This is a genomic window from Rhodococcus sp. IEGM 1302, assembly GCF_030056935.1.
GTDB classification, from domain to species: Bacteria; Actinomycetota; Actinomycetes; order Mycobacteriales; family Mycobacteriaceae; genus Rhodococcus_F; species Rhodococcus_F qingshengii.
In genome coordinates this window covers 57,672-113,124 of the sequence record NZ_JASHKY010000016.1, presented here as the reverse complement: position 1 = coordinate 113,124, position 55,453 = coordinate 57,672, and the positions used below count along the sequence as shown (strand labels likewise).

The following is a 55,453-nucleotide window of genomic DNA, read 5'->3' as shown; positions in this document are numbered from 1 at the left end:
TACCGGTGCTCGTCGGGCTGGTCTATGTCTCCCTTGCTCTACGCAAACGCTTTGCAGTCGAAGAGGTTTCATCCAGTCGAGAAAGAGTGAGGTCATGAGCAAACCATCGGTGTTGTTCGTCTGCGTCCACAATGCCGGTCGATCTCAGATGGCCGCGGGATTCCTGAGCCATCTCGCAGGCGACGCCATCGAGGTCCGTTCCGCCGGATCCGCACCCGCCGAGACCGTCAATTCGGCAGCGGTCGAGGCGATGGCAGAGCGCGGTATCGACATCTCAGCGCAGTCTCCGAAGATCCTCACTGTCGACGCCGTCCAGGATTCGGATGTCGTCATCACCATGGGCTGCGGCGACACGTGCCCGATCTTCCCCGGCAAGAGTTACCGAGACTGGGTTCTCGACGACCCGGCCGGACAGGGCCTTGAAGCAGTTCGCCCGATCCGTGACGAAATCGAGCGGCGCGTTCAAGCCTTGATCGCTGAACTCACCACTGCCGCGAAGTCTTCCTGACCGATCGGGGACTCGACAGGATCATTCGTCGGTGGGCTCGATGTGTTCGGCACCGAGGACGGAGAGTCGGTATTCCTGTGCGTCCTGCTCGGTTTCGAAATCTTTCTCTTCGAGGAGATTCCGGTCGGCGTCGAGGTATCGGTAAGTCGTCATTCCTCCACCGTGTCACTGATGAACGATTCGTGCTCGGATACCGGTTCGATTTCGTCGACGGCTATTTGAATCAGCCTTCCGTAGCGCCGGATCAGATCCTCCGACGACAGTGAATCCTCACCGAGGAGTTCGAGCGTCCGCATGCCGGTGGCCAGTCCGAGCAGCAGTGAGACGACGATCTGGCTGCGTACCAAACCGGGCTCCGTGTCGCCGATGCGGCGCGCGATCCCGTGAACGTATCGTTGCTTGATCTCGGCCCGAGCGGCGGCCGGATCTGGCGCCTCGTGAACGTGTACTGCGAGCATTGCCCACGGATCGGTTTCGTCGGATTCTCTACGAGCGACAAGTTTCTCGACCAGTTGACAGCCGATGTCTCCGGTGGCGTCGGCATTCGGATCCTCGTCCATCGGAGGTGCGGACGGGATCGCAGCCGAGTACAGCCGAGCTTTGCTGCCGTGGATCTTCATGACCAGGGCAGGGGAGTAGCCGGCTGCGACCGCGATGTCCTTGATGGTCGTCGATGCGTAACCTCGTTCCGCGAACAAGGCTTTCGCTGCTGTGAGGATGCTGGCTTCACCGCTGCTCATGCCGCTCGCCTCGATACCCGATCGCCATGTGTTCGGTTGCTCATACTGGCGTTCATACTGTCGTCAACGGCTCGGCATCGACGGGTACGTCGAAATCGACGACGGTGGACTGCGCGATGACCGCTATCTGACGAGCCAATGTGCCGTGTCCGCTCTCGGTCAGCGCGGTCAGGATGTACCGGCCGGATGTGGGAAGTGCGATTCCGTAGTGCCCGGTTCCGTCGGTGACGGTGGATGCGACGAATTCGCCGGTCGGTTTCGTGAGCGTGACGACGGTTCCCGAGGTTGTTCGGCCGCCGACTCCGACCTTGCCGGAGATGGTGAGGCGGTCACCGAGTTCGACGGTGTGCGTCGATTGCGCGCTGTCGAAAGCGATCACCTGCGACCGAGGGGACCAGCCGTCGGCACTCGTCACTACCAAATACCGTCCGGGCCGGGGTAGGGCGAGGGAAAAGTTGCCCTCGTTGTCGGCGCGACTCCAGTCGATCGGTCGACCCTCCATGTCCATCACGGTGACAACGGCCTGCCGGATCGGTCGGCTGTCGGCCCGGACCACACGACCGGCAACCACAATTTCCGTTTCGGACACGGCGGCGTCGGGAAGCTCGAACCCTTCCGGGGTCACCGGGCGAAGTGCCGCTTCCGGTTTTGCGCCGCGGCGAGGAATGAACGCAGCGGCAGCGGCAGCAGCCACGGCGGCGAGGGCGGCCAGCCAGAAGATGTTCTTGAAGGCGTCGATCGACGGAAGGCCCTCGCCCGGCCCGGACGGGATGACCATCGACGTGAGCATGGCGGCAACCACCGCGCTGGACGTGGAAGTACCGACTGAGCGGAGCAGCGAATTGAGGCCGTTTGCCGACGCGGTTTCGGTAATCGGAACCGATCGCATGATCAGCATCGGCATCGCGGAGTAGGCGATTGCGGTTCCGATGCTGACCACCGCCGCGCTGATGATGATCAGTGCTATCGAACCGGTCAGGAACACTCGCGCGATGTAGGCGAGCGCGAGCACCGTGCCGCCGACGATCAGAGTGATCTTGGCTCCGAATCGCTTCGTGATGTTCGCGGAGACGGGCGCGAAGAAGACCATCGCGAGGCCTGCCGGAATCATGCACAGTCCGGCCGCCATCACGCCCAGTTCGAAGCCGTAGCCGGAGATCTTCGGCATCTGAAGTTGTTGGGTGGTGGAGAGGTTGTTCGCGTACATCGAGAAGCCGACGAGGATCGAGGCGACGTTGGTCAGCAGAACAGGCCGCTTGGCCGACGTTCGTAGATCGACCATCGGCTGGGTGACGCGGAGTTCGTAAGGGAACCACAATGCGAGAGTCACGATTCCGATGACGAACATCAGCAATGTCAGTTCGCTCGTCCATCCCCAACGGGCGCCCTTGGAGATGGCGAGGAGGATCGCCGTGAGTGCTGTCGAGAGCATGACCGCGCCCAGGAAGTCGAATTTGCCGCGGGTACGAACACTTGATTCCGGGACGACGACGGCTACCGCGATGATCAGCAGGACGCCCACGATCGCCGAGAGCCAGAAGATGGCGGGCCAGCCCAGATGCTCGAAGATCAACCCGGACAGCGGGAGCCCGAGTGCGCTGCCGATTCCGAGAGTGGCACTCATCAACGCTGTTGCCGACGCCACCTTCTCCTTGGGCAGTTCGTCGCGCATGATGCTGATTCCGACGGGGATCATCGAGATCGCGAAGCCCTGGAGACCACGTCCGATCAGCAGGGCGACAAAGTTGCCGCCGATCGCCGCGACCAGTGATCCGACCACGATCATCGTCATCGAGATCAGCATCATGCGTCGTTTTCCGAACATGTCTGCCAGGCGGGAGACGATCGGAGTGGCGACGGCACTCGTGAGGAGCGTGACGGTGACGAGCCAGGAGGCGTCGTCAGCGCTGACGCCGAGGATCTTCGGGAAATCGGGCAACAACGGAATGACCATCGTTTGTTGCAGCGCGACCACGGTGCCGGAAAGACAGAGAATTGCGGTAATGAGCCGACTCGAACGGCGAGTGGTCGGAGACGAGTGCAATGCCAAGAGACGGTCCTTCACGCGGCGATGGTGAACGGGAATTCACCCATGAGTGAACCACTGTTCACCCGTCGCTGTCACCTTCGGTGAATATGCGATTTCTCACGACGGCAACTCGCCCCAGGGTTTCCGAGTCGGCATGGCGGGAACAACGTCAGTGGTTGGTCTGCGCCTGCGCGAGCGGGCAGCGAGGAGGAGTGATGCATGCCGAAGTGGGTGACCGTCTCCACGTCCAGGGGCGCGTGGTGGGGCAGGCGGAGGTAACTGCCGAGGTTCTCGAGGTGCACGGCGAGGACGGCGGTCCTCCGTATCTGGTCAGGTACGACAACGGCCACGAGGCGTTGGTGTTTCCCGGTAGCGACGGCTGGATAGATCACCCCGGAAAAGGCTCCTGAGCTGCACGATTCTTTCCATGCATGGTCGTTGCATCGAATGCGGCTAAAGTGTGCGCAATGGAGGGCAGACGCCAGTACCACTCCCGCGTGCGTGAAGCTTCCGCGCAGCGAACGCGTGAACTCATTCGTGATGCGGCGACGGCCTTGTTTGTTCGAGACGGGTATGTCAAAGCCACCGTCAAGCAGATTGCCGCCTCGGCCGGCGTCGCCGATCGGACGGTGTTCACAGCCTTCCCCGGCGGGAAACTCGAGATCTTCGAAGCGGCCCTCGCTGCGGCGCTCGATGCCGAAGAGGTTCCACTCGGCGCGCCGAACCTGGCCTCGGACCCCGATGACGTTCGCCGGATCGTCTCCCAGATCGTGGCTCAGGGCATCGGACTGCTCGAACGTGCCGGCGCTCTGATGATGGTCGCGGTCGAATCCTCGGGTGCGGATGCCGACATGCGTCGACTATCCGAGGAGTCGTCGGATCAGTCGGCCGTCAATGCGATGTCGATAGCCGAGGGTCTCTCCGAGCATGGCTTGTTGAGGCCTGAGATTTCGCTCGAGAAAGCCGCGGGCATACTTGCCGCTTTCGTCTCGCCTCAGCTTCATCAGCAATTGCGTCGGGTCAGTGGATGGGACGTCGATGCGTACCGAGGATGGCTCGAGTTCAACATTCGCCAGAATCTAATGTACTAATTGGTCTGTTTTCGTTAGCATGGCGAGGGTTTTTTATTCTCGGGAGGAATCGCCAGCGTGCCCTATGCCTTGTTCGGCCTCATCACGATGTTGCTGTGGATTTTCTGCATCGTCGACGCCATCACGAGAGATGACGCCTACATCCAGTACCTACCCAAGGTCGTCTGGATTCTGATCATCATCTTCCTTCCTACTTTGGGATCGGTTCTGTGGCTGGTGGTCGGGCGCGGACAGAACGCGCCCCGCGGTTACGTCGGCCCAACCGGTTACGGCGAATACGAGCGCCCGGGACGTGCCGTTGCGCAGGATCCGGCGGCGGACGAAGCCTTCTTGCGTCAGTGCCGCGAGCGGGCGGAAGAGCAGCGTCGAATTGCCAAGCAGCAGCGCCGCGACGGCGACGCTGATCGGATGTGAGTTATCGGTAGGCCGTGAGTCGGTCCAACACGAGCCGAAGCGGCGGCCACGACGATCGGCCGCGACGCGTCACCGCATAGGCAGTGAGGATGACGGGCGGATCGACGAGTGGTTCGACGCGCACGCCTTCGCGAGTCTTGCGTTCGAGCGGCATCAGCCCCACGCCGTAACCACTGAGGATCAAGAGTTCGACCAAGTCGAGACTGTCGATCTGGTGAGTGATCCGAGGGGTGAACCCGGCCAGAGACGCGAGGGTTCGCACAGCGCGCTCGTCTGCCGTGTTGCGTGAGTTCACTATCCATGACGTGTCGGCGAAGGCGCGGAGATCGATTCCGGATTCTGTGGACTTGTCGGGAGCTTTGGCGTCGTCGGGAACACACAGTCCCCAGGGCGTCGACCAGAGCGGAATTGCTTCGAGTAGTGGGCTCGGCGACGCGGGGGCAAGGGTGTAGTCGTACGTCAGTGCGAGGTCTAGATCGTCGCGTTCGAGGAGTGCAAAAGCCTCGACGGGTTCGTATTCGTAGATCATCACGTCCACCTGCGGGTGACTGCGTTGCAGGCTTCGAGCGACGGGGAGCATCGCGGTTCTGATCGCAGTTGCGAATCCGCCGACTCGCAGGGTCCCCACCGGTTCCGCGTCCGGATCGAGGTCCAGGCGAGCTGCATCGACGGCTGCCAGGATGGTGACGGCATGATCGGCCAGTCGTTGACCGGCCGGCGTCAGCCGCACCCGGCGACCGTCGGGCTCGATCAGTGCGGTACCGGTCTCCGCGGTCAAGGCCGCGAGTTGTTGGGACACTGTCGACGTCGTGAGGTTGTGCGCTTCGGCGACCGCACGCATCGAACCCAAGCGGGAGAGTTCGAGGAGGAGATGGAGTCGACGGGTTTCCATCCTTCGATCATTCACTAATCGTGAACATAATGTAGGTCAAAATCGCGTGGACACGAACGGTTGGCCTCCCGTTCAATTCAGCTATGGATACGAAAGCGCGGGCCGGAGTGGGCCTGGCTGTTTTGGCGATGTTGTGCGTGCAGCTCGGGCTCGCCGTGTCGGTGGGCCTGATCGATCAGCTCGGCGCAGACGGAGCGGCGTGGCTACGACTCGCCTGGGCAGGCATCATTCTTCTGATCATCGTCAGGCCCCGCCCTTCGGCGTTCACTCGCAAGGCGTTTCTGGCTTGCGTGGTTCTGGGTGTGGTCACCGCAGGCATGACGCTCCTGTTCATGGCAGCGGTGGAGCGCCTTCCGCTGGGAACAGCAAGCGCATTGGAATTCTTGGGTCCGCTGACGGTTGCTTTGCTCCGGGGGCGTGGCCGCGTTCTGTGGCCGGTTCTGGCAGGCGTGGGCGTCGTGCTTCTCACCGAACCGTGGGCCGGGACAGTCGATCTGGTCGGTGTGGCGTACGCACTCGGTGCGGCGCTCTGCTGGGCGATGTACATTTTGCTCACCCAGCGCGTCGGCGACGAGGTTGCCGGTATCAACGGGCTGGCGGTGTCGATGGCGGTAGCCGGGTTGGCCGCGACAATTGCCGTAGGCCACTCGGCTATCGGGCGGCTGACTCCGCATCTGATTCTCGTGGGCCTCGGACTCGCGATCTTGCTGCCCGTCGTGCCGTTCGTTCTGGAGATGGTCTCGTTGCGAAGGCTGTCCACGGCGGCGTTCGGCACGCTGATGAGTCTCGAGCCTGCTTTCGCGCAGCTTATCGGTCTGGTTGTGCTGCAACAGGTTCCGAGTGTTCTGGCCGTGGCAGGTATCGCGTGCGTCGTCGTCGCAGGGATCGGCGCGGCCCGCGGTGGTGCTCGAGGTGGCGCCCGGAAGCCGACTGAGCCACCCTCCGATTCCGAGCGAACGTACCTTTCGGCGCCTTCATGAGACCGAGAGTGCCGTTCGCTCAGGTCGCGTTCGCTCAGTGAGAGTGCGCCGCGGCGATTGCTCCGTCGAACACGTCGGCGACCTCGCCTAGGGAATCGAGAATCGGCTGACCGGATCGTTCGACGCGAGCCCGCACCAGCGAGCCCTCGAGCGCGGACACTGCCAGGACGGCAAGCCGTTCCGCTCGCGCACGTCCGACCCCGGACGCGATCAGTGTGTCGCGCAGTAGCGAAGTCCACTGTCGATACACCGCCTGTCCGGCGGCTGTCACGCTCTCCGAATCGGGGGCAAGTTCCAACAACACCGTCGTGATCGGCGAGCCTTCGTGGAAATCCGAATCGCTCACCCATCCGGCGAGCAACCGCGCGTACTCGCGCAGCAGCGACCCGGCGTCCGATTGGCTGTCGGCGAGTTCGGTCAGGGTGTCGGTGACCAACTGCCCGCCGACGCGGACGACCTCTTCGCCGATCTGCTCTTTGCCGCCGGGAAAGTAGTGGTACAGCGAACCTTTCGGCGCCCCGCTCGACTTGAGGATCTCGTTGAGGCCCGTTGCCGCATACCCCTGGCGGCGAAACAGATCGGCCGCAGCTCGTACGAGTGCTTCGCGGTGTTTCGGGGGAGTCGCCACGAGTTGGAGCTTAAACACCCCAGCGATCCACCACAATCTATGTAGACTGGTCTACATGGGAAATTCTGAAATGCTCGAACAGTTGCGTGCGGTCAACGCCTCGGCGGCCTTCAACCAGTGGGCCGGATTCGAAGTCACGGAGGCCGAACCGGGTCGCGTTTGTCTGCGGCTCGAATGGCGTGAGGATCTGGGCCAGTACTCGGGACACCTGCACGCTGCGCTCGTGGCGGGACTCGTCGACACCGCGTGCGGATTTGCTGCTTTCACCCAGGTAGGTGTCGTGGCGGCGTCCAACTGCGCGGTCAATTTCGTGAGTCCGGGCGTCGGAACCGCATTTGTCGCTACGGCGCGCTCGGTCAAGGCCGGGCGCAAGCAGGTGTTCGTCACTGCCGAGGTACATGCCGAACGCGAAGGCGAATCGGTGCTCGTCGCGTTCGGCACCACCCTGTTGGTTCCACTCGCCCCTAAGGCCTAGGCAAGACAGAGCTAAAGGTCACGGAACGAGGATGAACTTTCCCGCGGGGTGCGAACTCTGCAACTCGGTGTGAGCGAGCGCGACGTCCGTTAGTGGGAAAGTCTTGGCGATCTTCACGGTGAGATGTCCGGAACCGGCTTGTTCGACCAGTTCGGATCGAGCCTTCAAACGCGCTTCCGCACTTGCCGGATTGCCTCCGCCGACGGACGCGAAGCCGTCGGTCTGGGCGCGTCCGAACGCGACGATGGTGACGATGCGACTCTTGTCGGTGACCAAAGCCAGAGATGCATCGACGGCTTCGTCCGTTCCGGCGGTGTCGAACGCCGCATCGACGCCGTTCGGCGCGAGTTCACGGACACGCGCTTCGAGGCCGTGGCCGTAGAGCACAGGCGTCGCGCCGAGCGAGCGCACGTAATCCTGATTCGAGGCTCCCGCAGTGCCGATCACCGTAGCTCCGCGACCAACTGCCAGCTGAACAGCGATCGCGCCGACGCCGCCGGACGCGCCGTGGATGAGAACGGTGTCGCCGGAACCGACCCGAATGGTGTCGAGGGCGTCGACTGCAGTTCCGCCGACCAGAAGGAGGCCGGCTGCCTGTTCCCAGCTGATGCCTGCGGGCTTCGCGGTGACAGAGGAGACCGGCACGACTACTTGTTCGGAGTAGAGGCCGTTGCCGGGGCTGACGATCACTTCGTCGCCGACGTTCACATTTGTGACGCCGTCGCCGACAGCCGAGACGACGCCCGCTGCCTCGCCGCCGAGGCGGATGGGAAGTTTCTCGGGGTCGGTGCCGAAAGCGCCGCTGTAGAGCTTGAAGTCGAAGGGATTGACGCCGATCGCCTTCACGTCGACCAGGACTTCACCTGATTTCGGTGCCGGTAAATCGACGTCCACCAGCTTCAGGACCTCGGGCGTGCCGTACGTCTGCGCTACAACAGTTTTGGTCATGTCTCGCGCAACCGTCCTCGGGGAAGCGATATTCCCCGAGGACGGGAAAAACTCGAGAAGATTCGATCAGCGGATCAGGGTGCCCAGATCGAGCGGCATCGCGATGCCGGTGATGTGATGGGCCTCGTCGGAACCGAGGAACGCGACGGCGGCGGCGATGTCCTCCGGCTGGCTGACCGGGTCGGGCAAGGTCTGCATGAAGATCGGACCGAGTGTGTGGGCGTTGGCGTCGATGAGCGGCCGCATGTCCGTCATCTGCATTCCGGTTTCCACGCCGTGTGGGTGGATGGTGTTGACCCGAATGTTGTACTGCCCCAACTCCGAGGCCATCGTCTTGGCCAGACCGGTGATGCCGTGTTTGCTCGCGACGTAATGGCCGAGGAAGGGGAGGCCGCGCAGGCCGGCGACGGAGCTGGTGAAGATGATCGAGCCACCGGTGCCTTGCTTGATCAGGTGCGGGATCGCTGCCTTGGCGGTGTGGAAGACGCCGGTCAGGTTGACGTCGAGCGTTTCCTGCCACTGCTCGGGCGTGATTTCCCAGGACATGTTGGCAGAACAGATTCCGGCGTTCGCGACGACGACGTCAAGTCGCCCCAATTCGTCGATGCCGGCCGCGAGCGCCGCGGACAGCGCAGAGAAGTCGCGAACGTCGGTCTTGGTAGCGACAATTCGACGGTCCAGGGCCTTGACCAGTTCGACTGTCTCGGCCAGGTCGTCGTCGGTGGCGCCGGCATACGACGTGGATTCGAATTGAACACACGCGTCGACGGCGATGATGTCTGCGCCCTCTTCTGCCAGCCGGACAGCTTCGGCGCGCCCCTGACCACGGGCGGCTCCGGTGATGAAGGCAACTTTTCCGGTGAATCGACTGGCGGCCATGCTCAAACCTCCGACTAGTGGTGATGATCTGCTCTTCGGAAGTTAGCGCGACGAAGTTCTTTTCGGGGGTGAATGCCCAGTCAGCGGAAACTGCTCAGCGCACCCTGGTCAACAGGGCACATGGCCCGGCAGCGAAGATGTCCCGCGCATCCGAAGACAAGACGGGTTGTCCGCTCAGTGCGTCGACCCATTCGCCATCTGGCAGGTCCACTCGCGTATCTCTCCAACCGTGCGACGAGAGTCTGAGCGAATGTCGCGTCGCCAGAGCAACGACCATAGGCGGATCACCTGCCGGGCCGCGCGAGAAGCCGACCAGATGACCGGATCCGGAACCTGAAGCGAAGACCGGCCGGTACTCACCGTGATCGAACCACGAGGGGTTCTCCCGCCGCAGTGTCAGTGCCGTGCGAACGAGGTGCAACTTTGCGGTTCCTGTTGCGTCGATCGGCGCGGCGCCGGAATCGAGCAGTGATCGCCTCGTTCCGTAGTCGACAAGCCGCCGGTTGTCCGGATCGACCAACGAGTCCTCCCACAGCTCAGTGCCCTGGTAGACGTCGGGAACGCCGGGCCCGAGAAGTTGGAGCAGCTTTTGGCCCAGAGAGTCCGACCAGCCGTGACGCGCGATCCTGCCGACGAATTCGCTGACCGAATCACCGACTGGGCCGTCGATCACCTCGTCGATCCAGCGGTGCACTGCCGACTCGAAGTCGACGTCCGGATCGTTCCAGGAAGTTCTGGCGCCGGACTCGCGGACGGCTTTCTCCGCATAGGCGTGCAAACGCTCGCGCAGCTCTGGAACCGAGGCTGCCGAGCGGCCGTCCGCCGGCCACACACCGATGATGTTCTGCCACAAGAACAATCCGGTAAGCGGATCAGGGCTGGGGCACACGTCTTCCCACTCGCGAATCAGCCGGGCCCACAGCGTCGGCACCTGAGACACAACACCGATCCGTGCCCGCACGTCCTCGCCGCGTTTGGTGTCGTGAGTGGACAGACTCGTCATCGCGCGCGGCCACCGCTTCGCTCGGTCCGCGTTGTGGAGATGGAATTCGGCGACGGAGACGGCAAGCGATGCCGGGTTGCCGCCGACTTCCTGACGTGAGACCAGGCGCGCCGTCCGATAGAAGAGTCGATCTTCGACGGACTTGGCCATGACAGCGCCACACACCTGCTGGAAGCGAACTGAGGCTTCACCGCTGTTCACCAGGGATTGCGCCAACACGTTGAACGATGGTTCATGTCCGGGAGCCAATTCGTGCATGTCACCGACGATCCGAGCGGCCAAACCGGCGAGGGGACTGTAGTCGGATCGGTACACCGGCATCCGAGCGATCGCGACGACAACTGCGTCGTTCAGTTCGGTCTCACTGCAACGACTTCCGGTTTCGCGTCGGATTGCACGTACGAGCCTGCGAACCTCCGGTGCCAGGTCACCGCGCCCGGTGTCGCGTTTGAACTGACGTTCGGTGTGATGCAACCACGTACTGTCCCCGTCGTCGCCGGTCAGATCTGCCGAGAGTTCGGTCAATTCGAGTTCGGCGGCGGGATCGACGAAAATGCCGCCCAGCTGATTGAGGGCGTCGTATCCGGTGGTGCCGTCGATCGGGAGCATCGGATCGAGTGGTTCCGTATGGCCGAGGATCTTTTCGATCACGAGCCACTGATCTGGTCCGATCAGTTCTCGCAGGCGCCCGAGATATTCCGCCGGATTCGCGAGTCCGTCCGGATGATCGATGCGAACGCCGTCGATCAGTCCTTCGTCGACCCACGACTTCACTTGCCGATGGCAGAGTTCGAAGACTTGGGGGTCCTCCTGGCGCAGCGCAGCGAGTTCGTTGACGGCGAAGAACCGTCGGTAATTGACGATCCCGGCGTTCCACGGTACGAGTCGGTACGACTGCCTGGAGTGCACCTCCTGTGGAGATCCGAATTCAGTACCGGCAGCGATGGGGAAGCGGTGCTCGTAGAACGCGAGAAGTGTTTCCTCGCCATCTTTCTCGACAGTCAGTGCGTCGAGATCGTCCGGGCTACCCAGTACCGGGAGTGAGAGTTTGCCGTCGGCGCCGTTGGCTCCGTTGTCCTCGGCCCAATCGACGTCGAAGAAATGCGCGTACTCCGACGACTGCCCGTGCGTGAGAACGTCCCACCACCAAGCATTTTCGCGAGGTTTGGCGACACCGACATGGTTGGGGACCAGATCGACGATCAGGCCCATCCCACGTGATCGAACGGCGCGCGAGAGCTCCACCAGGGCCTCGCGGCCACCAAGTCCTTCGGACACGGTTGTCGGATCGGTGACGTCGTAGCCGTGCGTCGATCCGGACGTTGCAGTGAGGATGGGGGAGAGATAGAGATGTGAGACCCCCAATGCCTCGAAGTAGTCCACCTGTGCGGCCGCATCACGAAGAGTGAATGCATCCGGTCGCAACTGCAGTCGGTAGGTGCTGGTTATCGGGGCCATGTGCACGTCTCCCTCAAGCGGTTCTGCGAAGTACCGTCAATGCTCGCGCTTTTACATCCAATGTTGTTCCGGCTTTGATCACGGTATCGCTCTCACCGGTGGGGACCGAGGTGTCGAGTACGACGGTCCACTCCGACGCGTAGTCCGCGTTGGGGGTGGAGAATTCGAGATCTTCGTAGTGGGCGTTGAAGCAGAGAAGGAACGAATCTCCGGTGACGCGCTCGCCACGGTAGTTCGGTTCCGGGATCGCGTCACCGTTGAGAAAGACAGCCAACGACTTGCCGAAACCGCTGTCCCAGTCGGCCGGAGTCATCTCTTCGCCAGACGGCGTGAGCCAGGCGATGTCGCGACTCTGATCGCCGCTTCGAATAGGTCGCCCCTCGAAGAATCGACGACGCCGGAAGACCGGGTTCTTGGCGCGCAAGGCAATTGCGCGCTTGGTGAACTCGACGAGGTCGGCGTTGGTTTCCGCGAGAGTCCAATCCATCCATGACAGTTCCGAATCCTGGCAGTAAACGTTGTTGTTACCCTGCTGAGTTCGGCCCATCTCGTCGCCGTGAGCAAGCATCGGGGTGCCCTGGCTGAGCATCAGCGTAGCCAGTATGTTCCGGCTCTGACGGCCACGCAGTTCGAGGATTTCCGGGTCGTCGGTGGGGCCTTCGACCCCGCAGTTCCAAGATCGGTTGTGCGATTCGCCGTCGTTGTTGTTCTCGCCGTTGGCTTCGTTGTGCTTCTCGTTGTACGAGACGAGGTCGTGCAGGGTGAAACCGTCGTGAGCGATGACGAAGTTGATGCTCGCGCCAGGGCGACGTCCGGTGGCCTCGTAGAGATCAGAGGATCCGGTGAGACGGGAGGCGAACTCCCCCAGCGTTGCCGGCTCACCACGCCAGTAGTCGCGGACGGTGTCGCGGTATTTGCCGTTCCATTCGGTCCACAGGCCGGGGAAGTTGCCGACCTGGTAACCGCCTTCGCCGACGTCCCACGGTTCGGCGATCAGCTTCACCTGACTGACGATCGGATCCTGTTGCACGAGATCGAAGAAGGCCGAAAGGCGGTCCACGTCGTGCAGTTCACGGGCGAGTGTCGAGGCGAGGTCGAAGCGGAAACCGTCGACGTGCATCTCCGTGACCCAGTACCGCAGAGAGTCCATGATCAATTGCAGCGTATGCGGATGACGGGCGTTGAGGCTGTTGCCCGTTCCGGTGTAGTCCATGTAGTGCTCTTCGTCGCCGTCGACCAGGCGGTAGTAGGCGGCATTGTCGATTCCGCGGAAGCTGATGGTCGGCCCCATGTGATTGCCCTCGGCGGTGTGGTTGTAGACCACGTCGAGGATCACTTCGATACCCGCCTGGTGGAAGCTGCGCACCATGGCTTTGAATTCCGCTACGGCCGCATCGGGTTTCGTGGCCGAGGAGTAGTCGGTGTGCGGAGCGAGAAAGCCGAAGGTGTTGTAACCCCAGTAGTTTCGCAGACCTTGGTCGAGAAGCACCTGATCGTGCATGAACTGGTGGACCGGCATCAGTTCGATCGCCGTGACACCCAGATCGGTGAGGTGCTCGATGATCACCGGATGAGCGAGCCCCGCGTACGTGCCGCGCAATTCCTCCGGAACTCCGGGATGCGTCGCGGTCATACCCTTGACGTGCGCTTCGTAGATGACCGTCTCGTGATACGGACGCTTCGGCGAGTGGTCGGACGCCCAATCGAAGAACGGGTTGATGACGACGGTCGACATCGTATGGCCGAGCGAATCATGTTGGGGGAAAGGGATGGTGGCGGGTTCGTTGACGAGTGGTTCCGGCTCGAAGGGTTCGGGCTCGAGGATCTCGTCCGATTCCTGATCGCCCGTGGGCGAGTCGTCTTCGAGGCCCACCTCGTCCGATTCGGCTTCCGAACTCGTGTCGTCGGTAGCCTCTTGCGGCTCCACGGCGGGAGATTCGTCGTCTCCTGAAGGTTCGGGGTCCGCCGCCGATTCGACGTCGTACGAGAACAGCGAACGGTCTCCGTCGAAGTCTCCGTCGAACGCTTTTCCGTACGGGTCCAGCAGGAGCTTGCTCGGATCGCATCGCAGACCTGCAGCCGGATCGTACGGCCCGTGTACGCGGTAGCCGTATCGCTGGCCGGGGGATACCGACGGAAGGTACGCATGCCAGACGTAACCGTCGACCTCGTCCATCCGAATGCGGGTTTCGGTTCCGTCCTTGGCGATCAGGCACAGCTCGACGGCCTCGGCGACCTCGGAGAAGAGCGAGAAATTGGTCCCCGCGCCGTCGTAGGTGGCACCGAGTGGGTACGCACTGCCAGGCCATACCGGGATGGGAGTGGCTGAGGTCTCGCTCGGCGGTTGATCCATGAATCAGACCCTATCGGGTGCAGCCGATCGAATCTCGTCGACTGTCTACGGTGCCGATCACCGTTTCGCCTGGCTGCGGGCGGTTGCAAGCATTCCGGCTGTGATCTGTTCCACCTCTGCCTCCGAACACAGGTACGGAGGCATCGCGTACACGAGGTTGCGGAACGGCCGGAGCCAGACGCCGGCGTCGACGGCTGCATCGGTCGCGCTCTGCATGTCGACCGGCTGTTCGAGTTCGATCACTCCGATTCCGCCTTTGACGCGGACGTCGACGACCCCGGGAATTGTGACGGCTTCGGCGAGGCCTCGAGCGAGGCCACGTTCGAGGGTTGCGACGTCACGCCGCCAGTCCATCGCAAGCAGAAGTTCGGTCGACGCCACCGCGACGGCGCACGCGAGTGGATTGCCCATGAAGGTGGGGCCGTGCATCAGCCCGCCGCCCTCACCGGCAGTGATGGTCTCCGCGATCTCCGTGGTGCACAGCGTTGCCGCCAGACTCATGTACCCGCCGGTCAGTGCCTTGCCGACGCACATGACGTCGGGACTGACGCCGGCGTGATCGGCGGCGAACAATTCTCCGGTGCGTCCGAATCCGGTCGCGATTTCGTCGAAGACCAGGAGGACTTGGTACTTGTCGCAGAGGTTACGCAGGTCGATCAGGTACGCGGGATCGTGGAAACGCATTCCGCCGGCACCTTGGACCACTGGTTCCACGATCACCGCTGCGAGGTGCTCGTGATGCTCGGCCAAGAGCGATTCCAACTCCTGCACGTATTCGGGGAGATAGCCCGCCGGGGGAGCCTGCGCGAAGACCTGAGGGCGCAGGACGTCGGTCCAGAGAGAATGCATGCCGCCGTCGGGATCGCAGACGCTCATGGGGGTGAAGGTGTCACCGTGGTATCCGCCGCGCCAGGTCATCAAACGATTCTTCGACGGCTTTCCGAGGCTCCGCCAGTACTGCAGGCACATCTTCACTGCGACTTCGACGGCCACCGAACCGGAGTCGGAGAGGAACACCTTGTCGAGGTGAGGTGGTGTGATGTCGACGAGCAGTCGCCCGAGGCGAGCGGCGGGTTCGTGCGTCAGTCCGCCGAACATGACATGGCTCATTTTGCCGAGCTGCCGTGCGGCGGCGGTGTCGAGCACGGGATTGCGGTAGCCGTGAATGGCGGCCCACCACGAGCTCATCCCGTCGACCAATCGGCGGCCGTCGGAGAGCGTCAGGGTAGCCCCCTGCGCAGAGTCGACGATCAGCGGACGAGTCGACGCGGGAAACGATCCGTACGGATGCCAGAGGACATCGGCATCGATGGCGGAGACGTCATGGGGATCAAGTCCGGTTGTGAGCACGGATGCACCCTAACCATTGAGTTGAACGGTGTTCAAGTATGGTCGGAAAAGTGAACACCTCGCTGAATTGGCTGACGGCCGTCGAAGCGGACCGCAGGGCCGCTGGACTGCGTCGCGAACTCCGTCCTCGCACGGTCGACTCCCCGTTGATCGACCTGGCGTCGAACGATTACCTCGGACTCGTGCGGCACCCCGATGTGATCGAGGGTGCCGCGGCGGCTCTGCGCCGTTGGGGCGCGGGCGCCACGGGCTCGCGTCTGGTCACCGGCACCACCACCGAACACGAACTGCTCGAAGTCGAACTGGCCGAGTTCGTCGGGGCGGACTCCGGACTTGTCTTCTCCTCCGGTTACACAGCCAATCTCGGCGCGGTGACGGCGCTCTCGGGTCCAGGGTCGTTGATCGTCTCCGATGCGGGATCGCATGCCTCGCTGGTGGATGCCTGCCGCCTGTCACGTGCTCGGGTCGCCGTTGCTCCGCATTCGGACGTGGGCTTTCTCGCCGACACGTTGCGCAGCAGAGTGGAAGAGCGAGCGCTGGTCGTCACCGATTCGGTCTTCAGTGCCGACGGAGACCTCGCGCCACTGCGGCAGATGCATCAGGTGTGCCGCGAGTACGGGGCGATCCTGTTGGTCGACGAGGCGCATGGCATCGGTGTGCGCGGTGCCGGTGGACGTGGACTCGTCCACGAGTCGGGCCTGGCCGGTGAACCCGACGTCGTCGTGACGGCAACACTGTCCAAGTCGCTCGCCAGCCAGGGTGGAGTTGTGCTCGGTGACAACAAGATCCGCGCGCATCTCATCGACGCGGCAAGAACGTTCATCTTCGACACCGGTCTCGCACCGGCCGCCGTAGGCGCGGCCAGGGCTGCACTCGCCGTACTCCAGCGTGAGCCGACGCGAGCGCTCGACGTCCTGGCCCGGGCATCCGAGTTGGCGGACGTCACCGGTGCTCCGTCGCCTGAATCTGCTGTCGTCTCAGTCGTTCTCGGTGATCCGCAGCGGGCGTTCGATGCCGCGTCCGCGTGCCGGGATCAGGGGTTGCATGTCGGTTGCTTCCGCCCGCCGTCGGTTCCGGAAGGAACGTCACGGCTGCGTCTGACTGCACGAGCGACGCTGTCTCCTTCCGAGATGGAGCAGATCTCACTCGTACTTCGCGAGGTATTGGCAGGTGCTCGCGCATGAGTATTCTCCTGGTGACCGGCACATCGACCGACGTCGGAAAAACAGTGGTGACGGCAGCACTGGCATCGCTCGCCCTGCAGTCGGGAAAGTCGGTTGCGGTGCTCAAACCGGCCCAGACCGGCGTCGACGTGGACGGTGCGGGTGATCTGGCCGAGATCGAGCGTCTGACCGGCGGCGGTGCGACGCTGGTCGAGTTGGCGCGGTACCCCGAACCTTTGGCGCCGGATACTGCTGCACGTCGAAGTGGTCTCCCGTTGTTGGCGCTCGACGACGTGGTTCGGGTCGCCTCCGACCTGGACACCACCCACGACTTGACCCTGATCGAAGGCGCCGGCGGCTTGCTGGTCCGCTTGGGCGTCGACGGGTTCACCGCTCGCGATCTTGCCGCGGCTCTGGCAGCGCCAGTGGTGCTGGTGGTTGCGTCCGGCCTGGGCACGCTCAATCACACGGCACTGACGGTGGAAGCCTTACGTGCATCCGGCGTGGACTGCGCCGGGTTGGTGATCGGTTCGTGGCCGCAGGAACCGGACCTCGCCGAGAGATGCAATCGCGAGGATCTGGTCTCGGTCAGCGGTGTTCCCCTTCTCGGGGTAATGCCTGCCGGAAGTGGGGGCGCGAGTGTCCGAGAGTTTGCTCGCACCGCTTCGATCACGCTCGGTGAACTTCATTTGACCAACTGACGACGTAACATCCGATTTGTCTGCATCGATAGCCAAGGCACAGTGGGGCGCCTTGGGTTTCGACGTCCCTCGCGTACGATTCCGGTCGGTATATTTCGACGGGTGTCTTGCGGCGACCCTGCATCCGGGGCGCCTTGGTCACCGACAGTGGTTGTCGAATTGTGAGTAGGTCAGTCGAATGTAGGTGGTGAGCACGGTCGAAAAGTCGTTGTCGTCATCGGCCGTACGTCGCGCACTGCTTATCGGCGTAGTCGTCTTCGTCTCGTGCCTGGTCGGAATTCTGAGCCGTCTGCCGGGCACGCTTGCAGTCTTCTGGCCGGCCAACGCGCTGCTACTCGGGATCCTCTTTCGGTCGCCGCGTTCCGCCACACTGCTCACCTGGATCTGCGTCGTAGTCGGTTATGTCGGAGCCGACCTGATCACCGGTGGGGCATGGGAGTCCACGGTGTGGCTCAACGCGGCCAACATCGTCGGGGTTGCGAGCGGCTTCTACGGCTTTCGCTGGGTCGACAGTGAGGACCGTCGACTGACCAGTATTCAGTCCGTCGGCTATCTCGTGTCGATGACTGTCGCCGCCGCGTCGATGGCGGCGCTCGTGGGCGGTATCGCGAACCGCGTGCTGTTCGGCGGGCAGTGGTGGGACGGCTGGTTGCTCTGGTTCTCGAGTGAGTTCGTCAACTACATGACCATCGTCCCCTTGGTGCTGACACTCCCTTCGCTTCGACGAGTGGATCGAGAACCGAAAGCTGTTGCCACGCTTGTGCGTCGATCATTTGTTCCGACGGCGCTGCTGGCCGTCTGCATCATCTTGGAGTGGGTGATAGGCGGTGCCGGAGCGATCGCGTTTGCCATGCCGGCGCTGGTGACTGCAGCCTTGCTTACCAATGTATTTGTCACGTCGGTGCTCACCGCTGTGTCAACTGCCTGGACGTTGGTACTGACGGCCGACGGCCATCTCGGATTGTCCAGCGAGGGCGTCTCGCCGGTCAGCGCGTCGGTCCAGATCGGATTGTCGCTGCTGGCGGTAGCGCCGATCGCGGTGGCCTGTGTGATCCTCGAGCGTCGCCGCGCGCTCGAGGCACTCACCCAGGCCGTCACCCACGACGATCTCACCGGTGCGTTGCGCCGGGACGAATTCTTGCGGCGAGGCGGCAGCGTGACGGGTGCGACCGATCCGCGTCGCCACTCTGGACGTCCGGTCAGCGTCCTGATGATGGATCTGGATCACTTCAAGATGGTGAACGACAAACTCGGTCATCGTGCCGGCGATACAGCGTTGGTGAGTTTTGCCGATCAGGTGCGGCGGCACCTCGATGACAAGCACCTCTTCGCCCGATTGGGCGGCGAGGAGTTCGTCGTACTGATGGCCGGTGTCGATCTCGAGGGCGCGACCGAAACAGCCGAGATGATTCGACGCGCGCAAGCGGAGAATTCGTCGGCAGTATTGGGCGACTTCGGGCCGACGGTCAGCATCGGTGTCGCGTGTTCACCCCACGGCGACGCAGACCTGACGCAATTGGTCGATTGCGCTGACGAGGCGTTGTATCGAGCGAAGAAGTTGGACCGCAATCGAACCGTGGCGCTCACGGTCGGTAGCTGAAGAAATACGTGCGGACCCGCAGTTTGTTGCGGGTCCGCACGTGGTGGTGGAGTCGACCGATTCAGAACAGATTGATCAGGGCAGGAACACTGAACAGCGCTACGTAGTAACCCATGAACAGAACTCCGCCGTGAATCTTGAACAGGCGCCCGAGAAGACCACCGACCAGGCCGACCGTCACGGTGATCAGAAGCCCGAGGATGCCGCCCTCCCAGATGCTGATGACCACGACCAGTCCCGTGAACACCGCGATCACAGCTTCGTGACTGATGTGCTTGACCACCGCTGACGCAGCGCGGTACGCGTAGTTCATGGCAAAGGGGTATGCGATGACCGTTGCCGTGACCACTGCGAGCAGTCCGTAGAGCAGGAACTCCCACTGCGTCAGGTACGTGGAGAGATTGTTGATCACTCCGGTTTCCTGATTGGTCTCGAACACCGGTGGAGCGTTGAACAGAGGGGCTGCGGGGCCTGCCGCGAGCGGGCTGAGCGGAAGGCCGAAAGCGACGAGTGGGATGAGGGTTTCCGCGATGTAGGTGGATTCCGTCGTACCGTTCTTCGCCGAGACCATTGTGGTCAGTCGGTGATAGCCGTTCTTGATCCGCGCACCTACCAGCTCACCCATCAGAACAGTCATGGCGACCGGGCTGAAGACGAAGGTTGCGCTCGACACCGTGGAAGCGGCGGCGGTGTAACCGATCTGCTTGCGATCGAGGACCTTCAGAGGATTGGGGAAGTATCCCTTCCATCCTTTGATGTCCGGGGCCAATGCAACGGTTTTGGGTTCACTGCGTTCCATGTCCTTACGGCTCGACGGGCCCAAGGTCAATGCGAGGTCCGCGATCAGCGGCCCGACTGCGATCGCAAGGAAGTAGCTGATGTTCAGCGACACATCGTAATTCGACGTCAACGCGCGAGCGCCGAGGATCAAGATGACGAAGGGAACGAGGGCGACAACCCCGGCCCAGCGGCCTGGTGAGGCGTAGGCGATGCCGATGGCGGCGACCAGGAACAGCCACGGTGCTATCGACTGAACGGTGTCCGCGAACGGCGCGAGGATGGTCGCGAACAAAACGGCAACCGGCACAGCGACGAACGCCGAGATCACTGCTCCCGAGATCGCCTTGCGGAGTGCGATGTGCGGGATGCCGAGTGAGCGCATCATCTGCGCTTCCGGCAAGAGTGGAATCGCCATCGTGTCGCCGGGAATGCCCAGCAGCATCGTCGGCACCGCGTGCGTCATGTGTTTGGCGATCGCACCCGAGAGGAAGAACGTGAAGACCGCCGCCGGGGGAGCGCCGAGCAGAATCACGAGCAGAGTCAGGGGTGCGATCGTGGCGGTCTCGTCCGTGCCGGAGATCAATCCGATGAACGTGAATGCGACCGCGCCGATGATGCCGAAGAGAACGGCAATCAGAATTTCGTTGGTCAGAACCGAACTCATGCGAGCCCACCGTCCTTCGGTGTGTTCGAGACCCGTGCGTGCTCGGCCTCGGCAGCGGCGAAGTGGTCGTACAGACCCAGCTCGCGAAGTTCCTGTCGGCTCTGCTCCGGAATGTCGGCGAGAGTGCCCAGACCCTGGCGCTGTTCACTCATCGTCGTGATGACACCGTCGATCGACTCCGCGTCGGCGGCGGCCAAGGCGACTATCCGCTTCGGCTTGATGAAGATTCCGCAGACCACCCCGGCGAGCAGGCAGGCCGCGATGCCGACCAGAAGGCTGTACGCCTGGGCCAACGACGGTTCGCTGACGACCCGTTCGAACAGTGCCTGGGCCGCGAGAAGGGCCGAGGCGCCGACGACACTGCCGACTGCAACGGAGATCGCGAGGTGTCGACCGTTGACGGTGTCACCCCAGACTTCGAGGTATGTCTGCTGCTCGGTCGGCTCGGTTGTGGTGGTCGGCGTCGTTGCCGGCTGCGGTGGTGACATCAGTCTTCTCCAGTGTCATGCATGGCGGGGTCGTACAGGGAGGGGCTTGCGAGATGAGGGGCTTGCGTTGCGGGTGTCAGGTGCGTGCTGCGCGGAGGGCGGTGACAACTCGGGACGGGCTCGAGTGGCCGATCTGTTCGGCCATCCAGCTGCTTGTATCGGTGAGCGAATCCAGGTCGATGCCGGTGTCGATCCCGAGGCCGTGGAGCATCCACACCAGATCCTCGGTGGCGAGATTTCCGGTCGCGCCCTTGGCATACGGGCACCGTCCGAGACCACCTGCGGAACTGTCGAATTCGGATACCCCAGCGGTCAACGACGCATAGACGTTCGACAGCGCCTGGCCGTAGGTGTCGTGAAAGTGCATGGCGATCTGCGATGTGGGGATGCCACGTTCTCGGAGGGCGCCGAGCAAAGCGAGCACATGGCCAGGTGTGCCGACGCCGATGGTGTCGCCGAGTGAGAGTGACGTGACACCGCTGTCGATCAGGGTCTTTGCGATGTCGGCGACACGCTCGACGGGCACGGAGCCTTCCCAGGGGTCGCCGAAGCACATGGAGATGTAGCCGCGGACGGGAAGTCCCAGGGCTCGGGCGGCCGTAGTGACCTCGGCAGCCGCGGCGATCGCGCCGTCCACCGTGGAATTGAGGTTGCGTTTCGCGAATTCCTTTGTGGCGCTGACGAATACTGCAACCTCGCTCGCTCCGGCGGCGACGGCCCGCTCGAGACCCTTGCGGTTCGGGACAAGAACGACCGTACGTACCGAGTCCGGCAGGTGCAGCCGACCCATCAATTCTTCCGCGTCCGCAAGTTGCGGGATCCATCGAGGTGAGACGAAACTCGTCAATTCGACAGTGCGGGAGCCGGCCGCGACCAGGCGTTCGATGAACTGGGCTTTCGTCTCGGTCGGGATCACCGCTGTTTCCGCTTGAAGTCCGTCGCGTGGCCCGACTTCGTAGATCCGGACCGAGGTCGGCAGCCCCGGCGCCGGCACTCGATGAGGCGCCGGCTTCCACACCGGTGATCCTGCAACTGTTTCGGTCATTGTCGTCAGTTTCCGCCGCGGATCTCGGCGAGAACCTTCTCGGCATGCTCGACGCGAATGCTCTTGTCCGCGATCAGGCGTGCAACCACGGCGTCGATCTCGCTCTTCTGCGCTCCGGCGGTGGCAGCGATGTTGCGGGCGTGCAGCCCCATGTGTCCGCGCTGGACACCCTCACTGGCCAGAACGCGGACAGCAGCCAGGTTCTGCGCCAGGCCGACTGCCAGGATGATGCCGGCGAGTTCTTCGGCGCTCTCGACGCCGAGCATCTTGATTGCGGCCTGCGCTACCGGGTGCACCTTGGTGGCGCCGCCGACGAGGCCGACCGGCATGGGTAGCTCGAGGGTGCCGACGATGTTGCCGTCGGCATTCTTCTCGAAATGCGAGAGCGACGAGTAGATCCCGTCGGCGTTGACTGCATGGGAATGGCACCCGGCTTCGACTGCGCGCGTGTCGTTTCCGGTTGCCAACACCACGGCGCTGATGCCGTTCATGATGCCCTTGTTGTGTGTCGCGGCGCGGTAGGGATCCAGCTCCGCCAAGCGTGCGGCATGGATCAGGTTGTCCACTACCTCTGCACCGCCGATCAATTCGGCGTCGAACACGGCACGAACGCGCGTCAGCCGCAGATCTGCCTTGTTGGTGAGAATGCGAAGAACGACGTGCCCGCCGCCGATCTCGGCTACTCGATCCGCGATTGCCTCTGCCATCGTGTTGACTGCGTTGGCGCCCATGGCATCTCGTACGTCGACATGAAGGTGGAGGACGACGTAGGCGGCCTTGTCCGAGGACACGATGCGAACCGAAATGTCCTTCACGCCACCCCCGACGCTGACCAGCTTCGGGTCCTGCTCGTTGGCGAGTGCAATGATTTCTTCACGTGCCTCGAGGAGTCGGATGCGGGCAGCTGCCGGATCCACGACGTCGACGAGTTGAATCTGGGCTTGCATGATCGGCTGCGTGCTCGAGACGTGAAAGCCCCCGAGTCCGCGTGCGATGCGAGCAGCGTTACTCGCGGCTGCGACTACCGACGGCTCCTCGGTGGCGAGGGGGATCAGGTAGTCCGTGCCGTTGATCGTGAAGTTGGTGGCCACGCCGACCGGGATGCCGATGACGCCGAGGACGTTCTCGACCATGCGATCGGCCTGATCGATGGTGAGGCCGTCGGCAGCGTCGTAGACCGCGATGTCTGCTTCGGTCAGGTCGGTCTGGCGAACGATCTCGGCGCGCCGTGCGGCGACGTCGTAGGACCGGAAATCGGCGATGCGGCTGTTGGTTGATCGGCTGCTGGTTGATGACACGGGGGGTCGTCCTCCTGAAGTGGTTCTGTGCTCCGCTTCACAGTAGGGAGGTTGATGCCTGCCAGACCACGTGCCCACAACACATCGATCGGTCGAAATTGTAGTGTCATGCACCATCGCCGCTGTCGTTGATGTCGCTTCCACCCTCTTCGGCTCCCACTTCTCGAAGTTCGTCGAGCCTCGTCGCCATGGACACGCGAAAGAAGTTCTCGTCTTCACGCCACGAGTGACCGAGGAGCGTGCGGATGCGGTCGAGTCGCTGAACGACGGTGTTCGGGTGGTAGTTGAGTGCGCGGGCAGCCTTGGTCGGGCTGCCGTCGTTGCGGACCAGAGCCCGAAGGGTCGCCGTGAGATCGGTGTCCTTGTCACGGTCGTAGGCGAGTACCGGGCCGATTACTTCGTCGACGAATTGATGGAGTGATTCCGGATTCTCACCGAACAGAACGGTGTACGGCAGGTACGACGCAGTCGTGACCGCGCCGTCGGTCTTGCCCAACGCCGACAGTAGGCGGGCGGTGCGCAGCGCAGAGGTGAAGCGCGCCGGGAGCTCTTCGGGGCGCTCCGCCGTTGCCGGCGCAATGACTACTGCGTGGGGTCCTACCGAACCGGTGATCTGGCGGTGAACGACGGTCGCCGCGGCTGCAGGGTTCCCCGAGCGCGAGACCACCGCGATCAATCCGGCGTGCTGCGACGCCAAAGCTCCGACCGGCAGACTCTGCCCGATTGCACGGAGCGTCGCGGTGCGGAGTTCCGGAGCGACCGACACCACGAGGACGGTGTCCAGTTCGCCGAGTGAGATGCCGAGGTTTCGGGTCCTACGTTCGAGATCGCGCCTGCGCTCGGGGGCAGTGCTCAGCAAGTCGGCGACCAGTTCGTCACGTGCACGCCGGTCCGCTGCTGCCGCCGCCGAGTGTTGCAACACGAGGATGGCAGTGACCTGAGCTGCCCGTTCCACGGTCCGGAGTTCGACGGGGCCGATCGGCGCGTCCGAACGATTCAGCAAGATGGCCCCGAGGAACGATTCTCCGGCGGTGACGGCGCTGACGAGTTGGATCACGGTCTCACTGTCATCGGCGACAAACGTGCATCGGCCGCTTCGGCGACTCTGGTCGATGGCCTCGGACACGGCGGGAGGAAGAGACATCGGCACCGTCGTGATCTGCTCGCCAGAGGATTTCACGAGAGGGCGTAGCTCACTGTCGACGACGACGGTGCTGCGCTCGAGAGAGCTGCTGAGAGTTCGTGCAACCTGGGCGTATCCGCCGCCGCGGAGAACGGCGTGGATCAGATCCTGGTGGACGACGTTCGATTTGTCCCGCGCGGACACGTGTTCGCGCAGCTCGTCGAGTGCTCGCCCGGTCTCGGCAGCGGATTCCTCGGCGCGGTCGAGTGCCCGCGCGGTTTGCAGGACCACCGAGGCGTGATCAGCCAGCGCCGAGAGCAGGGCGATCTGATCTGCGGTAAAACGCCGTTCCCGACGGTCGGCGGCAAACAGGACTCCGAGGATCTGGCCGTCGGAGAGCATCGGCACGCCGAGAATCGCCACCAGACCCTCGGCGACGATCGCGGCATCGACCACTTCGTCATGGCGCGACTGCGTGTAGTCGCTGTAGTTCTGAACCCATTGGGCTGCTCGAGATTCGGCAATCGCGCTGACCAGTCCCGCGCCGGCAGGAACTTGCAGATGCTGGAGTTCCGGCGAGACCGCGCCGGCCGTCTTTCGAACATTCAGGTCACGAGTGATCACGTCGAACTCGGACAGGTACGTGACGTCGGTGCCCATGATGTCGTGTGCGCGGTTGACCAGCCTCTGCAGCAGTGTGTCCACGTCGCGAACCTGCGCGAGCTCACGTGCACTCGAATAGAGAACCGCCAATTCGCTCTCGCGACGGCGAAGTCGCCGAAATTCCGACCGACTGGCCCGGATGCGGGCCGCGGTCTCCGCGACCTCCGTTGCGCCAAAGCCGAATTCGGCAAGTACCTGTTCGACATGTTCGTCGCCGACTGAATCGGACGTCACGTCGAACAGCGCGGCAATCACGTTGGGCGCTGAGTCGGAGTCTGAATCAGGGGCGGTCACACCGAACAAACTACAGACCGGTGGATCCACCGAATTCGTCGAGCGGTGTGGATATGTGATTGTTGTTTGTTTCCAATGCATTCCGAGTCGTGCTCGTGTCTCCCGTTTCCCGTCTCAGTCTGTTCACGTCCTTCTCGAGCGCGCTGACTTCTGTCTCGAGGGCACTGATTTTGCGGTTCAACGCTTGGATGCTCGCCATGCAGACGCCGTTCGCGTCGACGGCGGAGATCCGGCGGGCGTTGGATCCCAAGCCGAAAATCGCCGCAAAGTCTTGCGCCATCGGACCCAGGTGACGGACCGACTTGTGGTCGAATCCGTAACTCCACGTACTTATTCGGAGTGCCGTCAACCGGTCGAGCACGTCCTGCGCGCTCGTCGGAACATCTACGCCGGTATGCACGCCACGTCGATGCGCGGCCCGTGCGAACACCCACTGTGCGGGGTGTCGCATCGCGGCGTTCACCCGAATACCGACCCGAGTGCCCAAAAATTCAGTGCGCTCGGCCTCGTCAGGCGGTGAGTTCACGTCGTGCGGTTTTGACGGTCTTGTCGCTCAGCAGAATTCCCGCTCCTGCACCGAGCAGTCCGAGGCCGATTCCGACAGCGGCGCTGCCGAGGCCCAAAGCAATTCCCAACATGATTCCTCCAAAAATTGTGCGGTGAATTGAGGGGCCAGGTGTCCGACGAAAGTGCTGCCGACCTGCTCCGCGCTCATCTTTCACATTGCTCCGCCGTGCGGGCGATGACAACCCGTCTGGACCGAATTTCTCGTGGAAAACACAGGCGTGCAACACTGGGTGAAGAACTGCTGAGTCATCGGCGTCTTGTCGGCGCCGTACGGGCGGCAGTAATTGAGTAGCCATCGACCGATCTCTAACGCAGGTTTATCTGCGCGCGGCAACGATGACCAGGCAAAAGGGTGGCATGTGAACGAATCGAGCAGTGGCTTGTTTTCCGACCTCAGCGCGTCGGAGCCCGTTGTCGACGCAAAAAGCGCCGAGCAACTGGCTGCCGAGCGTGAAACTGCGGCAGCAGAACGCTCCAACACCGACACCGCTGAACAGCGGCAGTCGCAGCTGTTCAGCGGTTAAGCGCGTCAGGACTCCTTGATCACCGACAGAACATTGCCGGCGGGATCGGTGAACCAGGCGATGTCGGGGCCGTTGCCACGCATGATGCCTCGCGCATCCTGGGGGAATCCGTCGTATTTGAGAAACTCCACGCCACGTGCGGTCAGTTGGTCGACGGTTGTGTCGATGTCGTCGACGACGAAGTTGAGAATCGTGTAGGTCGCCGCTTCGTGATTCGGCTTCGGATAAACGAGGATCTCGGTTCCGCCGGCAAGATGTAGGCGAATCAGTCCCATGTCTCCGTCGGTTACCTTCAACCCGAGTGTTTCGCCGTAGAACTTCTTTGCAGAGTCGATGTCTGCCACCGAAAATCCGCTGAATGCTTTCGTGTCTGTAAGCATGACTATCTCCGTTCCCAGCGGTTGCCGGACTAGGTGGTTTGGGAATCCGTCATTCCGGATTCCATCTCGGCCCTGGCTTCCTCGCTGAACTCGATGATCTGAACGTAGTTTCCGTCGGGGTCGATCGCGGTGGCGAACAAACTGCCCCCGCGGTCTTCGAGTGGAGCGTGCCAGTTTCCGCCGAGCGCATCGATGCGCTGTGCGATCGACCGGGCGTCGTCGGTCTCGACGTTGAGGAACATGCGACCCGGCTGGGGGTTGGTCTCGCCGACGTCGTCGCGTCTGTCGAGCATCACGTAGAAACCGTTGAAGTCGAGCACGTCGTAGCCGGGTTCGCCGGGAGTCCGGTCGACCTTCGGGGCGAACGCCTCGGCGTACCAGTCGCGCAAGCGTTCGGGGTCGGTGCTCGAGAGCAAAATGCTGCTGATGCTGGATCCGGACATGGGTCCTCCTGCTGTCGGTCGTTACTGTCGTCGGCAATCGAGGCTCTGGCCACACCACCTCCCAGATACAGACTTCCCGCAGCGGCGAAACTCATCGCGGCTCAGGTGTGTTCCGATACCAAGATCGCTGTCGTCCCTGGTTCGAGCGCCCGAAAAATGTGCTCCTCGTCGCCGGGATAAGCAAGATAGTCGCCCGGTCCGAGTTCGATCGGATTTGCAGTGGGCCCGACCTGCGCCCGTCCGGTGCCGATCACGACGTGTTCGGTGGTGCCGCGTGCATGCGGAGTCGAAATACGCGGCTCGCCCGGTTCGGCGACTATCCGATACAGATCGCGTCGTGCGTTCGGTGGGCTCGGCGCCAAGAGTGTCGCGATGTACGACGCGTTTGCCGACGCAATCGCGGGACCTTCTCCGGCTCGAATCAACTGAACGGTCTGTGCCTGAGAGTCGACGAGTTGTGAGAACGGCACACCCAATGCGTTTCCGAGTGCCCACAGAGTTTCGAGGCTCGGATTTCCGAGTCCGGATTCGAGTTGGGAGAGTGTGGACTTGGCGATATCGGCGCGCCGGGCGACCTCCGAAAGGCTCAAGCCTGCTCGGGCACGTTCGCGTTTGAGTGCGACGGCGACCAGTTTCTGAGGAGTCTCCGCTGTATCCGTTTCATTACTTTCATTACTGGGCATCGTTCAATTCTCCGATCGATCGTTCTACTTGACGAACGGTGTCACTTCGTTCAACATAGAATACATGCGTTCTTTATGGCGAACAGTTGATCGAGACACGGTTCGGGTGAGCGTGCTGATCTGTCTCTCCGTGGCCATCGTCGGTGTGTCCTACGGTGTGACGGCAGGATCAGTTGGATTCTCGTTGTGGCAGCTTTTGGCGTTGGCTGTACTCGTTCTGGGAGCGTCTTCGGAGTTCTTGTTCATCGGAATCATCGCAGCCGGAGGCAGTGCCACCGCTGCTGTTGTGGCGGGCTTGTTGATCAACTCCCGTAACTTCGCCTACGGGATGTCGGCAGGATCATTTCTCGGCAGGGATCGTTACAAAGATTCAGGCTGGCGCAGGGGCTCGGGCTGGCGCAAGTTGGTCGGCGCGCACCTGGTCAACGACGAAAGCGTCGCGGTCGCCATGGCGCAGGACTCCGTGGAGCGCAAGTGTGCGGCTTTCTGGTTCTGTGGAATCGGGATCGCGGTGTCGTGGCCGATCGGAGCGCTCCTGGGCGGGTTGCTCGGCAGCGTCGTCCGAGACCCTGGCGCGTTGGGATTGGATGCCGCGTTTCCGGCTGTCATTCTGGCCCTTGTCCTGCCTGCGCTGAAGGAAAAGGTGACGCTGCTTGCCGCCCTGATCGGTGCAGCAGTCGCGGTGGCCACGTCGCCGTTCCTGCCGCCCGGTACCGCGCCGCTCGTAGCGCTGCTGAGTATCGCGGTGACGATACCGTTCAGGGAGAAGGTTCGATGAATGCCGCTTCGGTCTGGATCGGCATTGTCGTGTTCGCTTGCGGCTCTTACGCTTTGCGGGCAAGTGGCGTTCTGCTCCGCGCTCGGGTGAAGCTTTCGGTTTTTGCCGAGAAAACCCTCGATCGTGCTGTCGTGGTGCTGCTGCTCGCAGTGGTTGTGACATCGACGGTCTTCACCGGGCATGACGTTGCGGGGCCGGCGCGGATGCTCGGCGTGGTGGCCGGAGGCATCTGCGCCTGGTTCAAGGCGCCGTTGGTGGTCGTGGTGATTGTCGCGGCCGGCACTACTGCAGTACTCCGACTGTCAGGAGTGTCGTAGAGCCGATTCGGTGCGCGTTGAATGTGTGGTCGAATTCAGGCGAGTGCGGATGCCGTCGATGAACAGGTCCAGGCCGAACTGGAAGCGCACTGTCGGATCGCCGTCGAGGAGGTCCTCGTCGGAACCGCCGCCGATCACCTCGGGGGAGTCGGGGGAAATGGGTGCTCGGGTCAGTGCCCCCATTTCTTCCATCTGCGCTCGGGACTGGTCGTCCACGGTATGGCCGAGCACGTAGTACAGCAGGGCGTACGCCGCGAGTTGGGCATGCTCGCGTGATAGCCCGGATTCTTGCCCGGCTTGTACGAAATGCTCGCGCACCTTGCTGCTTGTCATCCGCGAGGCGAAGGTGGCGCTGACCAACTCGGCGCCGTCGCGGTGCGCCAGTAGGGCAGACCGAAGTCTGTGTGCCAGTTCGGAATACGCTTCTTGCCACGTGTCTGCGTCGACGGGGGCGTCGAGGTCTTCGAGGATCTTGTCGACAACCGCGCCCAGCAAGGTCTGTTTGTTCGGGAAATGCCAGTAGAGAGCGCCGGGTTGGACACCTAGTGAGGTCGCGAGCCTGCGCATCGTGAGGTCGGCAAGTCCGAACTCGTCGAGTATCGCCATGGCGCCGTCCAGCACGTCGCCGCGTCGCAACTGCACTTGTTGTTCCCCTCGTTTCGTCCCGCTGTGGAGCGCTTTCGATCGAATGTCGATCGGACCCGCCTTTGACAGTATTCCACCACGTCTCTAACGTGAACACCGTTCAACTTGTACGGTGTTCAATTTTGCTGGTTTCGAAGGAGACGTCTGTGACCCCGCCCCCGATTAGCACGGCCCCTGCGACGGTCGACATCCTCGACCAGGCGCGCGAGCAAGTTCTCGAAAGAGGAGTTGGCCTGACCGAAAGCCAGGTGCTCGACGTACTCCGACTCGACGACGACAGGCTCGAAGACCTGCTGGCTCTCGCCCACGATGTGCGTATGAAGTGGTGTGGACCGGAGGTCGAGGTCGAGGGCATCATCAGCCTGAAGACGGGCGGCTGCCCTGAGGACTGCCATTTCTGCTCGCAGTCCGGACTCTTCCAGTCGCCGGTTCGCGCGGCGTGGTTGGACATCCCGAGCTTGGTGGAAGCTGCCAAGCAGACTGCGAAGTCGGGCGCTACCGAGTTCTGCATCGTGGCCGCCGTCCGCGGACCCGACGCCCGGTTGCTCGCTCAGGTTGCCGCAGGCATCGAGGCGATCCGCAACGAGGTCGACATCCAGATCGCCTGCTCGCTCGGCATGCTCACCCAGGAGCAGGTCGACCAACTGGCCGCCATGGGTGTGCACCGGTACAACCACAACTTGGAAACTTCGAAGTCGCATTTCCCGAACGTCGTGACCACGCACTCGTGGGAAGAGCGGTGGAACACGCTTCGGATGGTTCGTGAAGCAGGCATGGAAGTGTGCTGCGGCGGAATCCTCGGCATGGGTGAATCGCTGGAGCAGCGCGCAGAATTCGCGGCCAACCTGGCTGAACTGGAGCCGGACGAGGTCCCGCTCAACTTCCTCAACCCGCGTCCGGGTACGCCGTTCGGTGATCTGGACGTGCTGCCCGCCAGCGAGGCGCTCAAGTCCGTGGCCGCTTTCCGTCTCGCGCTGCCTCGCACGATCCTGCGCTTCGCAGGTGGACGCGAGATCACTCTCGGCGACCTGGGTGCCAAGCAGGGCATCCTCGGCGGAATCAACGCCGTGATCGTCGGCAACTATCTGACGACCCTCGGACGTCCCGCCGAGAAGGATCTGGATTTGTTGGTGGATCTGCAGATGCCGATCAAAGCACTGAACGACACTCTGTGAGCACTCCGGTGACCGAGGAGCGGTACAACCCGTTCACCGGGCGTCGGATCGTCGACGGCGTCGACGATCCGACGCCGACTGCGGCGTCGATGGGGCTCGAGCCTCCTCGCTTCTGCGAGCAGTGCGGGCGCCGCATGATCGTTCAGGTCAGCCCTGACGGATGGTGGGCGAAATGCTCCCGACACGGTGTCGTCGACTCGATCGACGTCGCCCGCAGGTAGCGTCACTCTGTGTGATCTCTCTTCGGCAGATTCGTCTGCGCACCGCGATCGTGATCGCCGCAACCATTGCGGGCGTGAGCGTGCTCGTCGGTGTGCTGTGGGCGTTCTTGGCTCCGGCCGAGCACCTGTTGGTGGTGTCCGAGGGGCGCGGCGTCGCGTTGACGGGTGAGAGCCTTCATCAGTTCGACGCGAGCGCCGTGTTCATCTGGCTGGCACTGATCGTCGGTGTGCTGTCGGCGGTGGCGGCCTGGTTGGCACGCCTGAGTCGAGGTCCTTATGCCCTGGGCGGGTTGATAGTCGGTTCAGTGGCAGGTACCGGACTGATGGCACTCGTGGGTTCGGGCGTGACAAAACTGCGTTTCCCCACGGCCGACAATCCGGCGGTCGGGGAGATCATTGCGCGGGCCCCGAACGTCGGAACTTTGCTCGTGCTTCTGTTTCAGCCGCTCGCGGCGTGCGTCGTGACATTGGTTCTTGCAGTGCTCAATCCGTACGACGACCTCGGGGTGGGGGACCACCCGGAATCCGGGGATCCGGAATCTGGGGATCCGGCCACCGACACCGAACAGGCCGAAGTCGAGAGCCAGCCGAAACTTCCGTAACTGTTGCGTCGCTACGCCGGCGAGGTCGACGAGCGCTTGGTTTCGGCTTTCATTCGCACGTCACCCAACAGTCGCCCGGAAATCAGCGCGCCCAACCGGCGGGTTGCGAAGCGAGTGCTGATCGAGGACACCCAGTTCGGCAGTCCCGATACGACGGTCGGCGGCGCGGAGCGTCGATCCAGTGCTCGGAAAGCGGTGTCCACCACCTGAGTTGCCGTCTGCATTCGCCCGACCGCCGCGTCTTCGGAGCCGACTACGTCGAAGAACTCGGTGCGCGTCGGACCGGGGCACACCGCCAATACAGTCAATCCGCTGCCGCGAGCTTCGGCCCAGAGTGCTTCGGTGAAGTTGAGTACGAACGCCTTGGACGCGCCGTAGACGGCCATGCCCGGTGTCGGCTGGAACGACGCTGTGCTGGCGATGTTGACCAGTGCTCCGCGGCCGGTGAGAAGGTCGGGCAGGAATGTGTGTGTCAGCTCGACCAGCGTGGCGATGTTGAGCTGAATCTCGGACGTGACGCGCTCGAGATCTTCGTCCACGAATGCCCCGTGTGTTCCGAATCCGGCGTTGTTGATCAGCGAGTCGACGGTGATGCCACGGTTTGTCAGCTCCTGGTGCAGCGATGCACCGACGCCGGGTGCGGCCAGGTCGGCGGGCAGGACTGTCACGATGATGCCGTGGGCGCCACGGAGTTCGGTGGCGAGTGCCTCGAGGCGGTCGGCCCGCCTGGCGACCAGAACCAGGTTTGCGCCGCGAGCGGCAAAGCGATGAGCGAATTCCACTCCGAGCCCAGCGCTGGCTCCGGTGATGAGGACGGTGGTTCCGGCTACGTCGATGGCCATGGTGGCTCCTTCGGTTCGGGTGATCCCAAATGTAGGCACTGACACCATAGTTGTCAATGACAACATTTTGATATGGTGCCACCATGCCCGCCCACGAACAGCCGTATCATCACGGCAGCCTGCGACAGGAACTCCTGGCGTCGGCCGAAGCAACACTCGAACGAGATGGCGTCGACAAGTTGTCGCTGAGGCAACTCGCGCGTGAGGCGGGCGTGAGCCACGCGGCTCCGGGCAAGCACTTTCGTGATCGCCAGGCTTTGCTCGATGCCTTGGCCGAAAGTGGATTCCATCGGATGACCGGTGCGCTCGAGCGGGCAGTCGCGGATGCTCCACCGACCGCGAGGGCCCGGTTCTCCTCGCTCGCCAATGCCTACGTGGATTTTGCGCTGGAGCATCCGGGCCTGCTCTCTCTGATGTACAGCAACAAGCATGCGCCGGGCGCCGCCGAAACTGTCGTCAACGCGGGGCACGCGACGATGGACCTGACCGTCCGGCTCGTTTCGGAAGCTCAGGCCGCAGGTGACATTGCCGCCGGTGATCCGGAAAGTATTGCGCTGGTTGCCTTTGCGACGTTCCACGGCGTCGCGACGCTTGCTGCGGGCGGAATGTTGGGCGACGTGCCGGTGGGCGAGGTGGTGAACGCGGCCTCGACGGTCTTCTGGGCGGGCCTTTCCAGGGCTGTCTGAGGTGGGGCGCGCAATTCCCCAGAGTTCTCACAGAACCAGCACAAGGGAAGCACAAGATTGCGGACTTACATAGGAGTCAAGAAGTTTGATTCCGAGTGGAGGTTCGGCAATGAGTGTTTCAGAGATCGCCGCCAACAGGGGAGTTGTACTTGTCACGGACATCGGATTCGAGCACGGTGCGCGCACGGCCGCCGAGTTTCTCGACGCTGGTTGGAGCGTGGCAGTCACGGCGCGGACGGTCACCGAATTGGTTCGCGTCATGGCGGGAAAACCTGCCCATCGCTTCTTTGCGATTGTCGCCGATCCGACGGATCGTTGGCAGGCCGATCGGATTCTCGATCGGGTGACGACTCGGTTCGGTGTAATCAACCGGGTCATCGATCCGGCCGGCGCCGTGACCTCGGTGTGGTTGCAGCGCGGAAGTCTCGAAGCTGTTGCCTGACAGTGCGATCGGTGTCAGCTTGGCGGCCGTAGTGCGGCGAATTCGTCGGTGACCCGCAAGGTGGAGTCGGTGAAACGGTACAGGGCGGGTGGACGTCCACCCGACTTGCCGGACGGTGCGGTGTTGCCGGTGGGAGTCAGAACGCCTCGACGCCCCAGCACGCGTTGCAAGTTGGTGGCATCGACCTGGTAACCGAGGGCAGCGCAGTAGATTTCGCGCAGTGTCGACATCGCGAACTCTTCCGGGGCCAGCCCGAATGCGATGTTGGTGTACGAGAGTTTCGCGGCAAGTCGATTGCGCGCGTGCCGTACGACGGTTCCGTGGTCGAACGACATCTCCGGCAACTTCGAAACGGGGTGCCAGGCCGTGTCCGGTGGCAGTTGTGGGTCGGCGCTGAGGGGAACGAGTCCGAGGAAGGTCGACGCGATGCGGCGCGGACCCGGCACGCGCTGTGGATCACTGAAGACGGAGAGCTGTTCGAGGTGGGCGACCTTTCGTAGGTCGACCTTCTCGGCGAGGAGTCGTCGAGCGGAGGTCGTCAGGTCCTCGTCGTCGCGCAGAGTGCCCCCGGGCAGGGACCACGTGCCCTTCTGTGGGTTGAGTGCACGCTGCCACAGCAGCACGGCCAACTCTTCACGACCTTGCGGGCAGTGATCGCCGTCACCTGCGGCGATGCTTGCGGGGAAGGTGCGAACTTGGAACACCGCTGCAAGCACTTCGTGGGTGGTGTTACTATTGGGCACGTTTTCGATCCTAAGTCGAAAACCTCGAATACGGAAATCCGGGCCAGCCCGTCCGGATTTGAACTGGGTGACGAGCCCGGGTTCACGGTGAAGGAGAACGCCATGACGACCACGACGTTATGGGAGGGATCGGCCTCGCAGATTCACGACGGCCCCGGCGGATACAACGGAGTCGAAGCGACCCCCGAGTGGGCCGCTGAGATCAAACGTCTGGCTCGCGAACGCGGCGCGACGATTCTTGCGCACAACTACCAGCTGCCTGCGATTCAGGACGTCGCCGATCATGTCGGTGACTCCCTGGCGCTGTCGCGAATCGCTGCCGAGGCGCCCGAGGACACGATTGTCTTCTGCGGTGTGCACTTCATGGCCGAGACCGCGAAGATCCTGTCGCCGTCCAAGACTGTGCTGATCCCGGACGAGCGAGCCGGCTGCTCTCTGGCCGACTCGATCAATGCCGAGCAGCTTCGTGAGTGGAAGGCCGACAACCCGAACGCCCTGGTGGTGTCGTACGTGAACACAACCGCAGAGGTGAAGGGTCTCACCGACATCTGCTGCACCTCGTCCAATGCCGTCGACGTGGTCAACTCGATCGATCCCGACCGCGAGGTTCTGTTCCTGCCGGACCAGTTCCTGGGAGCTCACGTCAAGCGCGTGACGGGCCGTACCAACATGCAGATCTGGGCTGGTGAGTGCCACGTGCACGCCGGCATCAACGGTGACGAGCTGACGGCCAAGTCCAAGTCGCACCCGGACGCCGAGCTGTTCGTGCACCCTGAATGTGGTTGCGCTACTTCGGCTCTGTACCTAGCCGGTGAAGGCGCGGTCCCCGCGGACAAGGTCAAGATTCTTTCCACCGGCGGAATGCTCGACGCTGCCCGCGTCACCAAGAGCAAGCAGGTTCTGGTCGCGACCGAGATCGGGATGCTGCACCAGTTGCGCAAGGCAGCGCCCGACGTCGATTTCCAGGCCGTCAACGACCGCGCGTCGTGCCCGTACATGAAGATGATCACGCCTGCCGCGTTGCTTCGTTGCCTTCTCGAGGGCAAGGACGAGGTCCACGTCGATCTCGAGATGGCCAAGCGTGCACAGAAGTCGGTGCAGCGCATGATCGAGATCGGTAATCCGGGCGGCGGCGAGTGACCAGCCCTGCCGGGCGTTTCGCCTGGGAGGCTCATGCCGACCTGGTCGTCGTGGGAGGCGGTGTCGCGGGCCTCACCGCTGCGCGCACCGCTTCTCTGCGGGGACTGAAAGTACTCACGGTCAGCAAGGGCGGTCCGACGGACACCGCGACTCAGTACGCGCAGGGCGGCATCGCGGTCGTCGACGATCTGAATACCGATTCCGTCGAGTCGCACGTTTCGGATACGTGTGAGGCCGGCGTCGGTTTGTGCGACGAGGAAGCTGTCTATTCCATCGTCGAAGCTGGTCACGACGCTGTTGCTGCGCTGGCCGCGTTGGGAGCGGTCTTCGATCGCGGGCGAGACGGCGAGGTGTCGCGCACCCGCGAGGGTGGGCACAGCACGCGTCGGATCATCCATGCCGGCGGCGACGCCACTGGCGCGGAAGTGCAGCGGGCTCTCAATGCTGCCGGGCTCCCCGTTCTGTTCGGTGCAGCGGCAGTCCAGGTGGTGACCAACCGGCGTGGGGTGTGCGGACTCATCGTCTCCTCGCCGGAAGGCCTCGGAGTGATCCATGCGCCCGCGGTGCTGCTCGCTACCGGCGGACTCGGTCAGCTGTATGCCTGCAGCACAAATCCGCCCGGAGCGACTGCCGACGGAATCGCGTTGGCACTCGAAGCCGGTGCGGCGATTGCGGACCTGGAGTTCGTTCAGTTCCATCCGACGGTGCTCTTCACTCCGGGCGGGGTAGGCCGCCGACCCCTGATCAGTGAGGCGGTCCGCGGCGAGGGCGCGATTCTTGTCGACACCAACGGTGATTCGGTCACCGCAGGTGTTCATCCGCTGGGTGATCTCGCCCCGCGTGACGTGGTCTCGAGGGCAATCGCAGCACGCCTACGCGATCTCGGCACTGATCACGTCTATCTCGACGCTCGCAAGCTCGACGGTTTCGATTCGAGATTCCCGACCATCATGGCGTCCTGCCTCGAAGCGGGCATCGATCCACGCACCCAATTAATTCCGGTCGCTCCGGCCGCGCACTATTCGTGCGGCGGAGTCGCCACCGACGTCCATGGACGAACGGGAGTGCCTGGTCTCTACGCAGCAGGCGAAGTGGCTCGCACGGGATTGCACGGCGCGAATCGTCTTGCGTCCAACAGCCTTCTCGAGGGTTTGGTAGTCGGGGAGCGTGCAGGAATCGCAGCTGCCGAGCGTCTCGAGGTTCATGCCGAAGTGGTCAACGTGGTGCGCAAGCCGATGCCGATCCTGCCGCGAGAGACCGTGCAGTCCGTCATGACGGCACACGCGTCAGTGGTTCGCGACGGAGGCGGTCTCCAGATTGCGCGAGCCGCGCTTGCCGACGCCGAACAGACAGTGGCGGTGGCTGCTCCGGACCTCGAAGACGCGGCGCTCACGTTGACCGCGACTGCATTGGTCGACGTGGCCGTGGCGCGAACCGAGAGCCGTGGCTGCCATACCCGCACCGACTATCCTGAAACAGATCCGAATCAGCGTCGCAGCACTCGGATCAAGATGGGTGCCGACGGAGCGCTCGAAATACCCGACATGTTGTTGACAGGAGTTCATTGATGACCGAGCAGAAGATCCTGCCCGCGCCGCTCGACCGTGACGAGCTGCTCACATTGGTCAGGCTCGCTCTGGACGAGGATCTGCGCTATGGCCCCGACATCACTTCTACCGCAACGGTTCCCGCCGATGCGGTCGCGAAGGCGTCGGTCGTCTCACGCTCCTCGGGTACTGTCGCCGGCATCGACGTCGGACTGCTTGTTCTCGACGAGGTGATCGGCGCGGGTAACTACGAGGTCGTTGATCGGGTGGCCGACGGAACTCGGGTTGCGCCAGGTCAATCGGTGCTCACCGTTGTCGCACCCACCCGCGGACTTCTCACGGCAGAGCGCACGATGCTCAACCTCGTCTGCCATCTCTCGGGAATCGCCACGGCGACATCACAGTGGGTCGACGCCATTGCCGGCACTCATGCCAAAGTGCGGGACAGCCGAAAGACGCTGCCCGGACTGCGTTCTCTGCAGAAATATGCAGTCCACGTGGGCGGAGGCGTCAACCACCGTATGGGATTGGGCGACGCGGCGTTGATCAAGGACAACCATGTTGCTGCTGCCGGTTCGGTGGTCGCAGCACTTCGTGCGGTCCGTGAGCTCGCCCCGGACATCGAGTGCGAAGTTGAGGTCGACAACCTCACTCAGCTCGATCAGGTGCTGGCGGAGAACGTGGAACTTGTTCTGCTGGACAACTTCCCGCTGTGGCAGACGCAGATCGCGGTCCAGCGCCGAGACGCTGTTGCTCCAGAAACCAAACTCGAGTCATCCGGTGGTCTCACCATCGACGTTGCCGCAGAGTACGCCCGAACCGGCGTCGACTACCTCGCTGTCGGTGCCTTGACGCACTCGGTGACGGTCCTCGACCTCGGGCTCGACATGTAGGTGTCGCTATTGCTCGGCGTCCAGCAGTTGCGGGACGGCCGAGCGAAGCGCGTTTGTCACGGTTGCGACCGCCGGGTGAGCGTCGGAGCCCGCTCGGTGTGCAATCTTGGTCCTTCGTCGAATGGGCATCGGCGTCAGGCGCACACCTAGCGGCGGATGGATTGCTCCGAGTTCAGGAACCAGCGAAACACCCTGTCCCGCAGCGACGAGGGCGAGAACGGTGGCGAATTCGTCGATGTGGTGTCGCACTTTCGGGGTGAATCCAGCTGCCTGGCATGCGCGAATAGTCATTGCATGACAAGCAGTTCCGGGAATTGCGGTAATCCAGGGACGTTCTACGCAGTCGGTCAGCGATGCGACAGCGTCGTGGGGATCTGACTCGATGTCACTCGATGCGAGGTACACGGCTTCGCTGCAGAGCGGCAATGTCGTCAGGCCCGGTTCGGTGGGGCGAGGGACGAAGTCGTAGTCGTGAATCAACGCCAAGTCCAGAGTCCCAGCTCGTAGGTCGTCGGCGACGTCCGCCGGGTCGATCTCCGAAACCATCGGTTCCAACCCGGGATGCTCGCGAGACAGGGCGATCAATGCCGCCGGGAGGATCGCCCGTGCCGCGGTCGGGAACGTTCCGATGCGCAGCGGCCCCGCCAGTCCACGACGTGCGTCGACCAATTCACCTGACGCCTGCTCCAGGCGTTGCAGGATGGCTTCGGCATGACGTGCGAGGTTCTCACCGGCGGGTGTCAGCCGGACGCGACGGCCTGTTCGTTCCAGCAGCGGCACGCCGGCTTCACGTTCGAGGACGGCCAACTGCTGCGACACCGCGGAGGGACTGAACGACAGCGCCTCGGCAACGGCAACGATGGTTCCGCGCAGCGCTAGTTCGCGCAAGAGCTTCAGTCGACGAACATCGAGCATCAGCTCAGCTTACGCTCGACGATGGAAATGCGAACTAGACCTACAAGGTTTGTTCGGTGAGGCTGAGTTCTATGACTACGACTCGAGTTGACCTGGCCGGAATCCATGTTCCACTGATCACGCCCTTCGAGAGCGACGGTCGTATTGCAACCGATGCACTCGAACAGCTTGCGCACCGGGTCCTCTCCGAGGGTGCGGTCGGACTCGTTGCGCTGGGGACTACAGCGGAAGCCGCAACACTCACCGAACAGGAGAGAGTGACCGTTCTGGATATCTGTGCGAATGTGTGCCGTGCGAGAGGTGCGACGTTGATCGTCGGCGCGGGCAGTAACGACACGGCGGGCAGTGCGCAGGCGCTCGGGAGGCTGGCACGGTGGCCTGAGGTCTCGGCGGCGTTGGTGCCGGTTCCCTCCTTCACGAGGCCGTCGAAAGCCGGTGTGGTGGCGCATTTCGCGCATCTGCAGTCGTCGAGCCCAGTGTCGCTGATCGTCTATCACGTGCCGTACCGGACTGCGTGCGATCTGGACAGCGGCACTTTGCAGGAGGTGGGTACTTTGCCCGGGGTTGTTGGTGTGAAGTATGCCGCGGGCGGTATCGACGCAGCTGCCGTCGAACTCTTCGCGGATCTTCCAGGCGACTTCGCCGTACTGGCGGGGGATGATCTATTTCTCGCGCCTCTTCTGGCCTTGGGTGCGGCCGGTGGCATCTTGGCGTCCGCTCATGTGTCGACCGCTGAGTTCGTCCGCTTGGTTAAAGCTTGGGACAGTGGCGATGTGGACGGCGCCCGTGACCTCGGGCGGAGTTTGTCGAAGCTGTCCGGAGCTCTGTTTTCCGAACCGAACCCGACTGTGATCAAGGGCGTATTGCATGCGTTGGGACAGATTCCGACTCCCCATGTGCGACTGCCGTTGCTACCTGCGGGTGACGAATCGGTAGCGCGGGCGCTCGAGGTCTACCACTCTTGACTCGAACGGGTGTTCGAGTATGATTTGGGGAGGGGATCGGGGGATTCAATGACTGTCTTGTTGTCGGATGTGGTGTCTGGTTCTGCGGTGGGGTTACGCGGACGGTTGTGGCGGTTGACTGCTGCCGAGTTGCGCGCTGCTGCGGTGTCGGCGAGTGCGGAGATTCTGCGCCTCGAAGCCGTTCGTGTGGCGGTGGTCGACGAACTTTCGTTGCGCCCGGGTGATCAGGTGATTGCCAGCCGCGGTGTGGGGTCCTGGTTGGCGGCCAACACGATGCTGCAGGTTCGGGACGGGAAGAAGATCGCCACGTTGGGTGCGGCTTTGCGGCCGTTTCCGGCGGTGGCGGCTCGGTTCGATGGCGGGGACTGTTCGTTCGATCATGCCGTGTTGATCGTGGCGTTCTGTGAATCACCACCGAAAGGCATGCCGGAGGAGGCGCTACCGAAGTGCATCGATTTGTTGTTGGCGGCTGCGTCGGGTGTGGAAGCGACGACGACGAAAGTGCGGAACGTGATCGCGACCTTGGAGCGGTTGTTCGAATCAGATGAGATCCCGCCCGCCGAGGATGTCGATCTCAACGAGTTGCGGATCGCCTCGACATTGAACGGTCGAGTGGTGGTGCGCGGCGATTTCGATGCCCTGACCGGTGAAATGCTGTTGTCGGCGTTGTCGAATCTGACGATGCCGACCCCGGCACCGGATGGGACGCCGGATGCTCGGTCGGCGGCGAAACGCACGGCGGACGGGTTCACCGAACTGATCCGCCGCTATCTGGACTGCGCCAAGACCGGTACCGATGGTGGTCAGCGTCCGCACGTGAACGTGCACATCAACGCTCGGGATCTGGCGGAGCATCGGGATTGCGCCGCGTCGCCTTCTGATGTGGACGACGAAGGCTCACACGATCTGGACTTGTCGGATCTCGATGTCGGGCACATGCCCTGGCTCGGACCGCTGTCGGTGTCGCAGACCAGGCTTCTCGGGTGCGATTGTTTCCTCTCGACCGTTCTGCTCGACGATCACGGCGCGCCGCTCGATGCGAAACCCGGGAAACGGTTGGTGACCGCTGAACAGCGAGTGGCGTTGATCGCCCGGGACAAGGGCTGCGCGTTCCCGGGTTGCACATGTGTGCCCGCCTGGACGGATGCGCACCATATTCGGCACTGGGCGAACGGCGGGCCGACGGTGATGAACAACCTGGTCCTGCTGTGCCGTTCACATCACCGGTTGATGCACCGCAAATCAGAGTTCGTCGGGAAGTGGGTGATCCGGATCGGGGTCGACAACAAACCGTGGTTCATCCCGCCGCCCTCGATCGACCCCGGCCAGCACCCGCGACCGGCCAACACCACATTCAAAACCTGACTGAGTGGTGACACCCGTTCAGGCGCACAACTTCACGCCGATAGGCTTCAACTCGGAGATACACCCGGGTTGGGGCCTGGAGGCCGTGTTGTTGTGAACGGCTGCAGATATGGGGGAGGTCATATGGTTGTCGACGTTGTGCAAGCGGTCGAGACCGATGGGCCGGAGATTCTGGCGCTGCGGCACGCGGCAGAAGACTGGTTGGCAGAACGCGGAATCATCCAGTGGCGCCCGCGTGAAGTGTCTGTCGAGCAGGTCGAGCAGCAGATTTCGAGAGGGGAGTTCTTTGTTGCGCGAGACCGGGAGCAGTCGAGGATTGTCGGCGCCCTGCGGTTGATCTGGTCGGACCCTGTGGTCTGGCCCGATTCGAACGAGCGTGCTGGTTACGTGCACGGATTGGTCATCGATCGAGAATTCTCGGGCACCTCGTTGGGCGAACGCTTACTCGTCTGGGCCCATCGACGGTCCGCGCAGGAGAACGCGCAGTACCTGCGGCTCGATTGTGTAGAAACCAACGTGCGGTTGCGCCGCTATTACCGAGACGCGGGTTTCGCCGAGGTAGGGCGTCGTGACTTCGGAGACGATGCCGACAACGGTTGGTTCAGCGTCGTGCTATTCGAGCGCTCCCTGACCTGAGCCATTCACAGCAACTTTCCAGCCGGCTCCCAGTGCCGCCAGGGTTGGAGACGCGATCGTTGGCAGGACAGTAACTCGTGAAGGGACTTCCTGATGACCGCCGTTCTGCATCCGGCCCCGCGTCAGCGGCCGGCACCAACTGCCCATCGCGCGGAGCCCTCGCCGTCGTGGTTCCGCACGCGCAGTACAGGATTGGCGCTGACGATCCTGTTGGCAACAACGGCAGTCCTGTATTTTTGGAATCTGACCGCGAGTGGCTACGCCAACACCTTCTACGCTGCAGCGGCGCAGGCCGGCTCCCAGAATTGGAAAGCGTGGTTCTTCGGGTCCCTCGATACCTCGAATTTCATCACGGTCGACAAACCGCCCGCTTCATTGTGGGTCATGGGTGTGTCCGGGCGAATCTTCGGATTTTCGAGTGCCAGCCTTCTAGTTCCGCAGGCATTGATGGGCATCGGATCAGTTGCGCTTGTATACGCGGCCGTCAAACGAGTGGCGTCGCCCGCTGCGGGTTTGGTGGCGGGAGCTGTTTTGGCAGCTACGCCCGCTGCCGCCCTGATGTTCAAGTTCGACAATCCTGATGCACTGTTGGTTCTGCTCATGACTCTCGCCGGCTACTTCGTTATTCGCGCCATGTGCACGGCGATAGGTCGTCGAGCCGCTATGTGGGTGGCGCTCGCAGGAGTAGCGCTGGGGTTTGCCTTTCTCACCAAGATGCTGCAAGGGCTGATGGTGTTGCCTGCATTTGGTGCCGCGTATTTGATCGCCGGACAGGTGCGCTTGCGGACTCGCCTGGCCCACCTGGTCATCGGTGCTGCGTCCGTTGTCATATCGGCTGGGTGGTGGGTGTTGGCAGTGTGGCTGTGGCCCGCTGATTCTCGCCCGTACATCGGCGGATCGACCAACAACAGCGTCATGGACTTGGTAATGGGATACAACGGATTGGGTCGACTTTTCGGGAGCACCGGTGGCGGTGGCGGAATGGCCGGTGGCAGTGCGGGTTCGAGCTTCGGGGGGAGTACCGGACTGGAGCGGCTGTTCGGCAGCGAGATGGGTATCCAGATTTCCTGGCTGATACCTGCGGCACTGATCGCAGTGGTGTTCGGACTGCTCGCTCGGGGACGCGCACCGCGCACAGATCTTGTCCGTGCGTCGTTGATCCTTTGGGGTGGTTGGTTTCTCGTTACCGGCCTGATCTTCAGCTATATGTCCGGCACGATCCACCCCTATTACACAGTTGCGCTGGCGCCCGCCGTCGCGGGGATGATCGGGACCGGTGGATACGCTCTGTGGTTGGTCCGTGCCCGTTGGATCGGACGTTGCGGGTTGGCTGCGACGATGCTGGCCGCAGGAATCTGGAGCTGGGTGTTGTTGCACCGCAATGCCGACTGGCTGCCGATGCTGAAGTGGATTCTGTTGGCGGGCACTGTCGTCGGCGCGATTTTGGTTTTAGTGGGAGCCAAGGATCGATTCCGCAAGCTCGCTGTCGCTGGATTGATTCTTGGATCGTTGGCAGGGATAACCGGTTCTGCGTCTTACGCGATTGCCACTGCCGCAACAGCGCACGGCGGATCCATCCCGACGGCCGGACCAACCGGCGCCGTGTCCGACTCCGGAATGGGCGGGGGAGGAGGTATGGGTGGGGGCCCAGAGCTGCAAAACGGTGACGCTCCGCCGAATTCTTCTGACGCGACTGTAAATCCGGCGTCGAACGGGCAAGAACTGAGTAGCGGCAGTGAAAGTACTTCCGAGTTGACGGGAATGCTGGTCAATGCGGGCACCACGTGGTCGGCCGCGACCAACGGCTCGCAAAGCGCAGCAACCTACGAGTTGGCCAGCAATACCGCGGTGATGGCGATCGGCGGTTGGAGTTCCGATCCCGCACCGACATTGGATCAATTCATCCAGTACGTGGCAGACGGAAAAATTCACTACTACATTGCGGGTAGCCAGGGCGGAAGCCAGAGAGAGGGCCAAAGCGGGGACAGCACGTCGAGTGCCATCCAGGAATGGGTCGAAGCCAATTTCGCATCGACGACCGTGGGAAATTCCACGGTTTACGACCTCACTGGGTATGTCGGATAGTGACGTAGTTGTTGCCGTAGGCAATGATCGAGAAATGTCTGGGCGCACCGCACACGAGTCGAACCGTCGCCGCGAGCAATGGACCTGGCGTGACGGGCTGGTGATCGTCTCGATCGTCGCCTTGGGAACTGTTGTCGCGGCGGTGACGAACGAGGACACGGGCACGTCGATTCCCGGCTGCGATTCGGTGGCATCGCCGGGTCCGCCGGTGCGTATCAACTACGGTTTTGCCGGTGAGCCCGGTTATGACGACCCGGACTATCCATGGTTCTCGGGACCGAAGGCCACCGCCATGAGCGACGCACTACTCGAATCGCTGCCTTCCGATGTCGACGTTGTATTTGCGAGTCCATCGAAATCGCTCGAGTTTGCGCCGATCCAGAATTACCGGGGTGCCTCGTTTCCTGACGGGGTCGACCCGATCGAGTTCAGCGGTTCTACGTCGGCGAAGGGAACCTTGACTCGCGTCGGGCGGACTGCGGATATCTCGGTTCAGGTGCGTGCATGGGATCAGCCGGTGCCGCCGTGCTTGGAGGGTCTGGTGGATCGGCGGGAGCATCTCGAAAACGGAACAGTGCTCGACATCGCCGATTTCGAGGACAGAGCCGATTTCGAAGACAAAGACGGTTCGGAAGTCGGGGGCGAGCGCGGAGTCGTCGCGTATCTCGGTGATGGATCCCGGGTTGTTGCCAGCGTCGACACGTCGACCGGAACTTCGTCGGATGCTTCCCCGCTCTTGACGATGGACGAACTGATCGCGTTAGCGACCGCGCCGGGGCTTGCGGTGACTGCGCCGGTTCCAGACTCGACGCCGCCGCCGATGGCATCCTGCTACACCGATTCTGTGAATGCCGGTCCACCTGCGTCGCGCATGGATATCGACCGACTGAATCAGTTGCTCGATGCACGTTGGAAGGATCTCGGCGCGGCAGGCGTCACTTTGGAGCGCCCGCTCGGTTCGTTGGTTCCAGATGATTACGGACGGGGAGGAGTGTGCGAGCGGATCGTCGCCTCGACAGCGGACGGCAGCAGCGATGTCGAAATATCAGTTGGTACCGCTGTGCCGGAACCGGGTGACACACTGACGTTGCCAGGCTCCACCACCGTGACTCGCCTGGTCGATCCCGATGGCTCGGGCGATGACACGGTCCGGGTTGTTCACCCCTCCGGCGAAACAGTAGTGGTGACCCAGTTCGTGACATCGGCTGGCTCCACATCGGCGTCGCCTTTGACAATCGAACAGCTCGAGTTCATCGCAACCACTCCAGGGCTGGTGATTTCGGCTCGGTGACGGTGGTGCTGGCACAATAGTGGCGAATTGTTCGTACCCAGAGACGTCGGAGGCTCAACGAATGGGCGATGCCAGCCCTGCTCGCGGTGACGATTTCTCCACCTGGTTCATCGACCAGTTCTCCGTGTACTGGCAGTCCGGCGGTGGGGCCCGCATCGAAGGACGTATTGCGGGCTATCTGTTGATCAGCGAGTCGCCAGGGGTCAGCGCCGAAGAGTTGGCGCAGGCACTCGGAGCAAGTCGCGGATCGGTGTCCACCTACATTCGTCGCTTGATCGACCGGGGGTTCGTCAAGCTCACGCGCAAGCCTCGGGATCGGACTCACTACTACGTCATGGATTCCGACGTGTGGGGCGGATTCCTCGAAACAGAGCACGTGTATCTCGAGAATCAACGCAAGCTTGCGACCGAGGCCCTGCAGTACGCAAATCCCAACGGTCCCGCGTACATTCGTGTGCTCAACATGCGCGATTACATGGGGTGGATCATCGACAATCGCATGCTGAGCAGTGAGTGGATGCGATTCAAAGCTGAACGCGACGGCAAGAAACCCGCGTCCGAATAGGACGCGGGTTTCTCGATCGCACGATGCTGATCTACATCACTTGTTCAGCTTCGCGATTGCCTCGTCGATCATCGGCACGTAGCGCTCGAGCGACCAGGGCACGGTCAGAGGGTTGATCATCGAGGAACCGGTGACGAAGGGCTGTTCGGTCGGAGCGATGACAGTTCCCCGAGCCACAGCGGGGATTGCCTGGTAAGCGGGCTGCGCTTCGATCTCGGCCCGGTTGGCCGGGTCCGAGTAGAAGGTGAAGAGCAGGTCGGACTTGTCGAGGAGGTTTGCGTTCTCGAGGCCGATGACGGCGGAGTCTGTTCCTTCAGATTCCGTCAAGGTGTAGACGACGGGATCCACCTGCAGGCCAAGTGCGCGGACCATGGCCACACGCTGCTCTTCGGCGAAAAAGACGCCGAGGGTTCCTGGGCCCGTGTTGTAGATGAAGGAGAAGCTGACGTCGGCGTAGTTCGGATGTGCTGCAGTCGATTCCGCGAACTGCGACTTGATCTTGTCGATTTCGGCTGTCGCCTTCTCGGATTCGCCCATGGCTTTGCCGATGACGTTGATCTGGTCTTCCCACGTGATGGTCCAGGGGCTCTCGGCGTAGGCGACGGTCGGCGCGAACGCGTTGAGTGAGTCGAACTGCTGCTGTGTGATGCCGGACCAGGGGGCGAGGATCAGGTCGGGTTCGAGAGCGATGATCGCCTCGATGTTGAGATCGGTTCCGCCGGTGAACTGCTCTGGCAGTTCGCCGCCTTGCTTCGTGACCGCTTCGTGGACCCACGGCAGATACCCGGTGTCGTCGCTGCCCCATGCGTACTTTTCGACGCCGACGGGGATCGTGCCGAGCGCGATTACGGTCTCTGCCGACCCCATGCCGAGAGTCACGATTCGCTCGGGTTTTTCGGTGATGACGGCGTTTCCGAGCGCACTTTCGATGGTGACGGTTTCGAAGTCGCTGCTGCTCGATTCGGTTGCGGTGTCGTTGTTACTGCATCCGCCGATTACCAGGGCGGCAATGACCAATCCACTCAGCGCCACAGTTCGGCGAAGTGAGCGCACACGGGCGTATCGCATGGGGAACCTTCCGTTGTCGATGCGCCGAGGAGTGAGACTCCGACGGATCGCAGCCGACGGCCGGTTCCAGGCGCGTCAGGAAGCATAGGCTAGCCTTTGGCAAAGTTTCAAATCTGCTGAAAGTTCACGAGCCCGACAAACGGCGACATGCCAGGGGCCTCGTCGACGTTTGCCGGTCAAGCTCAGCAGCTAGGAACGTCGACGGTAATCTTCGGGTCGTCGACAAGCGGCTGGACCGGTACGCGAGCTTCGCCCTCGGCTGTGGGCTCGGTCAGATCGAACTTCAGCTCAACCGTCTGGCCTTGCGGAATGACGGCCCTGGTCATGTAGGCCGGGTGACCCTGTTCGGTTCCGTTGACGGCAAACGAAATCTGTCCACCCACGGAGACGGCATCGAGTTTGGCGCCGGCTGTCGCAAGCAGAGTGACTGCAGCCACATTGGTGCCATTGGGCAGTCGTCCGGGGTTGTCGACGATCCCGCTGACATATTCGGTCAGGTCGGCGTCGGGCGCGTTGTTGGTCAGTCGAACGGTGACCGTTGTCTTTCGGGTGTCGCCGGTGCACGTCTGGGCTGTGTAGTCGATTTCTCGTGTGAGGTAGTAGTCGAGCTTGTTGCCGGCTTGGTTGTTGATCACCACACCGGCATACGGAGCCGCATCATCGGGAATGGTGTGCCCGAGGACGGTGTCGGCAAGAACCGATTGTTCGTCGGGGTGAGAGCTCCACACTGCGATTCTGCCCTCGCTGACACCTCTGCCCAGAGCCTCCAGTAATGCGCTCGGCGACTTGATGTTCCCGGTCATCTTCGCCACGACACGGGCCGCGATTGTCTGCAGATACTGCTTTCGTGCCTTGTTGTCGGAGGGAAAGCGTGCGTACGCGGTCGACTCGGTCAACTCAACGACGTTGTCGGCGGTGACCGACTCTCCGTCCGGCATCTCTACTGGTCCCACCGCCTCGAGGAGGTAACTCAGTGCTATCGGATCGGTCGCTATCGCGCCGTCGACCAGCTCACCCCCGGACTCCTGTGACCACAGGGACTGCCAGATCTGCGCTGCGTAGGGAAAGTGCGAGCTGAGGTTGCTGTTGCGAAAATCGGTGGTCGGTCGACTGTTTCCGTACAGCTGGTTGAAGTCAGGACCAAGGTCTATCGGTTGATTGTCCAGTGTTAGTTCGGAGTTGGGGGAGAGTGTGTCCACCCGAGCGGCGCCGTTGTCGACTCGGACGATGCCGTATCCACCCAACAGGCCGCCGGTTCCTCGCGCTTCCGCATTGGTCTGGAAACCGATGAAGTAGTTGCGCGGTCCGTCGGTGCCGAGCATCGCCGGTGCGATGCGCGCCGCGGTGGCGGTGTTCGTCAGGAGGGTAGCCAGTTCGCTTGTCTGCGACTGTAATTCTGCTCTGGCATCGTTAACTCGGCCCAGGTACTTCGATTCGGGAACTTCCTGTGCCTGCGACGACAGCAATTCCGCGGCGATAGCTGTTTCGGCCAGTTTCGGTTCCGCTTCGCGTAACGGTGCGAGTGCCAAGCGCCCACCGGGCTGCACCAATTCCGTTGGTGCGAGTGAAGTTCCGGTAGTCACGGCAGGGCCGAGAACGTCACGCGTAAGCCCCTGAACGACCTCGGTCATCTGGCGCGTCGACTCGAACGGCGACCCGATGACGGGAATTGCGGCGGTGATGTTCCAGGGGAGTGAATGGGTGTTGTCGTATGCGGCCGATGCTTCGCGATCGGCTTCCGCCGCGGCAGACTCTGCGACTCCCGTATCTCCGGCCAGGAGAGCGCTCTTCGCCGACTGTGCGTGGTCGCGAGCCGCCTCCAGGTTGTCTTTCGCTTCGTATGCCGTGTACCCGAGCCATGCCACGAAACCGCCCACTACCAGCGTCGTTGCGGTGATCGCGACTGCCGTTCTACGGCTTCGGAGAAAAGCGGCCGCCCCCTTGGTTTCGCGCTCCGGGCCCCTCGGTGGGATGGTGTTGGAGCCGCTCGGTTCAGCCCCGGAATCGTCGTCGGACTTTGGTCCCACCGTGTCGTTGTTCATCCGCTGAAGCTCCTGACGTTTGAGTGCGTGAAAGCTGCGTCGACATGTCTAGCAGTGTTGGCCCAGTGGTGAAAACTTAGACGAGACAGTAGGGTTCGGTTCGGCCGTTCGTGGTGTTCGCTCCCATGGATTCACGTGATCAGCCACCGAACGTTCGTGAAAAACAAGGCTGGTGAAATGTGAGGTGACGGGTTGAGTGCTTTTCCGTTGTCTCGGGCTCAGCTCGCGCTGTGGTTCGCGCAGCAATTGAGTCCGTCAACTCCGTTCGTGGTGGCTCAGTACGTGGAACTGCGCGGACCGGTTGACGTCGACGCGCTGATCGAGGCAACGAATACGGCATGTCATGAATTGGAGTCGCCGTTCGTTCGCCTCGTCGCTACCGATGCCGAGCCGGCACAGGTCGTCGATCATTCGATCGTCGACGATCTCGCATACCTCGACTTACGCAGCGACCGCGACCCGGTTCGGCGCGCGAACGAATGGATGACAGCGGAATACTCACGGCCACTTGACGTGATGTCTGACCGCCTGATCTCGGCAACCTTGCTTCACCTGGCAGATGAGCACTACTACTGGTACTCGCACGCCCATCACCTCGTGCTCGACGGACATGCGGCGATGACACTCACCGCTCGGGTGGCCGAGCGCTATTCGCATCTGGTTCATGGCAAGACGCTGACTCCTTTCGGTGGTCTCGGGGTACGTGCACTGCATGACCTCGACGTCGACTACCGATCCTCGTCGCGGTATCGATCGGACGAGCAGTACTGGACGGAGATGTCCGAAGGCCTGCCCCGCCCGGTTCGCCTCGCCGACGGCGCCGGGCTGACGTCCATGCCGCAGCGCATGATGGTTCGGACACTGAATCCAACTCTTGCAAAACAACTTTCGGATGTCGCGACCGAGTGGACTACGTCCGAGGTGGCGGTCCTCGTCGGTGCATTCGCGTCCTATCTGGGTCGCATGACGGATTCCGGTGACGTAGTCCTCAGCTTGCCGGTGTCCGGCCGCACCACGGCGACGTCGAGACGTTCAGGTGGGATGCTGTCCAACATCGTGCCTGTTCGTGCGCAACTCGAACGGGATCTGTCGCCACGAGAACTGGTGCGTCAGATCTCGGTTCAGATGACCGGTGCACTACGCCACCAGCGATTCCGCTACGAGGACATGGGCTTCCAGGAGGGTCAGGGCGGATCCCGTGAGGCGGCGGGCCCGGCCGTGAACGTCATGATGTTTCACGAAGCCATTCGGCTCGGCGACGTCGTCGGCGAGTTTCACGTCCTCACATCCGGCCCCACCGAAGACCTGTTCTTCAGCATCTATCCGTCGATCGCGGGGGAGAACGTTCGCCTTTCCTTCGAAGCCAATCCGCACCTCTATAGCGAACGTGACCTGGCGATGCATCATCGTCAGTTCGTTCGGCTACTCGAGGGGTTCCTCGACTCGGCGACTTGTGCGCTCGGTGACCTCCGCATCCTCTCGACGGATGAAGTGAAGGATCTGGTCCCCGCGCTGGGTCCGCGGACGGACGGATTCGCGACGCTCGATTCGGTCATCAGAGGCGGCGCAGGGCAGGGGAGTGCTGTCGCGATCCGCGAGCAAGGTGTGGACGTCACTTACGACCAGCTCGGCGCTCGCGCGGATGCACTCTGCGCCTTGCTCGTGGAGAACGGAGTCGGACGAGGTGACGTCGTCGGGATCCTCACCGAGCGCTCGACCGATTCCGTAGTTGCATTCCACGCGGTAGTGCGGGCTGGTGCTGTCCTTCTTTACGTGGATCCTCAAACACCCTCCGAGCGTGTCGCTTTCATTCTCGACGACGCCGACGTGTCGGTTGTGGTCGGTGGCGAACTCGTGGACGTGCCGGCTTGGGTGTGCGTCGTTGATCCCAGTGGCGACGAGACCGTCGAAGGGCCGGTGGATCGACGCGTGGGGGCGGGTTCATCTATCGCCGACCTGTCTCTGGATGACACCGCCTACGTGGTCTACACCTCTGGTTCTACCGGGCGACCGAAGGGTGTCGCGGTCACGCACCGAGGCATTGTGCCGTTGCTGCGTTCTCACGCACGGCGTCTGAACATCGATAGTTCCTCCCGCGTCGCGCTCCTTGCAAACACATCGTTCGACGTGGCGATCCTCGAGATTCTGCTTGCACACGGCTGCGGCGCGACCGCAGTGATCGTTCCTCCCGGATTGATCGGCGGAGTGGACCTCGAAGACTATTTGCGGCTCGAAGGTGTCACGCACCTGAACTCGACGCCATCGGTTCCGTTGACGATGGATCCTCGGGCTTTGCCGGAACTTCGAGTCCTGAACGTCGGCGGCGAGCGACCGCCGGGAGCGCTAGTGGATGCGTGGTCGAGTCACGTCGACATCGTGAATTCGTACGGCCCCAGTGAAGCGACCGTCGCGGCATTCATGAGCGAGCCACTCGAGCCTGGCGGTGATACTCCGATCGGGCGTCCGATCGACGGCGTTGCCGCTGTGGTGTTGGATTCGTGGTTGCGTCCGACTCCGGTCGGCGCCGTGGGTGAGCTGTACGTGATGGGACCAGGACTGGCGCGCGGGTATCTTTCCGCGACGCTGACCTCGGAGCGTTTCGTAGCGGCGCCCTTTGGTGCCACTGGTGCCGGCGAGCGCATGTACCGCACCGGGGATGTCGTGCGATGGAACGATGCCGGTCAACTCGAGTTCTTGGGTCGCTCTGATCAACAAGTCAAGATCCGTGGAGTACGCGTCGAACTGGGCGAGATCGAGGCTGTGCTCCTGTCGACTCCCGGCGTTGCGCAAGCAGCGGTGGTCGAGCGATCCGGGTCGCTTGCGGCGTATGTGACCGCGGACGAAGGCGCAGCTCATCCGTTGAGCCAGACGATGGTGCTCGATCATCTGGCTTCCCGACTTCCTCGTTCCATGCTGCCGAGTTCGGTGACCATTTTGGCAGCATTGCCCGTCACGAGCCATGGAAAGACTGACCGTTCAGCGCTCCCCGAACCGGCGTCGTCCGCGCCGGCCGAGCAGCGCGCGGCGGTCAACCACCCGATCGGGTACGACGAGGAATTGATTGCCTCGGTGATGGCCGAGGTCCTCGGCGTCGGAGTTCTCGGACCGCACTCCGACTTGTTCGCCTGGGGCGGTAGTTCACTCGACGCCGTGTATGTTGCCGCGCGAGTGAGTTCCGCTCTCGGAAGACGGGTTGGTGTCAGGGACGTGTTCGGTGCCCCGACGCCGGCGCGCCTGGCCCGGGTGATCCGTGCGGGGCGGGCGGAGTGGGTGGAGGAACCCCAGCGCATTTCGGACGACCTCGTCGTGGAAATCGCACCGGCGCAACAACGCCTGTGGTTACTCAACCGTCTGGATCCCCAGTCGTCGGCGTACAACATTGCGTTCGAGGTCGCGTTCAGTGGTGCTCTGGATATCGAGGCGATGAGGGCGGCGGTAGGTGACCTGACCGATCGCCATCTCGTCTTGCGTACTGTTTTCTCGTTCGACCAGAATCACGATGCGTGGCCGATCCAGGTTGCGACCGCGACTCCGGTGACTCTGATCGAGGTTGCGTCCGAGGATTACGAGGCTGCGTCAGCGGATTTGGTTGCGGCGGGTTTCGACCTGGCGACCGATGCGCCTCTTCGCTTGATCCTCGCCTCCGGCAGCGACGCCGACCACCGCATGACCGTGGTTGCCCATCACGTCGCCCTGGACGGCCTTTCGTTCGCGACGATCGTCTCGGACCTCGTCGCGGCGTACGACGCTCGCGCCGCTGGGAGTTCGCCGATCTGGCCTTCGCCCGCTCTCGACTACCGCGACTATTCCGCTTGGCACAGAACCATTCTCGGTGATCCCGCGGATCCACAGAGCTTGGCAGGGCGCCAGCTGGAATTCTGGTCCGACACACTCGCCGGTGTTGATCCGACTCTGGCGCTTCCCGTGGACAGATCCCGCCGGCCGGACCAACCGTCGTCGGCTCGGGACGTGACGTTCGAGTTGCCCTCACCTATCCATGCGGCGCTGAACGAGATCGCTCGCGCGCACGACTGCACAACCTTCATGGTGTTGCACGCCTGCCTTTCGATCGCACTGAGCAAGATCACCGGTGCGTCCGATGTGGTCATCGGGACCCCGACCTCCGGACGAACGCATCCTTCGTTCGACGGTGTCGTCGGTATGTTCGTCGGGACCGTCGCGCTGCGAACGCTCCTTCGCGGCGGAGACATGTTCGGTGAGTTCTTGACTCAGGTGCGCGAGGTTGATGTGGCGGCCCTGTCCAATGCCGACGTTCCGTTCGACTGGGTGGTCGACCGTGCGGTCGGTGGGGGCGTAGGTGAGAAGAATTCCTTCCTCAGAGTGGTTCTCGCTGTCGATCCGGTAGCGCCCGACTCCGCGATCGCGATGGGAACTTTGACGGCGCACGGCACTCCGCTACCTCCGGTCCACCCTCGCTTCGACCTCGAAGTGACTGTGCGCGAGGATCGTACGATTGACGGCGACGCGAGCGGTGTTCGCGGCACTTTCCGATATGCCGCCGATCTGTTCGATGCAGGCACCGTGCAGAGCTGGGTCGAGCGGCTTCGTCGAGTGTGTGGCTCGATTACCGAGAACTCGTCAATCATGCTGCGTGACATCGATGTTCTCAGTGTTGCGGAACGCGAAGAATTGTCGGCTCGGGTGCCGGCGCCGTCGATTGTCGCGCAGTCGCTGCCTGACCTCTTCGGGGCCGTCGCAGCCCGGCATCCGAATGCAATCGCGGTGTCGAGTGGCGATACTCGTTTCACCTATGAAGAGGTGCGAGTTCGTTCGGAGGGCCTTGCCGCTGTCTTGATCGATCGAGGAATTCGAGTCGGTGATCGCGTGGCGGTCGCCCTGCCTCGATCGGTCGACCTCGTCGTAGCCATCATCGCTGTCGTTCGCGCGGGCGCGACGTACGTACCGATCGACTTGCAGTATCCCGACGCTCGTATCCACTACGTACTTGCCGATGCAGGCCCGAAAGCGATTCTGTCGACGGACGAATCTGCTGGGCGGTTCGTTGGGTACGAGCAACTTGTCATCTTCGTGGACGAGACGACTGACGCTACGGCCGACTGGCCCGTTGCACAGTCGGAGTCCGCCGCCTACGTGATCTACACTTCCGGATCAACTGGAGCTCCCAAAGGCGTAGTGGTGTCTCAGGACAACGTGTTGGCGCTGCTCGCCTCGACCCGAGAGATCTTCGACTTCAACGCCGAAGATGTATGGACGATGTTTCATTCGTACGCATTCGACTTCTCGGTCTGGGAGATGTGGGGTTCGTTGACCACTGGCGGATCCCTCGTGATCGTGGACGGTGATGTCGCGCGCTCACCCGAAAGATTCGCGGATCTGATTGTGCGGGAACGAGTGACCGTTCTCAATCAGACCCCGGCCGCCTTCTATGCGTTGGCGGAAGTCACGCAGGAAATGCTGCTTCCGCTCCGGACGATTGTTTTCGGCGGTGATCGCCTCGACGCCGGGCGCGTGGAGGCTTGGTTCGATCGGCACCCGGACGTGCGGGGCGTCAACATGTTCGGAATCACCGAAACCACAGTCCATGTCACCAGTTTCGATCTTGTCCCCGGTGACGAGACTGTCTCGCCGATCGGGTCCCCACTACCAGGGTTGCGCAGCTACGTACTGGACGCGTCGTTGAAGCCCGTCCCTCCGGGATCTGTCGGCGAACTGTATGTTGCGGGTCCGCAGGTGGCCGAAGGCTACTTGGGTCGACCCGCGATGACGTCTTCGCGATTCGTGCCTGAACCCGGATTCGATGGATCACGGATGTACCGCAGCGGCGATCTGGTCCGTTGGCGAGCCGGCCGACTCGAATATGTTCGCCGCGCCGACGGTCAGATGGCACTGCGCGGTTACCGCATCGAACCGGGCGAGGTCGAATCCGCGCTGTTGGCTCACACGTCGGTGGAGCAGGCCGCGGTAGTGGTGAGAGAACTCGACAGCGGGCCGACTTTGGTCGGTTACATCACCCCGGGGAGCGGACACGACCTCGACGGCGTCTTGCGGACTGCTCGTTCGTTGCTGCCCGCGCACATGGTTCCGTCGGCTTTGATGGCGCTCGCGTCATTACCGGTCACGATCAACGGCAAAATCGACCGAGCATCGTTGCCGACCCCGGTGTCTCTCACGCAGCCGACTCGGCAGTCGCGAGACTTCTTCGAGCAGACAGTCGCAGCCATTCTGAGCGATTTGATGGAAGTTCCGCATGTCGATCCGGTCCGGAACCTCTTCGATCAAGGCGCCAATTCCTTGATCGCCACTCGTCTTTCGTCGCGTCTGAACTCCGCCCTGGGCTGTAACCT

Annotated in this window: 53 protein-coding genes (1 of these 53 running past the window's edge); 27 read left to right on the top strand and 26 right to left on the bottom strand. The window is 62.6% G+C overall.

Annotated features, from left to right (window positions below; translation table 11 throughout):
* Window positions 1-94: 94 nt before the first annotated feature.
* Entirely contained in the window at window positions 95-508 is a 414-nt protein-coding gene (locus tag QM609_RS20470; protein ID WP_003941758.1) for an arsenate reductase ArsC, read from the top strand.
* A gap of 21 nt (window positions 509-529) precedes the next feature.
* Here the strand turns inward: QM609_RS20470 and QM609_RS20465 are convergent, their stop codons facing one another.
* The 3 genes from QM609_RS20465 to QM609_RS20455 are packed head-to-tail and all read right to left on the bottom strand — an operon-like array spanning window position 530 to window position 3,313.
* A complete protein-coding gene (locus QM609_RS20465) occupies window positions 530-661 on the bottom strand; it encodes a hypothetical protein (protein WP_256082667.1) in 132 nt (43 codons plus the stop codon).
* Entirely contained in the window at window positions 658-1,248 is a 591-nt protein-coding gene (locus QM609_RS20460; protein ID WP_283337374.1) for a TetR/AcrR family transcriptional regulator, read from the bottom strand. Before QM609_RS20460 ends, QM609_RS20465 begins: the two co-directional genes overlap by 4 nt.
* A gap of 52 nt (window positions 1,249-1,300) precedes the next feature.
* Entirely contained in the window at window positions 1,301-3,313 is a 2,013-nt protein-coding gene (locus tag QM609_RS20455) for an MFS transporter (RefSeq protein WP_050655319.1), read from the bottom strand.
* 179 nt (window positions 3,314-3,492) lie between these two features.
* Between QM609_RS20455 and QM609_RS20450 the strand changes: the two genes are divergently transcribed.
* From QM609_RS20450 to QM609_RS20440, 3 genes are read left to right on the top strand one after another with little or no spacing between them, the layout of a single operon-like run.
* Window positions 3,493-3,687: a DUF1918 domain-containing protein gene (locus tag QM609_RS20450; protein ID WP_003941743.1), complete on the top strand. Its 195-nt coding sequence runs from the start codon at window positions 3,493-3,495 to the stop codon at window positions 3,685-3,687.
* 57 nt (window positions 3,688-3,744) lie between these two features.
* Window positions 3,745-4,368, top strand: a complete 624-nt coding sequence (locus QM609_RS20445) for a TetR/AcrR family transcriptional regulator (protein WP_050655320.1) — start codon at window positions 3,745-3,747, stop codon at window positions 4,366-4,368.
* Between the two features lie 57 nt (window positions 4,369-4,425).
* Window positions 4,426-4,782, top strand: coding sequence for a PLD nuclease N-terminal domain-containing protein (locus QM609_RS20440; protein WP_003941757.1), 357 nt, complete (start codon window positions 4,426-4,428; stop codon window positions 4,780-4,782).
* A gap of 1 nt (window position 4,783) precedes the next feature.
* On the opposite strand, the gene QM609_RS20435 is transcribed toward QM609_RS20440, so the two are convergent.
* Entirely contained in the window at window positions 4,784-5,674 is an 891-nt protein-coding gene (locus QM609_RS20435) for a LysR family transcriptional regulator (RefSeq protein ID WP_050655321.1), read from the bottom strand.
* Window positions 5,675-5,757: 83 nt separating this feature from the next.
* On the opposite strand from QM609_RS20435, the gene QM609_RS20430 reads away from it, so the two are divergent.
* Window positions 5,758-6,654, top strand: a complete 897-nt coding sequence (locus QM609_RS20430) for an EamA family transporter (RefSeq protein ID WP_042921816.1) — start codon at window positions 5,758-5,760, stop codon at window positions 6,652-6,654.
* Window positions 6,655-6,688: 34 nt separating this feature from the next.
* Here QM609_RS20430 and QM609_RS20425 read toward each other — a convergent pair whose 3' ends face one another.
* Complete coding sequence (locus QM609_RS20425) at window positions 6,689-7,282, bottom strand: TetR/AcrR family transcriptional regulator (RefSeq protein WP_003941729.1); 594 nt, start codon at window positions 7,280-7,282, stop codon at window positions 6,689-6,691.
* A 55-nt stretch (window positions 7,283-7,337) separates the two neighbouring features.
* Between QM609_RS20425 and QM609_RS20420 the strand changes: the two genes are divergently transcribed.
* Window positions 7,338-7,757, top strand: coding sequence for a PaaI family thioesterase (locus QM609_RS20420; protein WP_228232672.1), 420 nt, complete (start codon window positions 7,338-7,340; stop codon window positions 7,755-7,757).
* An 18-nt stretch (window positions 7,758-7,775) separates the two neighbouring features.
* On the opposite strand, the gene QM609_RS20415 is transcribed toward QM609_RS20420, so the two are convergent.
* From QM609_RS20415 to QM609_RS20395, 5 genes are all read right to left on the bottom strand, one after another.
* The gene (locus QM609_RS20415; RefSeq protein WP_050655323.1) at window positions 7,776-8,705 is read right to left on the bottom strand and encodes an NADP-dependent oxidoreductase; all 930 of its coding nucleotides are present in this window, start codon (window positions 8,703-8,705) and stop codon (window positions 7,776-7,778) included.
* Between the two features lie 66 nt (window positions 8,706-8,771).
* Window positions 8,772-9,584: a mycofactocin-coupled SDR family oxidoreductase gene (locus tag QM609_RS20410; RefSeq protein ID WP_007733124.1), complete on the bottom strand. Its 813-nt coding sequence runs from the start codon at window positions 9,582-9,584 to the stop codon at window positions 8,772-8,774.
* Window positions 9,585-9,678: 94 nt separating this feature from the next.
* The gene (gene treY / locus QM609_RS20405) at window positions 9,679-12,045 is read right to left on the bottom strand and encodes a malto-oligosyltrehalose synthase (protein WP_050655324.1); all 2,367 of its coding nucleotides are present in this window, start codon (window positions 12,043-12,045) and stop codon (window positions 9,679-9,681) included.
* Window positions 12,046-12,058: 13 nt separating this feature from the next.
* On the bottom strand, window positions 12,059-14,398 hold the full coding sequence (glgX, locus tag QM609_RS20400) for a glycogen debranching protein GlgX (RefSeq protein ID WP_050655325.1): 2,340 nt from the start codon (window positions 14,396-14,398) through the stop codon (window positions 12,059-12,061).
* Between the two features lie 57 nt (window positions 14,399-14,455).
* Entirely contained in the window at window positions 14,456-15,748 is a 1,293-nt protein-coding gene (locus QM609_RS20395) for an adenosylmethionine--8-amino-7-oxononanoate transaminase (protein ID WP_007733120.1), read from the bottom strand.
* Between the two features lie 38 nt (window positions 15,749-15,786).
* On the opposite strand from QM609_RS20395, the gene QM609_RS20390 reads away from it, so the two are divergent.
* The 3 genes from QM609_RS20390 to QM609_RS20380 all read left to right on the top strand — a co-directional run bounded on the left by QM609_RS20390 (window position 15,787) and on the right by QM609_RS20380 (window position 19,212).
* Window positions 15,787-16,932 carry an 8-amino-7-oxononanoate synthase gene (locus tag QM609_RS20390; protein ID WP_065456574.1) on the top strand — a complete coding sequence of 382 codons (1,146 nt, stop codon included), beginning with the start codon at window positions 15,787-15,789 and terminating at the stop codon, window positions 16,930-16,932.
* The gene (gene bioD, locus QM609_RS20385; RefSeq protein ID WP_003941686.1) at window positions 16,929-17,612 is read left to right on the top strand and encodes a dethiobiotin synthase; all 684 of its coding nucleotides are present in this window, start codon (window positions 16,929-16,931) and stop codon (window positions 17,610-17,612) included. The genes QM609_RS20390 and bioD overlap by 4 nt, the downstream gene beginning before the upstream one ends.
* A gap of 187 nt (window positions 17,613-17,799) precedes the next feature.
* The gene (locus QM609_RS20380) at window positions 17,800-19,212 is read left to right on the top strand and encodes a GGDEF domain-containing protein (protein ID WP_228232674.1); all 1,413 of its coding nucleotides are present in this window, start codon (window positions 17,800-17,802) and stop codon (window positions 19,210-19,212) included.
* 61 nt (window positions 19,213-19,273) lie between these two features.
* Here the strand turns inward: QM609_RS20380 and QM609_RS20375 are convergent, their stop codons facing one another.
* From QM609_RS20375 to QM609_RS20345, 7 genes are all read right to left on the bottom strand, one after another.
* The gene (locus QM609_RS20375) at window positions 19,274-20,656 is read right to left on the bottom strand and encodes a tripartite tricarboxylate transporter permease (RefSeq protein ID WP_003941745.1); all 1,383 of its coding nucleotides are present in this window, start codon (window positions 20,654-20,656) and stop codon (window positions 19,274-19,276) included.
* Complete coding sequence (locus QM609_RS20370; protein ID WP_050655328.1) at window positions 20,653-21,144, bottom strand: hypothetical protein; 492 nt, start codon at window positions 21,142-21,144, stop codon at window positions 20,653-20,655. Before QM609_RS20370 ends, QM609_RS20375 begins: the two co-directional genes overlap by 4 nt.
* A 76-nt stretch (window positions 21,145-21,220) precedes the next feature.
* Window positions 21,221-22,189, bottom strand: a complete 969-nt coding sequence (locus QM609_RS20365) for a hydroxymethylglutaryl-CoA lyase (protein WP_080712772.1) — start codon at window positions 22,187-22,189, stop codon at window positions 21,221-21,223.
* 5 nt (window positions 22,190-22,194) lie between these two features.
* A complete protein-coding gene (locus QM609_RS20360) occupies window positions 22,195-23,487 on the bottom strand; it encodes a hydroxymethylglutaryl-CoA reductase, degradative (RefSeq protein ID WP_050655329.1) in 1,293 nt (430 codons plus the stop codon).
* Between the two features lie 106 nt (window positions 23,488-23,593).
* On the bottom strand, window positions 23,594-25,567 hold the full coding sequence (locus tag QM609_RS20355) for a helix-turn-helix domain-containing protein (protein ID WP_050655358.1): 1,974 nt from the start codon (window positions 25,565-25,567) through the stop codon (window positions 23,594-23,596).
* 10 nt (window positions 25,568-25,577) lie between these two features.
* The gene (locus QM609_RS20350) at window positions 25,578-26,093 is read right to left on the bottom strand and encodes a tail fiber domain-containing protein (protein WP_102999398.1); all 516 of its coding nucleotides are present in this window, start codon (window positions 26,091-26,093) and stop codon (window positions 25,578-25,580) included.
* Window positions 26,077-26,205, bottom strand: coding sequence for a hypothetical protein (locus QM609_RS20345; RefSeq protein ID WP_003941742.1), 129 nt, complete (start codon window positions 26,203-26,205; stop codon window positions 26,077-26,079). Before QM609_RS20345 ends, QM609_RS20350 begins: the two co-directional genes overlap by 17 nt.
* Window positions 26,206-26,493: 288 nt before the next feature.
* On the opposite strand from QM609_RS20345, the gene QM609_RS20340 reads away from it, so the two are divergent.
* Window positions 26,494-26,658 carry a hypothetical protein gene (locus QM609_RS20340; protein ID WP_003941708.1) on the top strand — a complete coding sequence of 55 codons (165 nt, stop codon included), beginning with the start codon at window positions 26,494-26,496 and terminating at the stop codon, window positions 26,656-26,658.
* 5 nt (window positions 26,659-26,663) lie between these two features.
* Here QM609_RS20340 and QM609_RS20335 read toward each other — a convergent pair whose 3' ends face one another.
* From QM609_RS20335 to QM609_RS20325, 3 genes are all read right to left on the bottom strand, one after another.
* Window positions 26,664-27,038, bottom strand: a complete 375-nt coding sequence (locus QM609_RS20335; RefSeq protein WP_076948670.1) for a VOC family protein — start codon at window positions 27,036-27,038, stop codon at window positions 26,664-26,666.
* Window positions 27,039-27,067: 29 nt separating this feature from the next.
* Window positions 27,068-27,481, bottom strand: a complete 414-nt coding sequence (locus QM609_RS20330; RefSeq protein WP_003941719.1) for a VOC family protein — start codon at window positions 27,479-27,481, stop codon at window positions 27,068-27,070.
* 101 nt (window positions 27,482-27,582) lie between these two features.
* Window positions 27,583-28,164, bottom strand: a complete 582-nt coding sequence (locus QM609_RS20325) for a helix-turn-helix domain-containing protein (protein ID WP_050655331.1) — start codon at window positions 28,162-28,164, stop codon at window positions 27,583-27,585.
* 64 nt (window positions 28,165-28,228) lie between these two features.
* On the opposite strand from QM609_RS20325, the gene QM609_RS20320 reads away from it, so the two are divergent.
* Both QM609_RS20320 and QM609_RS20315 read left to right on the top strand, forming a co-directional pair.
* Window positions 28,229-28,942 (top strand): AzlC family ABC transporter permease, encoded by a 714-nt coding sequence (locus tag QM609_RS20320; RefSeq protein WP_050655359.1) that lies wholly within the window; start codon window positions 28,229-28,231, stop codon window positions 28,940-28,942.
* Entirely contained in the window at window positions 28,939-29,259 is a 321-nt protein-coding gene (locus tag QM609_RS20315; protein ID WP_050655332.1) for an AzlD domain-containing protein, read from the top strand. The genes QM609_RS20320 and QM609_RS20315 overlap by 4 nt, the downstream gene beginning before the upstream one ends.
* On the opposite strand, the gene QM609_RS20310 is transcribed toward QM609_RS20315, so the two are convergent.
* Complete coding sequence (locus tag QM609_RS20310; protein WP_050655333.1) at window positions 29,245-29,901, bottom strand: TetR/AcrR family transcriptional regulator C-terminal domain-containing protein; 657 nt, start codon at window positions 29,899-29,901, stop codon at window positions 29,245-29,247. The two genes, QM609_RS20315 and QM609_RS20310, sit on opposite strands and share 15 nt — an antisense overlap.
* Window positions 29,902-30,065: 164 nt before the next feature.
* Here QM609_RS20310 and bioB point away from each other — a divergent pair, with 164 nt between their 5' ends.
* Genes bioB through QM609_RS20295 form a run of 3 tightly spaced genes read left to right on the top strand, consistent with a single transcriptional unit; the run spans window position 30,066 to window position 31,902 of the window.
* Window positions 30,066-31,079 carry a biotin synthase BioB gene (gene bioB / locus QM609_RS20305; RefSeq protein WP_024487821.1) on the top strand — a complete coding sequence of 338 codons (1,014 nt, stop codon included), beginning with the start codon at window positions 30,066-30,068 and terminating at the stop codon, window positions 31,077-31,079.
* Window positions 31,076-31,300: a biotin synthase auxiliary protein BsaP gene (gene bsaP / locus QM609_RS20300; RefSeq protein ID WP_003941741.1), complete on the top strand. Its 225-nt coding sequence runs from the start codon at window positions 31,076-31,078 to the stop codon at window positions 31,298-31,300. Before bioB ends, bsaP begins: the two co-directional genes overlap by 4 nt.
* Window positions 31,301-31,311: 11 nt before the next feature.
* Window positions 31,312-31,902: a DUF2567 domain-containing protein gene (locus QM609_RS20295; RefSeq protein ID WP_007733080.1), complete on the top strand. Its 591-nt coding sequence runs from the start codon at window positions 31,312-31,314 to the stop codon at window positions 31,900-31,902.
* An 11-nt stretch (window positions 31,903-31,913) separates the two neighbouring features.
* Here QM609_RS20295 and QM609_RS20290 read toward each other — a convergent pair whose 3' ends face one another.
* Complete coding sequence (locus QM609_RS20290; protein WP_042450128.1) at window positions 31,914-32,744, bottom strand: SDR family NAD(P)-dependent oxidoreductase; 831 nt, start codon at window positions 32,742-32,744, stop codon at window positions 31,914-31,916.
* An 83-nt stretch (window positions 32,745-32,827) separates the two neighbouring features.
* Between QM609_RS20290 and QM609_RS20285 the strand changes: the two genes are divergently transcribed.
* Both QM609_RS20285 and QM609_RS20280 read left to right on the top strand, forming a co-directional pair.
* Entirely contained in the window at window positions 32,828-33,430 is a 603-nt protein-coding gene (locus tag QM609_RS20285; protein ID WP_007733070.1) for a TetR/AcrR family transcriptional regulator, read from the top strand.
* A 109-nt stretch (window positions 33,431-33,539) separates the two neighbouring features.
* Complete coding sequence (locus QM609_RS20280; RefSeq protein ID WP_050655334.1) at window positions 33,540-33,872, top strand: Rossmann-fold NAD(P)-binding domain-containing protein; 333 nt, start codon at window positions 33,540-33,542, stop codon at window positions 33,870-33,872.
* A gap of 14 nt (window positions 33,873-33,886) precedes the next feature.
* Here the strand turns inward: QM609_RS20280 and QM609_RS20275 are convergent, their stop codons facing one another.
* On the bottom strand, window positions 33,887-34,615 hold the full coding sequence (locus QM609_RS20275; RefSeq protein WP_007733069.1) for an NUDIX hydrolase: 729 nt from the start codon (window positions 34,613-34,615) through the stop codon (window positions 33,887-33,889).
* Window positions 34,616-34,717: 102 nt separating this feature from the next.
* On the opposite strand from QM609_RS20275, the gene nadA reads away from it, so the two are divergent.
* From nadA to nadC, 3 genes are read left to right on the top strand one after another with little or no spacing between them, the layout of a single operon-like run.
* The gene (nadA, locus tag QM609_RS20270; protein WP_003941702.1) at window positions 34,718-35,755 is read left to right on the top strand and encodes a quinolinate synthase NadA; all 1,038 of its coding nucleotides are present in this window, start codon (window positions 34,718-34,720) and stop codon (window positions 35,753-35,755) included.
* Window positions 35,752-37,323 (top strand): L-aspartate oxidase, encoded by a 1,572-nt coding sequence (locus QM609_RS20265; protein ID WP_050655335.1) that lies wholly within the window; start codon window positions 35,752-35,754, stop codon window positions 37,321-37,323. The genes nadA and QM609_RS20265 overlap by 4 nt, the downstream gene beginning before the upstream one ends.
* Complete coding sequence (nadC, locus tag QM609_RS20260; RefSeq protein WP_003941805.1) at window positions 37,323-38,195, top strand: carboxylating nicotinate-nucleotide diphosphorylase; 873 nt, start codon at window positions 37,323-37,325, stop codon at window positions 38,193-38,195. Before QM609_RS20265 ends, nadC begins: the two co-directional genes overlap by 1 nt.
* Before the next feature lie 6 nt (window positions 38,196-38,201).
* Here nadC and QM609_RS20255 read toward each other — a convergent pair whose 3' ends face one another.
* Window positions 38,202-39,110, bottom strand: a complete 909-nt coding sequence (locus QM609_RS20255) for a LysR substrate-binding domain-containing protein (protein ID WP_030537090.1) — start codon at window positions 39,108-39,110, stop codon at window positions 38,202-38,204.
* Window positions 39,111-39,181: 71 nt separating this feature from the next.
* Between QM609_RS20255 and QM609_RS20250 the strand changes: the two genes are divergently transcribed.
* The 6 genes from QM609_RS20250 (at window position 39,182) to QM609_RS20225 (ending at window position 46,017) form a co-directional block, all read left to right on the top strand.
* Window positions 39,182-40,075: a dihydrodipicolinate synthase family protein gene (locus QM609_RS20250; protein ID WP_076948671.1), complete on the top strand. Its 894-nt coding sequence runs from the start codon at window positions 39,182-39,184 to the stop codon at window positions 40,073-40,075.
* A 48-nt stretch (window positions 40,076-40,123) separates the two neighbouring features.
* Entirely contained in the window at window positions 40,124-41,440 is a 1,317-nt protein-coding gene (locus QM609_RS20245; RefSeq protein ID WP_050655337.1) for an HNH endonuclease signature motif containing protein, read from the top strand.
* Between the two features lie 123 nt (window positions 41,441-41,563).
* Window positions 41,564-42,076, top strand: coding sequence for a GNAT family N-acetyltransferase (locus QM609_RS20240; RefSeq protein WP_007732288.1), 513 nt, complete (start codon window positions 41,564-41,566; stop codon window positions 42,074-42,076).
* 93 nt (window positions 42,077-42,169) lie between these two features.
* Window positions 42,170-44,161, top strand: coding sequence for a glycosyltransferase family 39 protein (locus QM609_RS20235; protein WP_082239002.1), 1,992 nt, complete (start codon window positions 42,170-42,172; stop codon window positions 44,159-44,161).
* 34 nt (window positions 44,162-44,195) lie between these two features.
* Window positions 44,196-45,452, top strand: a complete 1,257-nt coding sequence (locus tag QM609_RS20230) for a hypothetical protein (protein WP_076948672.1) — start codon at window positions 44,196-44,198, stop codon at window positions 45,450-45,452.
* Between the two features lie 61 nt (window positions 45,453-45,513).
* Entirely contained in the window at window positions 45,514-46,017 is a 504-nt protein-coding gene (locus tag QM609_RS20225) for a GbsR/MarR family transcriptional regulator (RefSeq protein WP_003942377.1), read from the top strand.
* Window positions 46,018-46,053: 36 nt separating this feature from the next.
* Here the strand turns inward: QM609_RS20225 and QM609_RS20220 are convergent, their stop codons facing one another.
* The gene (locus QM609_RS20220; protein ID WP_007732282.1) at window positions 46,054-47,085 is read right to left on the bottom strand and encodes an iron-siderophore ABC transporter substrate-binding protein; all 1,032 of its coding nucleotides are present in this window, start codon (window positions 47,083-47,085) and stop codon (window positions 46,054-46,056) included.
* Window positions 47,086-47,267: 182 nt separating this feature from the next.
* Complete coding sequence (locus QM609_RS20215; protein WP_007732281.1) at window positions 47,268-49,127, bottom strand: DUF4012 domain-containing protein; 1,860 nt, start codon at window positions 49,125-49,127, stop codon at window positions 47,268-47,270.
* Between the two features lie 192 nt (window positions 49,128-49,319).
* On the opposite strand from QM609_RS20215, the gene QM609_RS20210 reads away from it, so the two are divergent.
* Window positions 49,320-55,453: the beginning of a non-ribosomal peptide synthetase gene (locus QM609_RS20210; protein WP_283337366.1), read on the top strand. The gene runs 10,078 nt beyond the window's last position; the window shows 6,134 of its 16,212 coding nt (coding positions 1-6,134); its start codon is at window positions 49,320-49,322; its stop codon lies off the right edge, out of view.

Excerpts from the sequence above, each read along its gene's own strand:
- QM609_RS20470 (WP_003941758.1), top strand. The coding sequence starts at position 95 with ATGAGCAAACCATCGGTGTTGTTCGTCTGCGTCCACAATGCCGGTCGA.
- QM609_RS20465 (WP_256082667.1), bottom strand. The coding sequence starts at position 661 with ATGACGACTTACCGATACCTCGACGCCGACCGGAATCTCCTCGAAGAG.
- QM609_RS20460 (WP_283337374.1), bottom strand. The coding sequence starts at position 1,248 with ATGAGCAGCGGTGAAGCCAGCATCCTCACAGCAGCGAAAGCCTTGTTC.
- QM609_RS20450 (WP_003941743.1), top strand. The coding sequence starts at position 3,493 with ATGCATGCCGAAGTGGGTGACCGTCTCCACGTCCAGGGGCGCGTGGTG.
- QM609_RS20445 (WP_050655320.1), top strand. The coding sequence starts at position 3,745 with ATGGAGGGCAGACGCCAGTACCACTCCCGCGTGCGTGAAGCTTCCGCG.
- QM609_RS20435 (WP_050655321.1), bottom strand. The coding sequence starts at position 5,674 with ATGGAAACCCGTCGACTCCATCTCCTCCTCGAACTCTCCCGCTTGGGT.
- QM609_RS20430 (WP_042921816.1), top strand. The coding sequence starts at position 5,758 with ATGGATACGAAAGCGCGGGCCGGAGTGGGCCTGGCTGTTTTGGCGATG.
- QM609_RS20420 (WP_228232672.1), top strand. The coding sequence starts at position 7,338 with ATGGGAAATTCTGAAATGCTCGAACAGTTGCGTGCGGTCAACGCCTCG.
- QM609_RS20415 (WP_050655323.1), bottom strand. The coding sequence starts at position 8,705 with ATGACCAAAACTGTTGTAGCGCAGACGTACGGCACGCCCGAGGTCCTG.
- QM609_RS20410 (WP_007733124.1), bottom strand. The coding sequence starts at position 9,584 with ATGGCCGCCAGTCGATTCACCGGAAAAGTTGCCTTCATCACCGGAGCC.
- treY (WP_050655324.1), bottom strand. The coding sequence starts at position 12,045 with ATGGCCCCGATAACCAGCACCTACCGACTGCAGTTGCGACCGGATGCA.
- glgX (WP_050655325.1), bottom strand. The coding sequence starts at position 14,398 with ATGGATCAACCGCCGAGCGAGACCTCAGCCACTCCCATCCCGGTATGG.
- QM609_RS20390 (WP_065456574.1), top strand. The coding sequence starts at position 15,787 with ATGGTCGGAAAAGTGAACACCTCGCTGAATTGGCTGACGGCCGTCGAA.
- bioD (WP_003941686.1), top strand. The coding sequence starts at position 16,929 with ATGAGTATTCTCCTGGTGACCGGCACATCGACCGACGTCGGAAAAACA.
- QM609_RS20375 (WP_003941745.1), bottom strand. The coding sequence starts at position 20,656 with ATGAGTTCGGTTCTGACCAACGAAATTCTGATTGCCGTTCTCTTCGGC.
- QM609_RS20370 (WP_050655328.1), bottom strand. The coding sequence starts at position 21,144 with ATGTCACCACCGCAGCCGGCAACGACGCCGACCACCACAACCGAGCCG.
- QM609_RS20365 (WP_080712772.1), bottom strand. The coding sequence starts at position 22,189 with ATGACCGAAACAGTTGCAGGATCACCGGTGTGGAAGCCGGCGCCTCAT.
- QM609_RS20345 (WP_003941742.1), bottom strand. The coding sequence starts at position 26,205 with ATGTTGGGAATTGCTTTGGGCCTCGGCAGCGCCGCTGTCGGAATCGGC.
- QM609_RS20335 (WP_076948670.1), bottom strand. The coding sequence starts at position 27,038 with ATGCTTACAGACACGAAAGCATTCAGCGGATTTTCGGTGGCAGACATC.
- QM609_RS20330 (WP_003941719.1), bottom strand. The coding sequence starts at position 27,481 with ATGTCCGGATCCAGCATCAGCAGCATTTTGCTCTCGAGCACCGACCCC.
- QM609_RS20325 (WP_050655331.1), bottom strand. The coding sequence starts at position 28,164 with ATGCCCAGTAATGAAAGTAATGAAACGGATACAGCGGAGACTCCTCAG.
- QM609_RS20320 (WP_050655359.1), top strand. The coding sequence starts at position 28,229 with ATGCGTTCTTTATGGCGAACAGTTGATCGAGACACGGTTCGGGTGAGC.
- QM609_RS20315 (WP_050655332.1), top strand. The coding sequence starts at position 28,939 with ATGAATGCCGCTTCGGTCTGGATCGGCATTGTCGTGTTCGCTTGCGGC.
- QM609_RS20290 (WP_042450128.1), bottom strand. The coding sequence starts at position 32,744 with ATGGCCATCGACGTAGCCGGAACCACCGTCCTCATCACCGGAGCCAGC.
- QM609_RS20285 (WP_007733070.1), top strand. The coding sequence starts at position 32,828 with ATGCCCGCCCACGAACAGCCGTATCATCACGGCAGCCTGCGACAGGAA.
- QM609_RS20280 (WP_050655334.1), top strand. The coding sequence starts at position 33,540 with ATGAGTGTTTCAGAGATCGCCGCCAACAGGGGAGTTGTACTTGTCACG.
- nadA (WP_003941702.1), top strand. The coding sequence starts at position 34,718 with ATGACGACCACGACGTTATGGGAGGGATCGGCCTCGCAGATTCACGAC.
- nadC (WP_003941805.1), top strand. The coding sequence starts at position 37,323 with ATGACCGAGCAGAAGATCCTGCCCGCGCCGCTCGACCGTGACGAGCTG.
- QM609_RS20255 (WP_030537090.1), bottom strand. The coding sequence starts at position 39,110 with ATGCTCGATGTTCGTCGACTGAAGCTCTTGCGCGAACTAGCGCTGCGC.
- QM609_RS20250 (WP_076948671.1), top strand. The coding sequence starts at position 39,182 with ATGACTACGACTCGAGTTGACCTGGCCGGAATCCATGTTCCACTGATC.
- QM609_RS20245 (WP_050655337.1), top strand. The coding sequence starts at position 40,124 with ATGACTGTCTTGTTGTCGGATGTGGTGTCTGGTTCTGCGGTGGGGTTA.
- QM609_RS20240 (WP_007732288.1), top strand. The coding sequence starts at position 41,564 with ATGGTTGTCGACGTTGTGCAAGCGGTCGAGACCGATGGGCCGGAGATT.
- QM609_RS20235 (WP_082239002.1), top strand. The coding sequence starts at position 42,170 with ATGACCGCCGTTCTGCATCCGGCCCCGCGTCAGCGGCCGGCACCAACT.
- QM609_RS20230 (WP_076948672.1), top strand. The coding sequence starts at position 44,196 with ATGTCTGGGCGCACCGCACACGAGTCGAACCGTCGCCGCGAGCAATGG.
- QM609_RS20225 (WP_003942377.1), top strand. The coding sequence starts at position 45,514 with ATGGGCGATGCCAGCCCTGCTCGCGGTGACGATTTCTCCACCTGGTTC.
- QM609_RS20220 (WP_007732282.1), bottom strand. The coding sequence starts at position 47,085 with ATGCGATACGCCCGTGTGCGCTCACTTCGCCGAACTGTGGCGCTGAGT.
- QM609_RS20215 (WP_007732281.1), bottom strand. The coding sequence starts at position 49,127 with ATGAACAACGACACGGTGGGACCAAAGTCCGACGACGATTCCGGGGCT.